The sequence below is a fragment of the Streptosporangium sp. DT93 genome, assembly GCF_049844535.1.
Classification (GTDB): domain Bacteria; phylum Actinomycetota; class Actinomycetes; order Streptosporangiales; family Streptosporangiaceae; genus Streptosporangium.
Genome location: NZ_JBNCLF010000005.1, coordinates 310,620 through 360,076 on the forward strand (window position 1 = coordinate 310,620; position 49,457 = coordinate 360,076).

Annotated in this window: 43 protein-coding genes (1 of these 43 only partly in view); 19 read left to right on the forward strand and 24 right to left on the reverse strand. The window is 71.5% G+C overall.

Annotated elements, in window-relative coordinates; translation table 11 throughout:
• On the forward strand, window positions 1-363 hold the 3' portion of the coding sequence (locus ACLQ2R_RS14070; RefSeq protein WP_425959919.1) for a MarR family winged helix-turn-helix transcriptional regulator. 54 nt of this gene lie to the left of the window's left edge; only the last 363 of its 417 coding nucleotides appear in the window; the start codon falls outside the window, past its left edge; it ends in the stop codon at window positions 361-363.
• An 18-nt stretch (window positions 364-381) separates the two neighbouring features.
• Here ACLQ2R_RS14070 and ACLQ2R_RS14075 read toward each other — a convergent pair whose 3' ends face one another.
• From ACLQ2R_RS14075 to ACLQ2R_RS14100, 6 genes are all read right to left on the reverse strand, one after another.
• Window positions 382-1,239, reverse strand: a complete 858-nt coding sequence (locus tag ACLQ2R_RS14075; RefSeq protein ID WP_425959920.1) for an ABC transporter permease — start codon at window positions 1,237-1,239, stop codon at window positions 382-384.
• Window positions 1,226-2,308: an ATP-binding cassette domain-containing protein gene (locus ACLQ2R_RS14080; RefSeq protein WP_425959921.1), complete on the reverse strand. Its 1,083-nt coding sequence runs from the start codon at window positions 2,306-2,308 to the stop codon at window positions 1,226-1,228. Before ACLQ2R_RS14080 ends, ACLQ2R_RS14075 begins: the two co-directional genes overlap by 14 nt.
• A 1-nt stretch (window position 2,309) precedes the next feature.
• Window positions 2,310-5,066: a class III lanthionine synthetase LanKC gene (gene lanKC / locus ACLQ2R_RS14085; RefSeq protein ID WP_425959922.1), complete on the reverse strand. Its 2,757-nt coding sequence runs from the start codon at window positions 5,064-5,066 to the stop codon at window positions 2,310-2,312.
• A 121-nt stretch (window positions 5,067-5,187) separates the two neighbouring features.
• Complete coding sequence (locus tag ACLQ2R_RS14090; RefSeq protein ID WP_425959923.1) at window positions 5,188-5,880, reverse strand: flavoprotein; 693 nt, start codon at window positions 5,878-5,880, stop codon at window positions 5,188-5,190.
• Window positions 5,877-6,500 (reverse strand): GNAT family N-acetyltransferase, encoded by a 624-nt coding sequence (locus ACLQ2R_RS14095; RefSeq protein ID WP_425959924.1) that lies wholly within the window; start codon window positions 6,498-6,500, stop codon window positions 5,877-5,879. Before ACLQ2R_RS14095 ends, ACLQ2R_RS14090 begins: the two co-directional genes overlap by 4 nt.
• 125 nt (window positions 6,501-6,625) lie before the next feature.
• Entirely contained in the window at window positions 6,626-7,387 is a 762-nt protein-coding gene (locus tag ACLQ2R_RS14100; RefSeq protein WP_425959925.1) for a helix-turn-helix domain-containing protein, read from the reverse strand.
• Window positions 7,388-7,733: 346 nt separating this feature from the next.
• Here ACLQ2R_RS14100 and ACLQ2R_RS14105 point away from each other — a divergent pair, with 346 nt between their 5' ends.
• The 6 genes from ACLQ2R_RS14105 (at window position 7,734) to ACLQ2R_RS14130 (ending at window position 13,839) form a co-directional block, all read left to right on the forward strand.
• Window positions 7,734-7,829 (forward strand): class III lanthipeptide, encoded by a 96-nt coding sequence (locus ACLQ2R_RS14105; protein ID WP_425959926.1) that lies wholly within the window; start codon window positions 7,734-7,736, stop codon window positions 7,827-7,829.
• Between the two features lie 222 nt (window positions 7,830-8,051).
• On the forward strand, window positions 8,052-8,993 hold the full coding sequence (locus ACLQ2R_RS14110; RefSeq protein WP_425959927.1) for an ABC transporter ATP-binding protein: 942 nt from the start codon (window positions 8,052-8,054) through the stop codon (window positions 8,991-8,993).
• 87 nt (window positions 8,994-9,080) lie between these two features.
• Window positions 9,081-10,250, forward strand: coding sequence for an ABC transporter permease (locus tag ACLQ2R_RS14115; protein WP_425959928.1), 1,170 nt, complete (start codon window positions 9,081-9,083; stop codon window positions 10,248-10,250).
• A 17-nt stretch (window positions 10,251-10,267) separates the two neighbouring features.
• A complete protein-coding gene (locus ACLQ2R_RS14120; protein ID WP_425959929.1) occupies window positions 10,268-11,401 on the forward strand; it encodes an ABC transporter permease in 1,134 nt (377 codons plus the stop codon).
• A gap of 21 nt (window positions 11,402-11,422) precedes the next feature.
• Window positions 11,423-12,772: a nucleotide sugar dehydrogenase gene (locus ACLQ2R_RS14125; protein ID WP_425959930.1), complete on the forward strand. Its 1,350-nt coding sequence runs from the start codon at window positions 11,423-11,425 to the stop codon at window positions 12,770-12,772.
• A 5-nt stretch (window positions 12,773-12,777) separates the two neighbouring features.
• On the forward strand, window positions 12,778-13,839 hold the full coding sequence (locus tag ACLQ2R_RS14130; RefSeq protein WP_425959931.1) for an NAD-dependent epimerase/dehydratase family protein: 1,062 nt from the start codon (window positions 12,778-12,780) through the stop codon (window positions 13,837-13,839).
• Between the two features lie 90 nt (window positions 13,840-13,929).
• On the opposite strand, the gene ACLQ2R_RS14135 is transcribed toward ACLQ2R_RS14130, so the two are convergent.
• The gene (locus tag ACLQ2R_RS14135) at window positions 13,930-15,066 is read right to left on the reverse strand and encodes a DegT/DnrJ/EryC1/StrS family aminotransferase (RefSeq protein ID WP_425959932.1); all 1,137 of its coding nucleotides are present in this window, start codon (window positions 15,064-15,066) and stop codon (window positions 13,930-13,932) included.
• Window positions 15,063-15,512, reverse strand: a complete 450-nt coding sequence (locus tag ACLQ2R_RS14140) for a sugar 3,4-ketoisomerase (protein ID WP_425959933.1) — start codon at window positions 15,510-15,512, stop codon at window positions 15,063-15,065. The genes ACLQ2R_RS14135 and ACLQ2R_RS14140 overlap by 4 nt, the downstream gene beginning before the upstream one ends.
• Before the next feature lie 296 nt (window positions 15,513-15,808).
• On the opposite strand from ACLQ2R_RS14140, the gene ACLQ2R_RS14145 reads away from it, so the two are divergent.
• The 3 genes from ACLQ2R_RS14145 (at window position 15,809) to ACLQ2R_RS14155 (ending at window position 19,576) form a co-directional block, all read left to right on the forward strand.
• Entirely contained in the window at window positions 15,809-17,203 is a 1,395-nt protein-coding gene (locus tag ACLQ2R_RS14145) for an NDP-hexose 2,3-dehydratase family protein (protein WP_425959934.1), read from the forward strand.
• On the forward strand, window positions 17,200-18,198 hold the full coding sequence (locus tag ACLQ2R_RS14150) for a Gfo/Idh/MocA family protein (protein ID WP_425959935.1): 999 nt from the start codon (window positions 17,200-17,202) through the stop codon (window positions 18,196-18,198). Before ACLQ2R_RS14145 ends, ACLQ2R_RS14150 begins: the two co-directional genes overlap by 4 nt.
• 151 nt (window positions 18,199-18,349) lie before the next feature.
• Complete coding sequence (locus tag ACLQ2R_RS14155) at window positions 18,350-19,576, forward strand: methyltransferase domain-containing protein (protein ID WP_425959936.1); 1,227 nt, start codon at window positions 18,350-18,352, stop codon at window positions 19,574-19,576.
• 53 nt (window positions 19,577-19,629) lie between these two features.
• Here ACLQ2R_RS14155 and ACLQ2R_RS14160 read toward each other — a convergent pair whose 3' ends face one another.
• From ACLQ2R_RS14160 to ACLQ2R_RS14195, 8 genes are all read right to left on the reverse strand, one after another.
• A complete protein-coding gene (locus ACLQ2R_RS14160; protein ID WP_425959937.1) occupies window positions 19,630-20,913 on the reverse strand; it encodes an activator-dependent family glycosyltransferase in 1,284 nt (427 codons plus the stop codon).
• Window positions 20,914-20,939: 26 nt separating this feature from the next.
• Window positions 20,940-22,196 carry an activator-dependent family glycosyltransferase gene (locus ACLQ2R_RS14165; RefSeq protein ID WP_425959938.1) on the reverse strand — a complete coding sequence of 419 codons (1,257 nt, stop codon included), beginning with the start codon at window positions 22,194-22,196 and terminating at the stop codon, window positions 20,940-20,942.
• A gap of 26 nt (window positions 22,197-22,222) precedes the next feature.
• Window positions 22,223-23,491 carry an activator-dependent family glycosyltransferase gene (locus ACLQ2R_RS14170; RefSeq protein WP_425959939.1) on the reverse strand — a complete coding sequence of 423 codons (1,269 nt, stop codon included), beginning with the start codon at window positions 23,489-23,491 and terminating at the stop codon, window positions 22,223-22,225.
• 23 nt (window positions 23,492-23,514) lie between these two features.
• The gene (locus tag ACLQ2R_RS14175; protein ID WP_425959940.1) at window positions 23,515-24,630 is read right to left on the reverse strand and encodes a DegT/DnrJ/EryC1/StrS family aminotransferase; all 1,116 of its coding nucleotides are present in this window, start codon (window positions 24,628-24,630) and stop codon (window positions 23,515-23,517) included.
• A 32-nt stretch (window positions 24,631-24,662) separates the two neighbouring features.
• Window positions 24,663-26,516 carry a fatty acyl-AMP ligase gene (locus ACLQ2R_RS14180; RefSeq protein WP_425959941.1) on the reverse strand — a complete coding sequence of 618 codons (1,854 nt, stop codon included), beginning with the start codon at window positions 26,514-26,516 and terminating at the stop codon, window positions 24,663-24,665.
• Between the two features lie 44 nt (window positions 26,517-26,560).
• Window positions 26,561-27,136: an LmbU family transcriptional regulator gene (locus tag ACLQ2R_RS14185; protein ID WP_425959942.1), complete on the reverse strand. Its 576-nt coding sequence runs from the start codon at window positions 27,134-27,136 to the stop codon at window positions 26,561-26,563.
• A 262-nt stretch (window positions 27,137-27,398) separates the two neighbouring features.
• Window positions 27,399-27,710: a hypothetical protein gene (locus tag ACLQ2R_RS14190; protein ID WP_425959943.1), complete on the reverse strand. Its 312-nt coding sequence runs from the start codon at window positions 27,708-27,710 to the stop codon at window positions 27,399-27,401.
• Window positions 27,707-28,324, reverse strand: a complete 618-nt coding sequence (locus ACLQ2R_RS14195) for a GNAT family N-acetyltransferase (protein ID WP_425959944.1) — start codon at window positions 28,322-28,324, stop codon at window positions 27,707-27,709. The genes ACLQ2R_RS14190 and ACLQ2R_RS14195 overlap by 4 nt, the downstream gene beginning before the upstream one ends.
• A gap of 306 nt (window positions 28,325-28,630) precedes the next feature.
• Between ACLQ2R_RS14195 and ACLQ2R_RS14200 the strand changes: the two genes are divergently transcribed.
• Complete coding sequence (locus ACLQ2R_RS14200) at window positions 28,631-29,860, forward strand: acyl-CoA dehydrogenase family protein (protein WP_425959945.1); 1,230 nt, start codon at window positions 28,631-28,633, stop codon at window positions 29,858-29,860.
• A gap of 7 nt (window positions 29,861-29,867) precedes the next feature.
• Window positions 29,868-31,163 (forward strand): activator-dependent family glycosyltransferase, encoded by a 1,296-nt coding sequence (locus tag ACLQ2R_RS14205; RefSeq protein ID WP_425959946.1) that lies wholly within the window; start codon window positions 29,868-29,870, stop codon window positions 31,161-31,163.
• Window positions 31,164-31,239: 76 nt separating this feature from the next.
• Here ACLQ2R_RS14205 and ACLQ2R_RS14210 read toward each other — a convergent pair whose 3' ends face one another.
• The 7 genes from ACLQ2R_RS14210 to rfbA form a co-directional block, all read right to left on the reverse strand.
• Entirely contained in the window at window positions 31,240-31,512 is a 273-nt protein-coding gene (locus ACLQ2R_RS14210) for a phosphopantetheine-binding protein (RefSeq protein ID WP_425959947.1), read from the reverse strand.
• Window positions 31,513-31,525: 13 nt separating this feature from the next.
• Window positions 31,526-33,049, reverse strand: coding sequence for an amino acid adenylation domain-containing protein (locus ACLQ2R_RS14215; RefSeq protein ID WP_425959948.1), 1,524 nt, complete (start codon window positions 33,047-33,049; stop codon window positions 31,526-31,528).
• Window positions 33,046-34,188, reverse strand: coding sequence for an acyl-CoA dehydrogenase family protein (locus tag ACLQ2R_RS14220; protein WP_425959949.1), 1,143 nt, complete (start codon window positions 34,186-34,188; stop codon window positions 33,046-33,048). The genes ACLQ2R_RS14215 and ACLQ2R_RS14220 overlap by 4 nt, the downstream gene beginning before the upstream one ends.
• Window positions 34,189-34,215: 27 nt before the next feature.
• On the reverse strand, window positions 34,216-35,256 hold the full coding sequence (locus ACLQ2R_RS14225) for a ketoacyl-ACP synthase III family protein (protein ID WP_425959950.1): 1,041 nt from the start codon (window positions 35,254-35,256) through the stop codon (window positions 34,216-34,218).
• A 72-nt stretch (window positions 35,257-35,328) separates the two neighbouring features.
• Entirely contained in the window at window positions 35,329-36,114 is a 786-nt protein-coding gene (locus ACLQ2R_RS14230; RefSeq protein ID WP_425959951.1) for an NAD-dependent epimerase/dehydratase family protein, read from the reverse strand.
• A gap of 177 nt (window positions 36,115-36,291) precedes the next feature.
• Window positions 36,292-37,332 carry a dTDP-glucose 4,6-dehydratase gene (gene rfbB, locus ACLQ2R_RS14235; protein WP_425959952.1) on the reverse strand — a complete coding sequence of 347 codons (1,041 nt, stop codon included), beginning with the start codon at window positions 37,330-37,332 and terminating at the stop codon, window positions 36,292-36,294.
• Between the two features lie 22 nt (window positions 37,333-37,354).
• Window positions 37,355-38,227, reverse strand: a complete 873-nt coding sequence (gene rfbA / locus ACLQ2R_RS14240; RefSeq protein WP_425959953.1) for a glucose-1-phosphate thymidylyltransferase RfbA — start codon at window positions 38,225-38,227, stop codon at window positions 37,355-37,357.
• Between the two features lie 258 nt (window positions 38,228-38,485).
• Here rfbA and ACLQ2R_RS14245 point away from each other — a divergent pair, with 258 nt between their 5' ends.
• The gene (locus ACLQ2R_RS14245) at window positions 38,486-39,796 is read left to right on the forward strand and encodes an activator-dependent family glycosyltransferase (RefSeq protein WP_425959954.1); all 1,311 of its coding nucleotides are present in this window, start codon (window positions 38,486-38,488) and stop codon (window positions 39,794-39,796) included.
• Window positions 39,797-39,807: 11 nt separating this feature from the next.
• Window positions 39,808-40,521: a class I SAM-dependent DNA methyltransferase gene (locus ACLQ2R_RS14250; protein ID WP_425959955.1), complete on the forward strand. Its 714-nt coding sequence runs from the start codon at window positions 39,808-39,810 to the stop codon at window positions 40,519-40,521.
• Here ACLQ2R_RS14250 and ACLQ2R_RS14255 read toward each other — a convergent pair.
• Window positions 40,467-42,626, reverse strand: a complete 2,160-nt coding sequence (locus ACLQ2R_RS14255; RefSeq protein ID WP_425960048.1) for a BTAD domain-containing putative transcriptional regulator — start codon at window positions 42,624-42,626, stop codon at window positions 40,467-40,469. The genes ACLQ2R_RS14250 and ACLQ2R_RS14255 overlap by 55 nt on opposite strands.
• A gap of 561 nt (window positions 42,627-43,187) precedes the next feature.
• Here ACLQ2R_RS14255 and ACLQ2R_RS14260 point away from each other — a divergent pair.
• From ACLQ2R_RS14260 to ACLQ2R_RS14280, 5 genes are all read left to right on the forward strand, one after another.
• The gene (locus ACLQ2R_RS14260) at window positions 43,188-44,423 is read left to right on the forward strand and encodes a beta-ketoacyl-[acyl-carrier-protein] synthase family protein (protein ID WP_425959956.1); all 1,236 of its coding nucleotides are present in this window, start codon (window positions 43,188-43,190) and stop codon (window positions 44,421-44,423) included.
• 45 nt (window positions 44,424-44,468) lie between these two features.
• Window positions 44,469-44,732 (forward strand): acyl carrier protein, encoded by a 264-nt coding sequence (locus ACLQ2R_RS14265; protein ID WP_386248343.1) that lies wholly within the window; start codon window positions 44,469-44,471, stop codon window positions 44,730-44,732.
• A complete protein-coding gene (locus ACLQ2R_RS14270) occupies window positions 44,729-45,967 on the forward strand; it encodes an AMP-binding protein (RefSeq protein ID WP_425959957.1) in 1,239 nt (412 codons plus the stop codon). Before ACLQ2R_RS14265 ends, ACLQ2R_RS14270 begins: the two co-directional genes overlap by 4 nt.
• Window positions 45,964-47,469 carry an aromatic amino acid lyase gene (locus tag ACLQ2R_RS14275; RefSeq protein ID WP_425959958.1) on the forward strand — a complete coding sequence of 502 codons (1,506 nt, stop codon included), beginning with the start codon at window positions 45,964-45,966 and terminating at the stop codon, window positions 47,467-47,469. Before ACLQ2R_RS14270 ends, ACLQ2R_RS14275 begins: the two co-directional genes overlap by 4 nt.
• 133 nt (window positions 47,470-47,602) lie before the next feature.
• Window positions 47,603-49,354: an FAD-binding oxidoreductase gene (locus ACLQ2R_RS14280; RefSeq protein ID WP_425959959.1), complete on the forward strand. Its 1,752-nt coding sequence runs from the start codon at window positions 47,603-47,605 to the stop codon at window positions 49,352-49,354.
• Window positions 49,355-49,457: the final 103 nt, after the last annotated feature.

Sequence of the window (49,457 nt, forward strand, 5' to 3'; positions counted from 1 at the left end):
GGGTACGGCGAGCGGCTCGGCCCGCTCGGCCTGAGCCCCGGCCAGGCGCGGGCGCTGAGGGTGATCGTCGAGTCCGAGCCGCCGCTGCGGATGGTTCAGCTCGCCGAGAGGCTGCGGATCGTGCCGCGCTCGGTGACCCCGGTGGTCGACGCGCTGGAGGAGGCCGGTCTGGTCCGCCGCGAGGTCGACCCGGCCAACCGCCGCTCCACCCTGCTGGTGGTGACGGACGAGGGCCGCGAGCTGTACGGGCGGGTGCGCGAGGAGCGCAGGAGGGTGGCCGAGGAGTTGTTCTCGGTCCTCACCGCCGAGCAGCGCGACCGGCTGAGGGAGCTGCTGGGCACGGTCGACGCGCAGCCCGCCTGAGCCGGCCCGGTCCGGTTCTCAGTCGGTCCGGTTGAAGCGGGCGACGGCCAGGGCGAGCATGAGCAGGCCCGCGCCGCCGACCAGCAGCAGTTCCAGCGCCACCGGGACGGTCCACCCCGACCAGCGCACCCCGGTGCCGTACACGGCCGCGACCTCGGGCGGGACGGTCAGGTGGGCGAAGACGACCTGGCGCGTCGGGTCGACCGCGTACGTCAGCGGGTTGATCAGCGTCAGCGTGTTCATCCAGCCGGGCAGGTTGGTGAGCGGGAACAGCGCTCCCGACAGGTACATCAGGGGCATGATCGCCATCTGCGCGATTCCCTGGAACGACTCCATGCTCGTCATCCGCGCGGCGACCAGCACCCCGAAGGCCGACATGGTGAACCCGGTCAGGAACATCACGCCGACGAGCCCGGCGATCATGACCGGGTCGTAGGGGACGCCGACCAGCCCGGCCATGGCCACGATCACCAGGCTCTGCAGCGTCGCGACCAGCGCGCCGCCGAGCACCTTGCCGAACACGATCGCGGTACGGCTCACCGGCGCGACCAGCATCTCCCGCAGGAAGCCGAACTCGCGGTCCCAGACGATCGAGGAGGCGGAGAACATCGCGGTCAGGATCACCGTCATCGAGATGACGCCGGGGAACATGAAGGTCTTCAGGTCGACGCCGTCGGGGACTCCCGGCATCAGGGACCCGAACCCGCTGCCGATGATGAAGATCCACATGAAGGCCTGGAAGAGCATGGCCGTGACCCGCTTGCCGTCGGTGGCGAAGCGGATCATCTCCCTGCGGAGCACCACGCGCACCGCGCGCAGGTTGTGGGCGGCGCCGCGCAGCGGGACGCGGGCGGGGGGAGTCTCAATCGCGGCCACGGGCCGTCACCTCTTCGCCACGCATGTCGCCGGGGACGCCGGGATCGTTGAGGTCGCCGGGGTCGCTGGAGTTGCCAGGATCATCGGGGTCGCCGGGGGTGCCTAAGTCGCCGGGGTCGCCGGAGGTGGTGGTGCCGTCCTCGGCGTCGCGGATGGTCGAGCCGGTGTAGGCGAGGAAGACGTCGTCCAGCGAGGGCCTGGTCATCTGCACGGACCTGATCGGCACGCCGAGCCCGGAGAACAGGCGCGGTACGAACTCCTCGCCGCTGGGCACGGAGATGACGAGCCCGCCGTCGCGTGCCGCGACCTCCACCAGGAAGCGTTCCCGCAGCACCGCCGCGGCGGCCTCGTCGTCGTCGGTCTGGATGCGGATCCGGTCCTTGCCCACCGTGGCCTTCAACGCCTCCGGGGTGTCCAGCGCCACGACGGAACCGTGATCGATGATCGCGATGCGGTCGCAGTACTCGGCCTCCTCCAGGTAGTGCGTCGTCAGGAAGACCGTGATCTTCTCCAGCTCGCGCAGCTCGGCGATGTAGCCCCAGATCGCCACCCGGGTCTGCGGGTCGAGCCCGACCGTGGGCTCGTCCAGGAACAGCACGCGGGGGGAGTGCAGCAGGCCCCGGGCGATCTCCAGCCGCCGCCGCATGCCGCCGGAGTAGGTGTGCACGCGGTCGTCGCGGCGCTTCCACAGGCCGACGATGTCCAGGACCCGCCGCATCCGCTCCTCGATGGCGTTCTTCGGCAGGCCGTACAGCTCGGCGTGGAAGCTCAGGTTCTGCGCGCCGGTGAGGTAGCCGTCGACGGTCGGTTCCTGGAAGACCAGCCCGATGTCGCGCCTCACCTCGTCGCGCTGCCGCACGATGTCGTGCCCGCCGATGGTCGCGCTGCCGCCGGTGGGCCGGATCAGCGTGCACAGCATGTTGATCGTGGTGCTCTTGCCCGCCCCGTTGGGGCCCAGCAGGCCGAACACCTCGCCCGGTGCCACGTCGAAGTCGACGCCCTTCACGGCCTCGATCCGCCCGTACCGCCTGCGCAGTCCCCTGACCGACACCGCCGCCGCGTCGTCCATCTCAACGCCTCCCGCGGGGCGAGAAGAACGGGAGGAAGGCCGTGCCGGTCCCGGCGGCCTGCGACATGGCGAGCAGCACGCCCGCGCCGCCCGTCGCCAGGTCCATGGAGAGCCGGAAACCGTTGGTACCGGGAAAGGCGAGATGGCCCCGGAAGGAGACGGCGTGCCGGCACAGGTCCCGCAGCCGCCGGTCCAGCTCCTCGTCACCGGCGCCGGTCCGGGAGAGCACGACCACCTGACCGGCCGTGCCGCGGAAGAGGTCGGACTGCAGCGCGACGCGCGTGCGGCAGGCGCGCAGCAGTCCCGGCAGGCTCGCGCGGAGCCTGTCGTCCTCGCGGTGGGCGAGGAACTCGTCGGCGACCAGGGCCATGCCCGCGCTGCCGACGTCGAGGTAGGGCATCGTGCGCACGCCCGCCTCCTCGGCCACCAGCCCGCCGTCGGCGGTCGTCACGCACCGGTCGAGGTCGAGCCCCAGGGCCAGCGCGGCGTGGTCCAGGTGGCCGGTGTCGCCGGTCCGTTCGAACAGCCGGACGAGGAACAGGGCCACCCCGGACCAGCCCCGCATCAGGCCGGGCTCCACCGGGCGGGTGGGGGACGGAAGGTTCGGGCCGCGGGCCGTGCCGGGATCGCCGCGCCGTACGGCGTCCGCCAGCCGGTCGGCGACGGCCAGTGCCGACGCCAGGTGGCCGCTTGCGCCGGGCGTGCCGTCCCGTCCGCCCGACAGGTGGGTCAGCATCGCCCCGATGCCCGCGAACCCGGAGAACATCGAGATGTTCGCGCGGTCCGGCACCGGGTGCCGGTCGAGCAGTTCGGCCGCCTCGTCGGGGTACCCCAGGTGGTCGAGGACGTGGACGAGACCGGCGGTGCCGTCGTAGAGACCCGGGCGGCGCGGGGTGGAGTCCCGTACCGCGTCGATCAGCCGGCGCTCGTGCTCGGGGTGGCGGCCGTGACCGGTCACCTCCAGCGCCCACAGCACCCCGGCCGCGCCGTAGGCGAGGCCGAGACCTCCGGACAGGAACTGGTGCACGTCACCGGGGAAGGGGCGGTCCTTGCGCCCGGGGTCCGCGGAGGCGAGGATCCCCTTCGCCAGGGACGCGCGCACCGCCTCCCAGTCCACGACCGGCTCGCCCAGGTCCGGGAGCCCCCCGCCCGGCCGCGACGCCTCACCGGGGGAGACGGGAGCACCGGGAGAGGCCACCCCACCGGGGGAGACGGGAAAACCCGGAGAGGCCGACGGGTCAAGGGGGACAGGGACGCCGGAAGAGGCCGACGCGTCAGGGGAGACCGAGACGCCGGAAGAGGCCGACGCCCCGGGGGAGGGAACCGCCCCGGCGGGGGGTGTCAGGTGGGACAGGATCGTCCCGGCCCAGTCCGCCGGCACCGGGAACTCCTCGCACATCAGCCGTACGAACTCGTGGACCTTGTCCGGCTGAAGCGCGGTGATCTTGCTGTACGGCACGAACATGGCCAGGCGCACCGCCGCCAGGGCGTGCAGGTCGCGGTCGGCGCCGCTCTTGTTCCGGCTGCCGAACCCCGTCGCGGAGAGCCCCGGCCGCCAGTCGGCGTCCGTCGCGTCGAACGCCAGTTCGAAATCGACAAGGGCCACCGACTCGTCGGGCCGGACGATGACGTTGCCCAGGTGCAGGTCGCCGAACACCACCCCGCGTGCGTGCACGGCGGCGATCAGCTCCTCGATCCGCGCGGCGACGGCCACCGCCCTGCGGGTGTAGGACGCGATCTCCTCCTCGGTCGGCTCCGCCCTGGTCACCCACGGGTGGGCGGTCCCGCACCACACGTTCAGCGGCTGGCCGTCCATGTACTCCTCGACCAGGAAGCGGTGCCCGGCCACGTCCAGCTCGTCGTACAGCTCGGGGATGCCCGGGATGCCCCGCAGCGCGGTGAGCGCCCAGCTCTCGCGGGCCATGCGGGTGATCGCGTCCTGGTGGTTGGCGTCCACCGCGGTGTGCGGGCGGGCCTCCTTGAGCACGACCTCCCTGTCGTCGGTGCGCCGGGTGGCCAGGTAGACGCCCCCGGCGTTGGAGAAGTGCAGGGCCCGCCGTACGAGATAGGGAAGCTCGCCGCCCGCGCCGTCGCGGCGGGAGTCCAGGTGCGGCCGGAGGAACTCCGGCAGCTCCACCCACTTGGGCGGGTCGAAGACCGGCCTGCGCCGGTCGGGCAGCAGGGTGCCGTCGGGGTGGCGGATCGCGAAGACGCTCTCGCCGTGCTCGTCCACGCACGTCATCTCGGTGAAGCCGCCGTAGCGGACGAACAGCGGACCCTGACCCCAGCGCAGGTCGCTGAGGATGTACGGGCCCGGCTCGCCCTCCAGCTCGGCCGAGAGCTCCGTCAGCACCGACCGCAGCTCCTCCTCGTCGCGCGGGTAGACGGTGACCAGCTTTCCGCTGGAGCCGCGCGGGGAGTACTTGGCGTTGAAGACGAGCAGCATGTTGCGGTCACGCAGGTGCTTGAACGGGATGCCGCGCTCGACGCAGTGGTCCCAGGCGGCCGAGCAGAGCCGGTCGGCGTTGTCCAGCGTCGCCGAGAGGTGGACCTTCCACCCCTGCTCGGCGGTGGCCTGACCGGCCGGCCGCAGCGAGACCCAGACGCCGCGCTCCTTGCGCACCCAGCCCTCGGGGACGGCCTCGCGCGACACGGCGAGCTCGGCGTCGCCGATGAAGCCGACGCCTCCCGACCAGCGCGTGGGCTCCTCGAAGAAGAGCGGGTCGGCCAGAGTGTAGATCTGCATCATGTCCTGCATGCGTGGTGCTCCCTATCGCGTGCCCGCTGCTGCCCCGCTGCTGCCCCGCTGCTGCCTCTGCCGTGTCCGCCGTCCCGCCGGGACCGGTGAATCCCGCACGGCCACGGCGGGACCCTCCGGCTCAGACCGCCTCGGCCCCGGCGACCCGTGGCCCGTCACCGGACACCTCGCCCGACGCATCGCCGGACGTGCCGTCCGACCCGTCGCCGGACCCGTCGCCGGACAGGGAGACGCGCAGCGCCTCCAGCATGGTGATCAACGTCGAGAGCGGAGGCGCCCCCGCCGCGTCGCGCCGCCCGGTGGTCAGGCTGGGCACCGCCTGCACCGGCGAGACCACGACGTTGCGCCGCTCGGCCAGGGTCGCCAGGTGCCGCTGCAGGGTCGGGTTGTCCATCGCGCCCGGCGGCAGCGAGGGGGCCACCGCGACGGGGGCCGAGGTGCACTGCAACATCAGCAACGCGGGGGTGTCGGCCAGCCCTAGGGCCAGCCTGGAGATGAAGTTCAGGCACGCCGGGTAGACCACGACGCTGTCGCTCCACTCGGCCAGCCGCACGTGCAGCGCGTCCGGCCGCGTCTCCTCGGGCCACCGGTCGGGGATGACCTCGCGGCGCACGAGCACGCTCAGCGCCTGCGCGCTGACGAAACGCTCCGCGCTCGACGTGAGCACGACCTGCACCTCGAGGTTCCTGTACGCCGTGGTCAGCCAGTTGAGCCAGAACGGCAGGTACATCGCGGCGATGGCGCCGGTGCCGACCACGAGGAGCCGCTCACCGCCGAACGCGGGGGGCGTGCGGGCCGTCGGGGTGTCGGTCACCGCGCGTACTCCTTGGGCCTCGTGACGAGATTCCTGAGGTGACGGACGAGCGCGCGCAGGCCCTTCGACCGGACGGCGTCGGGACCGGAGACCAGCCGGGTGAGGACGTCGGCGCCCTCCTTCTCCCACATCCGCCGGTAGATGGCGTAGAAGTGCACGTCCCACAGGCATCCCTGGAAGAACATGTGCTTGGGAAGGGTCGCCTCCTTGGGGATGAGGTTCCCGACCCAGCCGATCCGGTCGATGCTGGCGTCCGTGGTGACGAAATAGACTTTCCTGACGTTCTCCCACGTGGCGAACGCGTAATTGACGAGAAGCATCATGGCCTCGCCACCGAGACCGTACCGCGCCTTGTCCGTGTCGGTGAATATGCCGATCTGGATGTGCCCGGCCGGGTCCATGTCGTGCAGGGTCCCGAAGCCCACGGTCTCACCGCTGTGCCGCAGCTTGATCGCGAAAAGCGCGGAGATGTTCTGCTTCTTCATCTGCTCCAGGAAGACCTTGAGCGGAGGCATGCTGTGCAGCCCCAGGCCGAGGAGGAGCTCGTAGAGGGCGACCCCGTCCGAGGGGTCCGCGATCGAGAGCATCGTCCGCTGGGTCTCGACATGGGGAATGAGCACGATTCTGTCACCTTGAATTCTCTCGGCGGCGATGGTTCCGGGACGCAATGATCCCGTCTGATCGAACCGTCGGATCTCGCTGACGGTTGGACATTAGGTTTGGGGTTCCTGGATAGTCAACGCTGTTATCCACGGTCGTGAAAAAGCGGTACGCGGCCGTGGACGGGCCCGCCTTCCGGTCCGGCTCCCGGAATTGTCTCGCCGGCGGGACGGTGCAGCCAGCCGAGCTCCTGGGCCCGTAGCGCCAGCTGGAACCTGCTGGTCGCGCCCGCCGACTGCATCAGCCCGTTGACCTCGCGCCTGACGGTCCGCTCCGCGATCCCGAGCCGTGCCGCGACGGCGGCGTCGGTCAGCCCCTCCGCCAGGAGGGCGAGCACGGCCAGGCAGCGTCCCTGCGGCCTGCCCCCCGCGGGGACCGCCTCCGCGGACGGCGCCGCGTACGCGCCCTCCCACAGGTGGTCGAGCACGGAGGCCAGGGTGGAGACGTGGCCGGGCCGCGTGACCAGGACCACGGGGCCGGGCGCCTCACCGGGCGGGGTCCGCAGGCTCAGCAGCGCCGTCCGCCGGTCGGCGACGAGCGCCGAGAGCGGGAGCGAGGGCAGCGTCCTGACCCCGGAGCGGCCCGCCCGCGACCCAGGCCCGGTTCCGGTTCCGGTTCCGGCGCCGGTGACGGTCTCGCCGGTCCCGGCGCGGACGACGCAGACCGAACGGTTCTCGCCGGCGCGCAGCTCGTCCAGCCGTCCGGACAGGAACCGGCCCAGCGGGTCCTCGGAGAGCGCCACCAGGACCTCCCGGTAGCCGCTCCCGGTCATCCGGTGAAACACTTCGTGCAGTTCCTGGAGCGTGATTACCCGGTCCTCGCTGGCATTCGGCTCGGCGTGGTGCATGGGAAATATAATGTCACGGCTAAAGCCTCGCGCCCGGAGCTGTTTTCGCCTTATGGAAACACCGGCCGGATGGCCGTTTTAGGACAGGCCGTTGCGCATTCCGGGGGTTCATAACTATGTTTCGTGACCGGAGCGGCCGGGATTGACGCCTCGATGGCTCTTTCGTTCGTCATCGCTTTTCGGTGGAGGTGTCACGGTGTGGTTTTCGTGCAATCCGTGAAATGCGAGCGGTTCACCTTCCGAAGCCGGCGACGACGACGATCCGCCACAGGGGAAGAATTTTCCGGACGGCCCGGGGTCGCCACATGGCCGACCTGACATTCGAGCCCTCGAAGGAGGTGTCTTAATGGATCTGTCCAACATTCTCGAGCTGCAGGAGATCGAAGTAGCGCCCGAGTACGCCGAGCTGCCCAGCAGCACGATCAGCAGCAGCACCTGCTGATTTTCTCCGCGTTCGCGGGGGGAGACCTCGTGTCTCCCCCCGCGTTCGCGGTCCCCTCGCGCCTCAGGGCGTCAGGGCCGCCCCACCCGGGCGCTTTTCCGAGATCGGACGCCCTCTGCGACGGCAAACGCCGTAGGCCATTCGCGGACGGAACGCAAAGCCTGCCGCGCTCCTTCTCCGATATCTTGTGCCGCGAGAACGGGACGTGTTGAATCAGGCCGTATGAGCGACAGCATTCTGGTGTGCGAAGGACTCCGTAAACGTTATGGCCAGATAGTTGCGGTCGACGGCATCGGGTTTTCCATAGCCGAGGGCGAAGTCTACGGGCTGATCGGGCCGAATGGCGCCGGAAAGAGCACGACGATTTCCATGATTGTCGGCGTCGTCGAGCGCGACGAGGGCACCGTCGTCATCGACGGTCAGCCGCACGACGCGCGGAACACCACGACCAAGGCGCTGATCGGCTATGTACCCCAGGAACTCGCGCTCTACCAGGACCTCACGGCACGCCAGAACCTGTGGTTCTTCGCGCAGCTCCACGGCCTGCGGGGACGCCAGGGCAAGAGCAAGGTGGGCGAGGTGCTGGAGACGATCGGGCTGGCCGACCGCGCCGACGAGGCCGTCTCGGGCTACTCCGGAGGTATGGCCCGCCGCCTGAACATCGGCATCGGGCTGCTGAACCGCCCGCGCCTGCTGATCCTCGACGAGCCCACCGCCGGGGTCGACCCGCAGAGCCGCAACTCCATCCTGGAGAGCGTGCAGCGCCTGGCCGCCGAGGGGGTGGCCGTGCTCTACACCACGCACTACATGGAGGAGGCCGAGCGCCTCTGCGACAGGGTCGGCATCGTCGACCTGGGCCAGATGAAGGCCGAGGGCACCCGCCGCGAGCTGGTGGACCTGGTGGGCGAGAACGACCAGGTGCTGCTGCAGGTGGACGGCGACCTGGACCGCGTACGGCACGCCCTCGCCGACGTGCCGCAGGTGCGCCAGGTCTCCGGGGAGGGATCCCGCGTCGACCTGCTCGTGGAGGGGGCCAGGGCGGTGCTGCCGCGACTGTTCGAGGTCGTGGCGGGCACGGGCGCGTCGGTCCGCTCGGCGGAGGTGCGCGAACCCGACCTGGAGGCCGTCTTCCTGCACCTCACCGGCAAGGCGCTGCGGGACTGACGGCGGCTGACAGGGACTGACGGTGACTGACAGGGACCGGCAGGGACCGGCGGGAACTGAGGGGAACGGAGGCCCACGGTGCGCGGAATGATCACCATACTCGTGAAGGACCTGCGACAGCGGGCGAAGGACAGCACACTGATCGTCTTCGCGCTCGTGCTGCCGCTCGGCATGGCCTTCATCCTCAACGCGGTCCTCGGCGACGCGGGCCAGGAGTTCAAGGCCCGCTACGCCGTGGTCGACGCCGACCGGGCGGCCGGGAACGCCGGCTTCGTCGGCCAGGTCCTGGAACCCATGAGCGCGTCGGGCACCGTGGTCCTGCGGCCGGTGGCCACCGCCGACGAGGCCCGCGCGCTGACGCAGCGCCGCGAGGTGGAGGCGACCTTCGTCGTCCCCGCGAACTTCTCCGCGGACGCGCGCGCCGGACGGCCCGCCACGCTGGAGATCATCGGCAACGTCGGCGCGCCGGTCGCGGTCCAGGTCGCCCGGGAGGTCGCGCAGTCCTACGCCGCCGGGCTGCACTCGGTCCGGCTGGCCGTCTCCGTGGCCGCGCCCCCGGGAACGGCGCCCGGCGACGAGCGCGCCGCCGCGCTGGCCGAGCGGGCCGTCGCGCTCCCCATGCCGGTCACGCTGCGCGAGGACGCCTCCGCGCTGAAGCGCCAGCTCGACGTCACCACCTACTACTCGGCCGGCATGGCCATGTTCTTCCTGTTCTTCGCGGTGGTGTTCAGCATCACCAGCATCTTCGACGAGCGCAGGGGCGGCACGCTGACCCGGATGCTGGCCGCGCCGATCTCCCGGCCCACGATCGTGGTGGGCAAACTGCTCAGCGGCGTCCTGGTCGGCATCGTGAGCATGGCGATCCTCGTCGTGGTCACCACGCTCGTGATCGGCGCCCGCTGGGGGGACCCGCTGGGCGTGGCCGCGCTGGTGGTCTCGGGAGTGCTCGCCGCCACCGGGCTGATGACCGCGCTGGCCACCTTCGCCCGTACCGCCGAGCAGGCGTCGAACTGGCAGTCGGTGGTGGCGATGCTGCTGGGCATCTTCGGCGGGGTGTTCTTCCCCAGCGCGCAGCTCGGCGGGCTCACCGCGCTCGGCTACCTCACCCCCCACAAGTGGTTCATGCAGGGCCTGGGCGACCTGGCCGGCGGGGGATCGCTGCAGGCCGTGGCCGTCCCGGTCGCCGCCCTGCTCGGCTTCGCCGTCCTGGGAGGCGGCCTGGCCCTGTTCCGCATCGGAAGGATGGTGCATGCGTGAAGGTCCTCGCCATAGCAATGGTCAACCTCCGCCGGGTCTTCAGCGAGCGCACCAACATCTTCTTCCTGGTCGTGGCGCCGTTCCTGATGGTCTTCGTGCTCGGACAGATGTTCGGCGGCAACCAGCAGCTCACGCTGGGCCTGGTGAGCGGCTCAGGGCCGCTGTCGGAGCAGCTGGTGCAGGCCCTCGGCTCGGGCAAGCGCATCGTGGTCGAGCGGGTCGAGAGCGAGGCCGCGCTGCGCACCGCGGTGGAACGCGGCAGGCTGCGGACCGGCGTGATCGTCCCGGCCGACTACGACGCCAAGGTGCGCGGCGGCGGCCAGGTCGAGGTGAGCTACCTGACCCGTCAGGAGGACCCCGGCGCGGCCGAGATCGGCACCTGGATCCGCTCCGTCGTCCCCCAGCAGTCCGCGCTGCTGCGCGCCGCCCGCTTCGGGCAGCAGGAGGGGGCCGGGACCTTCGAGCAGAACCTGGCCAAGGCCGATCAGGCCGAGGTCGGGACCGTGCGGGTGAACGTCACCACCACGGGCCGGAGCCTGTTCCCCGAGGGGTTCAACCCCTTCGGCGCCTCGGCCCCGCCCCTGATGCTGATGTTCACCTTCCTGACCTCGCTGACCGCCGCGATCGGGCTCGTCGAGACCCGGTTGTCGGGAGTGGCGCGCCGGATGTACGCGAGCCCGGTCACGGCGCGCGCCATCGTCGCCGGGGAGGCCCTGGGACGCCTGGTCATCGCGCTGGCCCAGGCGCTGCTGATCATGATCGGCTCGGCCGTCATCTTCGGGGTCGACTGGGGGGACCCGTTCGCGGCGGGCGCCCTCGTCGTGGTCTTCTCCGTGGTCGGCAGCGGGGCCGCGATGCTGCTGGGGGCGGCGTTCAAGACCCCCGGGGCGGCGGTCTCCGTCGCCATGGTCCTGGGGCTGGGACTGGCCGCGCTCGGCGGCTCCATGGTCGCCCTGGAGTCCTTCAGCCCCACCATGCAGACCATCGCCCACGTGACGCCGCACGCCTGGGCCTACGAGGCATTCGCCGAACTGGTCAGGAACGGCGGCACCATCGTCGACATCCTGCCCCAGTTCGGCATCCTGAGCTGCTACGCCGCCGTCCTGTTCGCCCTCGGCGTCTGGCGCCTGCGTCGTGTCCTCACCCGGTAAAGCCAGACCTTTGGAGATGACATGCGTTTCCTGCCAGAGCGGGAGAACATCACGGCCGCGGTTCTCGGCCTGGGATACGTCGGGTCGTGCGTCGCCGCGGTCCTGGCCGACCGTGGCGTGAACGTGATCGGGGTGGACACCGACCCCGTGCTCGTCGAGGAGCTGAACGCCGGGCACTGCCGGTTCAGCGAGGCCGGGCTGCCCGAGCTCGTGGCCCGCCACGCCGGCGACCGGCTGCGCGTCACCACGAGCTACGAGAGCGTCTCCGAGGCGGACGTGGTGATCGTCGCGGTCGGCACGCCCACCGGCGAGCGCGGCGTCATGCGGGAGAACCAGCTCCGCGGCGCCTGCGAGGAACTCGGCAGGCACATCAGGCCCGGCCAGCTCCTGGTCTTCAAGAGCACGGTCCCGCCGGGGGTGACCCGCTCCCTGGCGCTGCCGCTGCTGGAGCGCGGCGGCCTGGTCTGCGGCGAGGACTTCGGGGTCGCCTTCTGCCCAGAGCGCCTCTCCGAGGGCACCGCCCTGCGCGAGCTGCGCAGCTTCCCCATCATCGTCGGCGGCTGGTGCGCCGACTCCTCGGCCGCCGCGGTGGAGTTCTGGCGCCGGACGATCGGCGTCGAGGTCATCCCGGTGGCCTCCCTGGAGGCGGCCGAGATGGTCAAGCTCGCCGACAACTGGTGGATCGACCACAACATCGCCCTGGCCAACGAGCTGGCCAGGGTCTGCGCGGCGCTGGACGTCGACGTCCTCGACATCATCTCCGCCGCCAACTCCATCCCCAAGGGCAACGGCAACGTCAACATCCTGCTGCCGAGCGTGGGCGTGGGCGGCTCCTGCCTGACCAAGGACCCCTGGATGGTCTGGCGCTCGGCCCAGGAGCACGGCATCGACCTGCTGACGATCCCCGCGGCCCGCGAGGTCAACGACTCCATGCCGCACCACACCCGCGACCTCATCGTGGGGGAGCTGGCCGAACTGGGCAGGCAACCGGCGGGGGCGAAGGTGACGGTCCTGGGACTGGCCTTCAAGAACAACACCGGCGACCTGCGCGAGACGCCGGTCAGGCCGGTCGTGGAGGAGCTGCTCAAGGCGGGCGTGGAGGTCACCCTGTACGACCCGCTGGTCGACGCCGACGAGGCCGAGAAGCTCTTCGGGCTTCCGCAGGCGGCCTCGCTGGAGGAGGCGGTGCGCGGCGCCGACTGCCTGGCCGTCCTGGCCTGGCACCGTGAGTTCCACGACATCGACTTCGCCGCGCTCCGCGAGCACGTCGCCCCGAAGTGCGCGGTGATCGACGGCCGCGCCTACTATCCGCGCGAGACCATCGACCTGCTGCGTGCCTCCGGGTACGCCTACCGCGGGATCGGGAGGTAGGGGACATGGCGAACGTGGTCGTCACCGGCGGTCTCGGCTTCCTCGGCAGCCATCTCGCCGAGGCCCTCGTCCGGCGCGGGGACGAGGTCACGGTCTTCGACGGCGGGCCGACCCCGCCAGGCCGGAACGGCGGCCCGACCGGCGGGCCGGGCAGCGGCTCGTCCGGCGGCTCGGGCGGCGGCTCGGACGGTGGCTCGGACGGTGGCCCGACCGGCGGCCGGGCACGGTACGTCGGCGGTGACATCAGGGACCCCGAGGCGCTCGCCGGAGTGATCACCGACGACGTCGACACCGTCTACCACCTGGCGGCCGTCGTCGGCGTCGACCGGTACATCGACCGGCCCCTGGACGTCATCGACATCAACCTCATGGGCACCAGGAACGTGCTGGAGCTCACCGGGCGGGCCGGCGCGCGGCTGGTGCTGGCCAGCACCAGCGAGGTGTTCGGCAAGAACCCCGCCGTCCCGTGGGCCGAGGACGACGACCGCGTCCTCGGCAGCACCGCCACCGACCGGTGGAGCTACTCCTCCAGCAAGGCGCTGGCCGAGCACCTGACCTTCGCCTACATGCGCCAGCGCGGCCTCGACGCCACCATCGTGCGCTACTTCAACGTCTACGGCCCCCGCCAGCGGCCCGGCTTCGTGGTCAGCCGCAGCGTCCACCGCGCCCTGCGCGGCCTGCCGCCGATCCTCTACGACGACGGCGGCCAGACGCGCTGCTTCACCTTCATCGACGACGCGATCGCCGCCACCGTCGAGGCGGGCACGGCCGGCGCGGCGCTGGGGGAGTGCTTCAACATCGGCAGCTCCGTCGAGACGACCGTCCGCGAGCTCATCGAGCTCGTGGTGGAGCTGACCGGCGGGGAGAAGCCGGTCCCGGTGGACCCGCGCGAGGGCTTCGGCTCCGCCTACCAGGACCTGTCACGCCGCGTCCCCGACACCTCCAAGGCGCTCGCCGTGCTCGGCTGGCGCAGCACCACCGACCTGCGCGACGGCCTGACCAGGACGATCGAGTGGGCGAGGGCCAACCCCGGGTGGCTGGAGCAGCCCGACAGCGGCTCGGCCTGAGGCAAGCGTGAGGGGACCGGCCGGGCCTTCGCCCGGCCGGTCCCCTCGGGTGTTCAGGCGGGTCCCGTGGTCTTCGAGCCGGTGGAGAGGTCAGGCGCAGGCCTCGCGCGTCGCGGCGATGACCGCGTCCACCTGGCGGGCGTCGAGGTGGGGGCCCATCGGCAGGCTCAGCACCTCGTCGGCCAGCCGCTCGGCCAGCGGCAGCGACCCGGGCGCGTACCCCTCGCCGGCGTAGGCGGGGGAGCGGTGCACCGCGACCGGGTAGTGCACGAGCGTGCCGATCCCGGCGGCGGCCAGCCGCTCCTGCAGCTCCCGCCTGCGCGCGGTGCGCACCACGAACAGGTGCCAGACCGGCTCGGCCCACGCGGCCGGATCGGGCAGCACCAGGTCGCCCACGCCCTTGAGCTCGTCCAGGTAGCGCGCGGCCACGGCCCGGCGGCGCTCGTTCCACTCCTCCAGGCGGGTCAGCTTGACCCGCAGCACGGCGGCCTGCGTCTCGTCCAGCCGCGAGTTGAGGGCCACGACCTCGTGCACGTACTTCTCTCGGGAGCCGACGTTGCGCAGCAGCCGCACCCGCTCCGCCAGCTCCGCGTCCTGCGTGACGACGGCGCCGCCGTCGCCGAGGGCACCCAGGTTCTTGCCGGGGTAGAAGCTGAACGCGGCCGTCGAACCCGGCGAATCCGGTGAGCCCGGCGAGTCCGGCGAGCGCGACCCCACCCGCCGGCCGTGCCCGGTGGCGCCGTGGGCCTGAGCCGCGTCCTGCAGGACGCGCAGGCCGTGCCTGGCCGCGACCTCCTCGACCGCCGGCAGGTCGGCGGGGTGGCCGTACAGGTGCACCGGCATGATCACCTTGGTGCGGGGCGTGACGGCCGCCTCGACGCGCGCCGGGTCGAGGGTGCAGGTGCGCTCGTCGGGCTCCACCGGCACCGGCCGCGCCCCGGTCCTGGAGACCGCCGCCCAGCTCGCGAAGAACGTGTGCGAGGGAACGATCACCTCGTCGCCGGGGCCGACGCCCATCGCCCGCAGGGACAGCTCCAGCGCGTCGCAGCCGCTGCCCACCGCCACGCAGTGCGCGTTGCCGCACCAGGCCGCGAACTCCGCCTCGAACGCCTCCAGCTCGGGACCCATGAGGTACCAGCCCGAGCTCAGCACCCGCTGGACGGCCGCGTCCACCTCGGTGCGCAGCTCCTCGTAGGGGGCCCGCAGGTCGAGGAAGGGGACCTTCACGCGAGGCTCCGCGCGTCCCGCAGGAACTCGTCGTAGTCGCGGTAGTAGTCGGACTCGTCGTAGGGTTCGGAGACCAGCCACAGGCCGACCGTCCCCGGCGTGAACTCGACCATGTCGCGCCAGACCATCGGGGTCATGTAGAGCCCGAGCCTGGGGTGGTCGAGCACGAACGTGCGCCTGTTGAAACCGTCGTCCACGTCGACCTTGAAGCTGCCGTGCACGGCTATGATCAGCTGCCGCAGGCGGCGGTGGCCGTGCCCGCCGCGCCGCGTCTCCGGCGGCATGTCGAACATGTAGTAGGCCCGCTTCACGTCGAAGTCGATCTGCTTGCCGGACTCGACCACGCACAGGCTGCCCCGGGGGTCGACGATCTCGGGAAGCTCGACGATGCGGCACGGCTCGATCCTGCCGACCGTGACGTCCCCGCCGTTCACAGAAGAACCCATCGAGCCTCCACACTCCCTCGGAACTCCCTCGGACGAGGGGTCGCTCCGCCCCGTCCCGTCTCGCCAGCGGGACAAACGCTATTTTCCGCGAACCCGGCGGTCAAGCGATTCCGGACGCGGTGGAACAGCCCGGGAAGAAAGAAGACAATGGACTAACGAGGTGTATGTAATTACTCTCCGGCGAAGGCCGTGCGATCCATAGACCGGAGGGTCGGAACATGACCAGCCTCCCCCAGATATCACATTCTCTGCGCCGGGAGAATAATGAATTCAGAGCCCGCCTGACGAAATCGGCCATGGCCAGGGACAGCGCCGTCCTTCCCCTCGCCGAGTTCAGGGAGTGGTTCGACGAACGCCACCGTACGGAGCGCGCGGAGGTCACCCGGATCCCCTTCGCGGACCTGGACGGCTGGAGCTTCGCGCCGGGCAGCGGCAACCTGGTCCACCGCAGCGGACGGTTCTTCTCCGTGGAGGGACTGCGGGTCAGCACCCGCTCGGACCCGGAGGCGGGCTGGTCGCAGCCGATCATCAACCAGTCCGAGATCGGCATCCTCGGCATCCTGGCGAAGGAGATCGACGGCGTCGTCCACTTCCTCATGCAGGCGAAGATGGAGCCGGGGAACATCAACTCCGTGCAGCTCTCGCCCACGGTGCAGGCCACGCACAGCAACTACGTCGGCGTCCACCGCGGCGCGGGCGTGCCCTACCTGGAGTACTTCACCCGGCCCCGGCCCGGCAGCGTGCTCGTCGACGTGCTCCAGTCCGAGCACGGCTCCTGGTTCTGGTGCAAGCGCAACCGCAACATGGTCGTCGAGGTGACCGGCGACGCCGAGGACATCGAGGTCCGCGACGGCTTCTGCTGGCTCACCATCGGCCAGCTCCAGGAACTCCTGAGCGTCGACAACCTCGTCAACATGGACTCCCGCACCGTGCTGGCGTGCGTGCCGTTCGACGGCGCGACCCTGGCCCGCGCCGGCGACGGCGAGAGCGAGGGCGACTTCCACGGGGCGCTGCGCCGCTCGGTCGTCAGCGGCGGGGCCGCCCTGCACACCACCACCGGGCTGCTGAGCTGGTTCACCGCGGCCAGGAGCACCAAGCTGGTCGACCGCCGGCGCGTCGACCTGGAGCAGATCACCCGCTGGAAACGCTCCCGCGACGAGATCGCCCACGAGGAGGGCAAGTACTTCACGGTCGCCGCGGTCGCGGTGAGCGGCGCCGGCCGGGAGGTCGGCTCGTGGAGCCAGCCCCTGTTCGTGCCGGTGGGCCAGGGCGTGGTCGCCTTCGTCGTCAAACGCGTCCACGGCGTGCTGCACGTGCTGGTCCACGCCCGCATGGAGGGCGGCCTGCCGGACATGGTCGAGCTGGCCGCGACCCTGCAGTGCGCGCCCGACAGCTACGAGGGGGTGCCCGCCGCGCGGCACCCGCGCTTCATGGAGTACGTGCTTGGCGCCGACCCGTCCCGGATCCGCTTCGATGCGCTGCTGTCGGAGGAGGGGGGGCGCTTCATGGGCGCGGTCATCAGGTACCTGGTGATCGAGGCCGAGGACGACTTCCCCGTCGAGGTGCCCGAGGACTACGCCTGGGTCACCCTCGGCCAGCTGTCGGGGCTGCTGCGGCACAGCTACTACGTCAACGTCCAGGCCCGCACCCTGGTGGCCTGCCTGCAGGGCCTGTGGGGAGGGGAGCGTTGACGACCTCACCGGCACCGGTGCGCATGGGCGTGCTCTCGTGCGCGGACATCGCCTGGCGGCGGATGCTGCCCGCGATGGCCGCCAGCCCGGACGTGCTTCCGGTGGCGGTCGCCGGTCGTGAGAGGGCCAAGGCCGAGACCTTCGCGCGGCGCTTCGACTGCGAGGCGGTCACCGGCTACGCGGCGCTGCTGGAGCGCGCGGACGTGGAGGCGGTGTACATCCCGCTGCCCACCGGGCTGCGCGCCGGGTGGGTGGAGCGCGCGCTGCGGGCCGGCAAGCACGTGCTGGCCGAGAAACCCCTGGCCACCAGCCGCGAGGAGGCCGAGGGGCTGCTGTCCCTGGCCGAGCGCAGCGGGCTGCTGCTGGTGGAGAACCTCGTCTTCCCCCACCACTCCCAGCACGAGGAGGTACGCCGGCTGCTCGGCGAGGGGGCCATCGGCGAGCTGCGCTCCTTCTCCGGCGACTTCGGCATCCCGCCGCGCGACCCCGGCGACTTCCGCTACCGGCCCGAACTCGGCGGCGGGGCGCTGTTCGAGGTCGGCGTCTACCCGATCCGCGCCGCCCAGCTCTTCCTGGGCGGCGACCTGGAGGTCTGCGGCGCGTTCCTGCGCTACGACGCCGCCACCGGGGTGGACGTCGACGGCGGCGCGCTGCTGTGCTCGCCCCGGGGCGTCGGCGCGCAGATCAGGTTCGGGTTCGAGCACTCCTACCGCAGCTCGTACGCGCTGTGGGGGTCGCTCGGGACGCTCACCCTGGACCGGGCCTACACCTCGCCCGACTCGATGCGCCCGGTCGTGCGCCTGGAGCGGCAGGACCACGTCGAGGAGCGGACCCTTCCCGCCGACCGGCAGTTCGTCAACATCCTGGAGTCGTTCGCCCGCTCGGTCAGGCGGGGCGATGGACAGGCCGTGCAGGCCGCGCACACCGGGCAGGCCCTCGCCCAGGCCGGGCTCGTCGACGAGATCCGCAGCCGGGCCCGGCGGATAACGATATGACCATGAAACACCGGGAAAGCGACCGCAGGGGACGTCCGGGTATCCTGAACAAACGCTCCCGGCTTCCTTTCTTCGGCATGCCCGAAGCGAATCTCCGTACGATTTTCAGTTGATTCACCCCTCCCGTGCACATCGAATCGAGGAGCCGAGTATGTCTTCCCAGTCGCGCTGCCGTGTCTGCGCCGGTCCCCTTGCCGAATTCTTCGACTTCGGGCGCCAGCCGCTCTCCGACGCGTTCGTCCGTCCCGAGGATTTCGCGGACGAGTTCTTCGTGCGGCTCGCCGTCGGGATATGTGAGTCCTGCACGATGGTGCAGCTCATGGAGGAGATCCCCCGCGACCGCATGTTCCACGAGGACTACCCGTACGTGTCGTCGGGCTCGGCGGTCATGCGCGAGCACTTCGAGAAGCTCGCGCGCCGCCTGCTCGCCACCGAGCTGACCGGCACCGACCCGTTCGTGGTCGAGCTCGGCTGCAACGACGGGGTGATGCTGAAGGCGATCGCCGAGGCCGGGGTCCGCCACCTGGGCGTGGAGCCGTCCGGCGGGGTGGCCGCGATGGCCCACGCCAAGGGCATCCGGGTCCGCACCTCCTTCTTCGAGGAGGAGACCGCCCGCGACATCCTCGCCGCCGACGGGCGGGCGGACGTCATCTACGCCGCCAACACCCTCTGCCACATCCCGTACATGGAGTCGATCCTGCGCGGGGTGGGTGCGCTGCTGGCCCCCACGGGCGTCTTCGTCTTCGAGGACCCGTACTTCTCCGAGATCGTCGAGCGCACCTCCTTCGACCAGATCTACGACGAGCACTTCTACTTCTTCACGGTCCGCTCCGTGCAGGCCATGGCGGCCCGCTTCGACCTGGAGCTCGTCGACGTCGAGAGGCTCCCGGTGCACGGCGGGGAGGTCCGCTACACGCTGGCCCACGCCGGCGCCAGGACCCCGGCCCCGGCCGTGGCCGAGCTGCTGGAGGACGAGAACAAGCGCAACCTCGCCGCCATGCCCACGCTCAAGGGCTTCGCCCGCAACGTCGAGCGGATCCGCGACGACCTCAACGCCCTGCTGCGCGACCTGCGCGAGGACGGCAAGCGGGTCGTGGGCTACGGCGCGACCGCCAAGAGCGCCACCGTGACCAACTACTGCGGCATCGGCCCCGACCTGGTCCCGTTCATCTGCGACACCACCGTCGCCAAGCAGGGCAGGCTCACCCCGGGCTCGCACATCCCGGTCAGGGAGCCCGCCGCGTTCGCCGATCCCTACCCCGACTACGCGCTGCTGTTCGCCTGGAACCACGCCGAGGAGATCATGGCCAAGGAGCGCGCCTTCCGCGAGGCGGGCGGCAGGTGGATCCTGTACGTGCCCGAGGTGCACGTCGTCTGATCCCCGCGATGTGGCGGGGCCGCCCCCGGCCCCGCCACCGCTTCGTCGACGGCCTACCGGGACTTCACGGCCTGCCGGGACGCGCCGGAGCGGTGCAGCGCGGTGAGTCGTTCCAGTTCGGGGACGAGCTGGTTGGGGCCGGGGGTGGCGTGGGTCTCCTGCTGGAGGCGTCGGGCGGCCTCGGCGAAGGAGGGTTCGTTCAGCAGGCGCAGCAGGTGTTCGCGCACCCGGGGTCCGGTGGCCTGGCTGCTGTGCAGGGTGAGGCCGGCGCCCTGCCGGGCGAGGAGTTCGCCCTTGAGGGGGGCGTCGAACATGTCGGCGAGGATGAGCTGGGGGACGGCGTTGACGACGCTGGTGGAGAAGGAGCCCCCGCCGCCGTGGTGGATCATCACCGAGCAGGTGGGGGTCAGGGCGTGCAGGGGGACGAAGGAGACCAGGCGCACGTTGCCGGGGACGTGGGTCAGCTCGCCCTGCTGCTTGTCGGGGAGCGTGGCCACGACCTCGATGTCGAGGTCGGCCAGGCTGGTGAGGATGTCCTGCACGCCGACCGAGTAGCCGTCGAGGCGTTCGGTGGCCGAGGTGCCCAGCGTCAGGCAGACCCGGGGCCTGGTCGGCGGGGTGTGCAGCCAGGGCGGGACGACCGCGGGGCCGTTGTAGGGGATGTAGCGCAGCGGCAGGTACGTCAGCGGCACGTCCAGGCGCAGCGAGGTGGGCGTGTAGTCGATCGTGAAGTGCCCGGTCGTCATGTTCTCGGAGAACGGCACCCCCCAGCGTTCGGCGTGCGGCCGCAGCCAGTCGGCGAACGCGTCCTGCCGGTCGCCGGGCGGCTGCTCCGCCATGACGCGCAGGTAGTGGCCGCGCATCCGGGCCGTCAGGTCCAGCCCCCACATGAAGCGGGCGTGCGCGGCGCCGCACGCCTCGGCCGCGATCGCCCCCGCGTAGGTCAGCGGCTCCCAGATCACCAGGTCCGGCTCCCACTGACGGCAGAAGGCGGCCAGGTCCCCGATCATGGGGTCGTTCACCACCCGCCACCACCACGGCACCAGCCCGCTGTAGCCCCACGTCAGGTGCTCCCAGGTGAGCACTTCGGGCCGGTCCTCGGCCATGTCGAAGGCCGGGGCGCCGGGCGCCGCCCTCTCCCTGACCTTGGACAGGCGCCGCAGTTGGTGGTCCCTGCCGACCGGGACGGCGGTCAGGCCCGCACCGGTGACGACGTCGGTCAGCTCGGGCTGGCTGGCCACCCGCACCTCGTGGCCGGCGTTGCGCAGCGCCCAGGCCAGCGGCACCATCCCGAGGAAGTGGCTCTTCTCGGCGTGTGACGTGAACAGGACCCGCATGGTCTTTCCTTCCTGTGGCGCGCCGCTCAGCTCACGGCGGTGCCGCGGTGCAGTGCGGTGAGTCGTTCCAGTTCGGGGACGAGCTGGTTGGGGCCGGGGGTGGCGTGGGTCTCCTGCTGGAGGCGTCGGGCGGCCTCGGCGAAGGAGGGTTCGTTCAGCAGGCGCAGCAGGTGTTCGCGCACCCGGGGTCCGGTGGCCTGGCTGCTGTGCAGGGTGAGGCCGGCGCCCTGCCGGGCGAGGAGTTCGCCCTTGAGGGGGGCGTCGAACATGTCGGCGAGGATGAGCTGGGGGACGGCGTTGACGACGCTGGTGGAGAAGGAGCCCCCGCCGCCGTGGTGGATCATCACCGAGCAGGTGGGGGCCAGGACGTGCAGGGGGACGAAGGAGACCAGGCGCACGTTGCCGGGAACGTGCGTCAGCTCGCCCTGCTGCTTCTCCGGCAGGGTCGCGACGACCTCGATGTCGAGATCGGCGAGGCTGGTGAGGATGTCCTGGACGGGCACGGAGTAGCCGTCCAGACGTTCGGTGGCCGAGGTGCCCAGCGTCAGGCAGACCCGCGGCCTGGTCGGCGGGACCTGCAGCCACGGCGGGACGACCGCGACGCCGTTGTAGGGGATGTAGCGCAGCGGCAGGTACGTCAGCGGCACGTCCAGGCGCAGCGAGGTGGGCGTGTAGTCGATGGTGAACTGCCCGGTCGTCATGTCCTCCGAGAACGGGACCCCGAAGCCCCGGGCGTGCACCCCCATCCACTGGGCGAGCGCGTCGGTGGCGACCCCCTCCTCCTGCCGGGCGCGCAGGTAGTGGCCGCGCATCCGGGCCGTCAGGTCCAGCCCCCACATGAAGCGGGCGTGGGCGGCGCCGCACGCCTTGGCCGCGATCGACCCGGCGTAGGTCAGCGGCTCCCAGATCACCAGGTCCGGCTCCCACTGACGGCAGTACTCGGTCAGCCCCGCGACCATGGGGTCGTTCACCACCCGGCACCACCACAGGACGTGCCCCTGGTAGCCGGTCTTGATCTGCTTCCAGGTGAGCATCTCGGGGCGGTTCTCCGCCATGTCGAAATCCTTCTCCTGGCCGGTGTCCTTGGCGAGCTGGAGAAGCCTGCCGAGCCCGTGGTTCTTGCCGACCGGGACGGCGGTCAGGCCCGCCCCGGTGATGACGTCGGTCAGTTCGGGCTGGCTGGCCACCCGCACCTCGTGACCGGCGTTGCGCAGCGCCCAGGCCAGCGGCACCATCCCGAGGAAGTGGCTCTTCTCCGCGTACGACGTGAACAGGACCCGCATGGTCTTTCCTTCCTGTGGCGCGCCGCTCAGCTCACGGCGGTGCCGCGGTGCAGTGCGGTGAGCCGTTCCAGTTCCGGGACGAGCTCGTTGGGGGTGGGCATGGCCTCGATCTCCGCGCGCAGCCTTCCCGCGGCCTCGGCGAAGGAGGGCTCGCCCAGCAGGCGCAGCAGGTGCTCGCGCACCCCGGGGCCGGTGGCGTCACGGGCGGGCAGGACGAGCCCGGCCCCCCGCCCCGCCAGGTTCCCGGCGAGGACCGGCTCGTCGAACAGCTTGGGGGTCATGAGCTGCGGCACGCCGTGGGCGGCCACCGTGAACACCGTGCCCGGTCCGCCGTGGTCGATCACGACCGAGCAGGTGGGGGCGAGGGCGTGCAGGGGGACGAAGGAGACCAGGCGGACGTTGCCGGGGACGTGCGTCAGCTCGGCCTGCTGCTTCTCCGGCAGGGTCGCCACGACCTCGATGTCGAGATCGGCCAGGCTGGTGAGGATGTCCTGGACGGGCACCGAGTAGCCGTCGAGGCGTTCGGTGGCCGAGGTGCCCAGCGTCAGGCAGACGCGGGGCCGCTCCGGCGGGACCCGCAGCCAGGGGGGGACGACCGCGGTGCCGTTGTAGGGGATGTAGCGCAGCGGCACGTAGGGGAGCGGCACGTCCAGGCGCAGCGAGGCGGGCGTGTGGTCGATCGTGAACTGCCCGGTCGTCATGTCCTCCGAGAAGGCGACACCGGCCTTGGCGCCGCGGGCACCCAGCCACTCGGCCATGGCGTCGCGCTCGCCGGGGCCCTGCTCGGCCAGGGCACGCAGGTAGTGGCCGCGCATCCGGGCGAACAGGTCCAGGCTCCACATCATCCGGGCGTGCGCCGCGCCGCACGCCTTGGCCGCGATCGCCCCCGCGAAGGTGGCCGGCTCCCAGATCACCAGATCCGGCTTCCAGTGCCGGCAGAAGTCCGTCAGGTCCACGATCATGGGGTCGTTCACGACCCGCCACCACCACGGCACCAGCTCGTCGTGGTACCCCCGGCGCAGGTACTCCCAGGTGAGCATCTCCGGCCGGTCCTCCGCCATGTCGAACGGCGGCGGGGCGTCCGGCTCGATGACGTCCGCGTGGGTGAGCAGCTGCTGCAGCATGTGGTTCGCGCCGACCGGGACGGCGGTCAGGCCCGCCCCGGTGACGACGCCGGTCAGCTCGGGCTGGCTGGCCACCCGCACCTCGTGACCGGCGTTGCGCAACGCCCACGCCAGCGGGACCATGCCCAGGAAATGGGTCCTCTCGGCGTGGCTGACGAACAGCACGCGCATGGGCCCGCTCCCGCCGCGCTCCGTCACAGGGCCGCCAGGACCTTGAGCAGCGACTCGACCACCATCGCCTGGTCGCTCTCGGTCAGCGACGGGTACATCGGCAGCGAGAAGATCTCCTTGGCCGCCGCCTCGGTGACGGGCAGGCTCCCGGCGGCGTACCCGAGCTTGGCGAACCCCGACATCGTGTGCACCGGCCAGGGATAGCTGATGTTGAGCGACACGCCGTAGGCCTTGAGCGCCTCGATGATGTCGTCGCGGCGCGGGTGGCGGACCACGTACACGTAGTACGAGTGCTCGTTGCCGGGGGCGACCGCGGGCACGACGACGTCGGTGCCGGCCAGCGCCTCGGCGTACCGCGCGGCGACGGCCCTGCGGGCCGCGACGTAGCCGTCCAGCCGGGTCAGCTTGCGGCGCAGGATCTCGGCGTGCACCTCGTCCAGGCGGCTGTTGTGCCCCGGCGTGCGCTCGACGTAGTAGCGCTCCTTCATGCCGTAGTAGCGCAGCTGCCGCAGCGCCGCGTCCACCTGGGGGTCGGAGGTGATCGCCGCCCCGCCGTCGCCGTAGGTGCCGAGAACCTTGGTCGGGTAGAAGGAGAACGCGGCGGCCTCGCCCATCGAGCCGGCGATCCGGCCGTGGTGGCGGGCCGCGTGCGCCTGCGCGCAGTCCTCCAGGATCACCAGGCCGTGCCGGACGGCGATCTCCCGCAGCGGCTCCATGTCGACGCACTGGCCGTACAGGTGCACCGGCAGCAGGCAGCGGGTCCGCTCGGTGATCGCCGCCTCCACCTGCCCGACGTCCATGAGGTAGGTGTCCTCGTGCACGTCGACGAAGACCGGGGTGGCGCCGGTGGCGTCGACGGCCAGGACCGTGGGCGCCGCCGTGTTCGACACGGTGATCACCTCGTCGCCGGGACCGACGCCCAGCGCCTGCAGGGCCAGCACGATCGCGTTGGTCCCGTTGTCCACGCCCACGCAGTGGGGGACGCCGTGGTAGGCGGCGAAGTCCGCCTCGAAGTCCCGCACGGCCCGGCCGAGCACGAGCTGGCCCGAGCGGAACACGGTGTCGACCGCGTCGAGGATGTCCTCCCGCTCGTTCTCGTACTCCTGCAGATAGTCCCAGACGTAAAGGGGCCTGGACATAACATCACCTCCGGATGGGAAGCCGCTTCGGCTCAGTGGGCGAGATCGCCGCGGAGGTACCGCTCGCGGCAGGCGCCACGGCGGATCTTCCCACTGGTCGTCCGCGGCAGGGTGCCGCGCCGTACGAGGACGAGGTCGTGCGCGGTCAGGCCGTGATGGCGGGTGATCTCCTGGCGCAGGTCGCGCAGGATCGCCTCCCGGTCGGGCCCGCCGGCCGCCAGGAGCGCCGGATCGGCCTCGACGAGGACGACGAGCCGCTCCTCACCGTCGATCCCGGCGGAGAACGCGGCGGCCGACCCCTCGGAGGCGACCTCCGAGCCCGCGTCCCGCGCGGCCTGCACGGTCGCCTCGATGTCGTCGGGGTAGTGGTTACGGCCACGAATGATGATCATGTCCTTGGCCCTGCCGACCACGTGCACGCGCCCGTCCAGCAGGAAGCCGAGGTCGCCCGTGCGCAGCCAGGGGCCGGGGAGCAGGTCGCCGTCGGCCTCGACGAGGTGCTTGGCGAAGACGGCGGCCGACCGTTCGGGCCGGTTCCAGTAGCCGTCGGCCACGTTCGGGCCGCTCACCCAGATCTCGCCGACCCGGCCGTCCGGCAGCGCGCCCAGGTCCTCGCGGTGCCGGATCCGCACCGACACCCCCAGGCTCGGCGTCCCGCACGACACGATGCGCACCGTGTCCGGGCTGCCCGGCGGGAGCTCGCGGGCCTCGCCGGCGGCCAGGGCCTCGCGGTCGAAGCACCGGTCGGTCATGCCCTCGCCCACCCGCGGGGCACTGACGGGAAGGGTCGCCTCGGCCAGGCCGTAGCAGGGGGAGGGGGCGGTGGGCGACAGGCCGCCGGCCGCGAACGCCGAGGTGAACGCCTCGGTGGACTCGGCGTACACCGGCTCCGCCGCGATCGTCAGCAGCCGCAGCGAGCTCAGGTCCAGCTCGCTCCTGCGTTCCCCGGTCACCCGGCGCACGCACTGGACCAGGCTGGAGCTCGGCGTGATGCTCCAGTCGGCCCGGTAGTCGGAGATCATGCGCAGCCAGCGGTAGGGGTCCTGCACGAAGGCCATCGGGCTGAGGTTGACCGAGTGCGCGCCCGCGCCCAGCGGGTTGACGATCCCGCAGACGAGGCCGAAGTCGTGGAAGAACGGCACCCACGAGGCGATCACCGAGGACGGCCAGTGCGCCCTGATCTGGTGGTTGGTGACGGCCAGGTTCAGGTGCGTGACGCGCACGCCCGCCGGGGCGCCGGTCGAGCCCGACGTGTACTGCAGGTACGCCACGTCGCCCGGCGCCATGGGCGGTCTGCGCCAGTGCCCGGCCTCGCTTGAGGAGACCTCGTCGACGCAGACCAGGCCGGGCGCGCCGCCGGTGCCGTCGCTGTCCTCGGCGGGGGTGCCGGTGGCGTTCATGTCGTCCAGCAGCCGCTGGACGGAGGAGCGCACCGCGGAGGTGGTGAGCACGCACCGCGGCGCGCAGTCCCCCATCACCGACAGCAGCCGCTCGTTGCTGCGCAGCGCCTCCGGCGCGTACAGCGGTACCGCGACGAGACCCGCGTACAGGCAGGCGAGGAAGGCCACGACGTAGCCGGGCTCGTGCGGGCAGAGCACCGCCACCCGGTCGCCCGGCTCGCAGCGCCGTTGCAGGACCGCCGCGACCGCGCGGACCCGCTCGTCCAGCTCGGCGTAGCCCATCGTCCGGTCGCTCTTCTCCCGGCGGCCGGTGTCCCGGCGCATCCCGTACTCCACGAAGGTGATCGCGGGGGAGGAGCCGGCCGTCCGGGCGTGCAGGCGGACGCTGTCGGGCAGGTAGCGGAGGCGGAGGTTCTCCGATCCCCGGACGGTGGTGACGGCGGTCTCGATGACGTCCTCGGAGGGGTCGCCGCTATCGGGGCTCAAGCTGTCTTCTCCGTCCGGTGGGCGGGCCCTGGGGCCCGGGTGGATCAGGCGGACTGGGGGAGGGCGTCCGACCGGGCGGCGGACTCCCTGGCCTCCAGGGCCGCCAGCGCCGCCCGGTCCAGGTTGGAGACCATCCAGACGAGCAGGTCCTGCTCGGTGCTCTCCGCGGCCTCCTGCCAGCGCTTCTTCTGCTCGGCGATGACGTTCATCTGGATGTGGGTGACCTCGTCGGTGATCCCGCCGTTGCGCTCGGCCTTGATGCGCCGGCGCAGCTCGTTGCGCGACCAGGCGCCCTTCTCCGCGCGGTTGAGCCAGATCTCCTGCTCCGGCTCGGGCAGGCTGGCCACCTCCGCGTGGTGCTGGAAGCTGAGCTTCTCCCGGCGCCGGGACAGGCTGAACTGCCGGGCCACCCACGCGTAGTTGCGCAGGGTCTGGTAGTCCAGGGAGGTCTCGGCGACCGCCCGCTTGTAGCGGTCGGGGTACTGGGCCTGGCCGTAGATCAGCCAGTCCCCCAGCCACCAGGCGGACGAGTCGGAGATGATGAAGATCTGCCGTCCCAGGCGGCTCCAGGCGGTCAGCGACATGTTCGGTGGGAGGGAGAGAGCCGTTCTCCTGGTCATACCCGGTGCGTCCAGTGCCATCCGCGCGTTGTGGGCCGGCCTGGCCTGTCCGTGATGTGTGGTCGCAAGACTCGGGTAACCGTTCACGTCTGTCGTCACGTCTGTCACACCCTTTCGCCTCGACGGATCCGTCGATGGCTGAGAGTTTGCCCTAGAGGTCACGGGAGAGTTCTAGACGCCGTCTAGACGACTTCGGGAGGCGCCGGTGCCGCCGGGGCGGCACCGTTCCCCCCGGTCAGCGGTATCGAGCCGTGCTTCACCGCTATGCCGGACCGTCTGCTCGCCCAGGGAGGCGTTCGACGACGAAATCCGCCAGATCGTCGAAGTTCCTGCCACCGAAACCGGCCATGTCGTCCAGGAGGGGAACGCCGTAGGCGTCCTCCAGGGCGAGGATCAGGAGGATGATGGAGAAGGAGTCGAGGTTGCCCAGCTCGCTGGGTTCGGTGATCTCTCCGAGGTCGGTCAGCTCGGGGATGGCGAGCTCGTTGGAGCTGAAAAGAACGATCTTCAGCGCCTCGCGCTCGATCCGCTCGCGGACGTCCTTCTTCTGGTCGGAAACGAACATCTCGGTCAACTCTGCTCTCCTGACGGCGTCTCGGCGGAATCGGCGGAATCGGCGGAATCGGCGGACGCCGCGTTCCGGCGCTGGAGTGGCGACTGCACGAGTTTGTTGAGGAGATCGGCGCCGTGCTCCTCCCAGAACTCGCGGTAGACGGCATAGATATGCACGTCCCGCAGCTCGCCCCGATCGTAAAGATGCTCGGGAAGAGTCGCCTCTTTGTGATCGGTGTCGAAGGTCGTGTGCAGAATCTGGAAATCCGGCTCGGAGGTCCAGAAATATATCTTCCTGACGTTCCACATCGCGAAGGCGTAGTTGATCGTCAGGAGCATGACCTCCGCGCCGACCCCGGTGCCCGCGGAGACCGGGTCGGTGAAGAAGCTCGCCCGCACGTGCCGGCCGGACAGGTCCAGGTGGTGGAAGGAGACGTACCCCACGACCTGGTCGGTGTCCTGGCGCTCCACGGTGAACTGCGCGGACACCTCCTTGGTGTACAGCGCGGCGAACACCTCGGCCGAGGGCAGGTCGTTCAGCCCGGCCTTGAGGAGGAGGTCGTGCGCCGTGAGGCCCTCCGGCGGGTTGGCGTGACGGAGCAGCGTCCTTCTGGTCTTGGTGTGGGGAAAGAGCACGTTCTTCCACCTTCAACTCGGCGTCGCGGCTGAATGGGATTACCTGGATAATTGTTCGGGCCGGGCGGGCGGCCGTCGACCGCGTCTGAAAGCGGTGGCCCCGTCTCGCCAGCGGGACAGATGCTAGTTCCGGGTGATCGATGGGTCAAGCTATTCTCCGGCGGTTCCGATGTCCATGCGAATGGCCTTTTTCGAGGGCACGGATAATTTGAAGGTTGATTTCTTCGTCCGGTAGCGGAAAAGTCGTTTGCGGTGCATGCGAAGGCAGTGGGCCGACGTGCGAACGAGGGGAAGCGGGATGGGCCGATGACAGTGCACACCGAGGACGCCGCGATGCAGGGAGAACTCCTCGAGCCGATCACGCCCGAGGGTCGCGAGCTGCTCCACCTCATCGAGAAGCACCGGCCGGCGATCGCGGAGGCCGCCCCGGGCAACGACAGGAACGGGACGTTCCCCCGCGACGTCTTCGCGGGCCTGCGCAAGGACGGCGTCCTCGGCGCCACCGTGCCCTCCGTGCTCGGCGGGCTGGGCGTCGACCGCCTGCACGACGTCTCCCTGGCGCTGCTGAAGGTCGCCGAGGCCGACGCCTCGACGGCGCTCGCCCTGCACATGCAGCTCAGCAGGGCGCTGACGCTCACCTACGAGTGGCGGACCGGTCCGGCCCACGCGCGGGCCCTGGCCGAACGGCTGCTGCGCGGCATGGGCTCTGGCGACGCCGTGGTCCCCACCGGCGTCAAGGACATCCCCCGCGACCGGCGCCTCACCACCCTGACGCCGGCCGACGGCGGCGGCTGGCTGCTGACGGGCGGCAAGACGCTGGTGAGCCTGGCGCCCATCGCGACCGACTTCGCGGTGTACGCCCAGACGCGCGTCCCCGGCGAGCGCTCCCGGTACGCGATGGCGGTCCTCACCCGCGACACCCCGGGCCTGACCGTGAAGGACAACTGGGACGGGCTCGGCATGCGGGCCTCGGGCACCGTGGACATCCTGTTCGAGGACTGCCCCATCGCCCCCGAGGACGTGGTGCTGCGCGGCCTGGCCGGGGAGCAGGACCTCGCCATGCTCGCGGGCCAGACGGTGAGCTCGATCACGATGCTCGGCATCTACACGGGCATCGCCCGGTCGGCGCGCGAGATCGCCGTCTCGACCCTGCTGAGCAGGGGGACGGCCGGCGCGGCCGGCGCCCGCACGCTGGTGGCCGAGATGGACGCGAAGCTCTTCGCGATGAGGTCCACGGTCGCGGCCGCCCTGGCCGTCTCCGACCGGCTCTCCTACGACGACACCGGCGACCCGCAGGAGCGCGGGCCCGCGATGATGACGCCGTTCCAGTGCGCGAAGATGACGGTGAACCAGATGGCGCCCTCCATCGTCTTCGACGCCCAGACCCTGATCGGCGGCGCCTCCTTCGTCGCCTCCCACCCGCTGGCGCGGCTCTACCGCGACGTGCGCGCGGGCGGCTTCATGCAGCCGTACACCTTCATCGACGCGGTCGACTACCTGAGCGCGCAGGCGCTGGGGCCCGTCAAGAGCGATTAGGGGAGTCATGCGCGTTCTCTTCACGGCGTACGCGGAGAAGACCCATTTCCTGGGGATGGTCCCGCTGGCGTGGGCGCTGCGCAACGCCGGTCACGAGGTGCGGGTGGCCAGCCAGCCCGAACTGACCGACGTCATCACCGGGGCGGGCCTGACCGCCGTCCCGGTCGGCACGGACCACATCCTGCACCGGCTGGTCGGGCGGACGAAGGACCAGCCGCAGACGGCGCCGCGGCAGCCCTCCTACGACCCGGCCGAGAACCGGCCCGAGGTGCTCACCTGGGAGTACCTGAAGAACGGGTACGGGGGGCAGTTCGTGCCGTGGTGGGCCCGGGTGGTGAACGATCCCATGATCGTGGACCTGACCGCGTTCTGCCGGCACTGGAAGCCCGACCTGGTGATCTGGGAGCCGGTCACCTACGCCGGGGCGATCGCGGCCAAGGCGTGCGGCGCGGCGCACGCCCGCATGCTGTGGAGCCTGGACCTGTTCGCCCGGATGCGCGGCCACTACCTGCGCGCCCTGGCCGGGCAGGGCCCCGGCGAGCGCGACGCCATGGCCGCCTGGATCGGCGCCCGCGCCGCCAAGGTGGGCACGGACTTCTCCGAGGAGATGACCAGCGGTCACTTCACGATCGACCCGACCCCGGGCTCGCTGAGGCTGGACCTGCCGCACACCTACGTGCCGTTGCGCTACATCCCCTACAACGGGGTCGCGGTCGTCCCCCCGTGGCTGCACACCCCGCCGTCGAAGCCGCGGGTCTGCCTGACGCTGGGCACCTCCGCCACCGAGCGCCTGGACGGCTACTCGGTCGGCGTGCAGGAGATCCTGACCAGCCTGGCCGACCTCGACATCGAACTCGTCGCGACCCTGCCGGAGAAGCAGCAGGCCGAGCTGACCCACGTCCCCGCCAACGTCCGCCTGGTCTCCTTCGTCCCGCTCCAGGCCCTCGCCCCCACCTGCTCGGCGGTGATCAGTCACGGGGGGAGCGGAACGTTCCTCACCATGGCCGGGCAGGGGGTGCCGCAGATCATCGAGCCGTTCATGTTCGACGACGAGCTCCGGGCCGAGCGGCTGGCCGCGCAGGGCGCCGGGCTGGTCATGCACGGCCGCGACGCCAGCGGCGAGAAGGTGCGCGAGCACCTGCTGCGCCTGCTGGGCGAGCCCTCCTTCGCCGAGGCCGCGAAAGGACTGCGCGCGGAGATCGAGGCCATGCCCACCCCCAACGAGCTCGTCCCGGAACTGGAACGGCTCACCGCCGAGCACCGCGGCACCGTCGCGGGCCGAGGTCACGCGCCGAGGTCGTGAGCCGGAGCCGATCGCGGCACCGTCGCGACCTGAACGACGCGATCCCCGGGGACGGTCCGCCCCCGGGGACGCGAGGTCAGGCCGGGGCCGCGTGCGGGACGAGTGCCGAGGTGAGGCCGCGGACGCTCTTGAAGGCCCGCGGGTCGATCGTCTCGAACGCCACGTCGATCCCCATCTCGTCGCGGATGTGGGCGACGAGCAGGGCGGTGTTGAGCGAGTTGAGGATCCCCCACTCCAGCAGCGGCGAGTCCTCGTCGAGCTCCCCGGCGGGGTCTCCCGACAGGAACCGCTCCCGGATGAAGGCGATCAGCCGATCCGATATCTCCCGCTCGGACAGGACGGTGCTCATAGGGGCGTCTCCTTCACGAATGGCCGTACGGCGTGGTCCCGGAGCTCAGGGCGGCCCGGTCGATCTTTCCGTTGCGGGTTCTGGGCAGCTCGCTCACGAGACGGATCTCGTCGGCGATCATGTAGGGCGGCAGCCGCTCCGCGCTGTGCCGCTTGAGCCCCAGCACGCCCGGGGCGGCACCCGGCGCGGGCAGCACGAACGCGCGCAGCCGCGCGTCGGCGCCCTCGCCGCTGACGACCACGGCGACGTCGGCCACCTGCGGGTGGCTGCCGAGGACGGCCTCGACCTCGCCGAGCTCCACCCGGTAGCCGCGGACCTTCACCATGTGGTCGCGGCGGCCGAGGTAGTCCAGCGCCCCGCCGGGGAGCACCCGCACGACGTCCCCGGTGGGGTACGGGCCCGCCTGGGGCTCGTGTCCCCAGTAGCCGAGCATCACCGTGGGCCCCTCCACGACCAGCTCGCCCTCCTCGCCGACGCCCGCCTCGCGCCCGTCGGGCCGCATCACCCGTACGACGTCGCCGCAGGTCGCGCGGCCGATCGGCACGGAGCGGTCGCGCGCCAGGTCGTCGGGGACGACCTCGTGGAAGGTGCAGACGTTGGTCTCGGTCGGGCCGTAGAGGTTGAGCAGCCGCGCGCCGGTCCAGGCCGCCAGGTCGCGCACCCCCGCGATCGGGAAGGGCTCGCCCGCGAAGAGCACCGCCCGCAGCGCGGCGGGCGGGGGCCCGTCCAGCAGGCCGCCGTCGCGCATCATCAGGGTCAGCGCGGAGGGCACCGAGTACCAGACGCTGACGCGCTCGCGGTGCAGGAACTCCACCATCCGGGCGGGCGCGTAGGCCAGCTCGGCCGGGACCGGGCAGACCGTCGCCCCGGCGGAGAAGGCCGCGTACAGGTCGAGCACCGACAGGTCGAAGGTGAACGGCGCGTGGTTGGCGAACCGGTCCTCCGGGCGGGCGTCCAGCTCGGCCGAGGCCCAGTCCACGAAGGCGCGGGCGGCGCGGTGGCTGACGCTCACGCCCTTGGGCGCGCCGGTCGAGCCGGAGGTGTAGAGCACGTACGCCAGGTCGTCGCCGGTGACGGGATGGTCGACCGGCGCGGGCCGCGGTCCCGCCGGGAGCTCCCGGTGCTCGCCGAGGTCCACGAGACGCGGACCCGCCGACCCGTCCCCGCTCCCGGTTTCGGTCCCGGAGGCGCCGGTGGAGGCGAGCGCCTCCAGGCGGTCGTCGCCGGCGCAGACGACGCGGGGGCGGCAGTCGCGGACCAGGGCGGCCACCCGGGCCGCCGGCGCGCTCTCCCCGGCCGGCACGTAGGCGGCGCCCAGGCGCAGCACGGCCTGCATCGCCACGACGGCGAGCGGCGTCTTGCCCTCCCAGATCACCACCCGGTCCCCGGGGCGCACACCCTCGCCGGCCAGCGCGTGCGCCAGGGCGTCGGCGCGCAGGTCGAGCTCCCGGTAGGTCATCTCACCGGCCGGGCCGGCCAGGGCCAGGTTGCCGGGGAAGCGGGCGGCGGCGTCGACGAGGAGCCGGTGCAGGCTCACAGTCCCAGCCCCCTGGCGACGAACTCCCGCTGGATCTCCGTGGTGCCCGAGAAGATCGTGCCGGGCACGGCGTCGCGCAGCTGCCGCTCGACGCCCGCGGCGCCCAGGTAGCCGGTCGCGCCGAGGACCTGGATCGCGTCCAGGCTGTTGGCCACGGCCGCCTCCGACACCGCGATCTTCGACAGGGCGGCGTGGGTAGCCGCGTCGGCGTCCCCCTCGTCCAGCGACCAGCACGCCCGGTAGAGCAGCAGCCGCGCACCCTCCAGCCGCTGCTTCATCGTGACCAGCTTGTGCGAGACGGCCTGGAAGTCGCCCAGGGCGCGGCCGAACTGGCGGCGCCCGCGCGCGTGCTCCACCGCGCGCCCGAGCTGCTCCTCCATCATCCCCAGGTAGATCGCGGGCAGGCAGGCCCGCTCCCAGGCCATCGAGCCCTGGAAGACGGCGCTGCCGCGTCCCTCGGCGCCGAGCCTGAACCGGGCCGGGACCCGGCAGCCGGAGAACTCCACCCGGCCGGCCGGGCAGCCGTCCAGGCCCATCTTCGCCATCGGCTCGCCCACCGTGACGCCCGGCAGGTCGCGGGGGACCGCGAAGGCGGTGACGCCGAGGAAGCCGAGACCGGGGTCGGTGGTGGCGTAGGTGACGATCAGGTCGGCGGCGGGCGCGTTGCTGGCGAACGACTTGACGCCGTCGAGCACGTAGTGGTCGCCGTCGGGCCTGGCGACGGTGGCGAGCCTGCTCACGTCGGAGCCCGCCCCGTCCTCGGTCATGGCGTTGGCCGCGACCAGCGCGCCGGAGGCCAGGCCGGGCAGCAGCTCCGCGCGTACGGCGTCGTCCGCGTTGTCGCGGACCGCCACGCAGCACGCCAGCAGGTGCGCCGACAGCGCGAACGCCAGGCCGGTGTCGCCGCTGCCCCGGGAGAACGTCTCCAGGGACAGCGCCGTGTCCAGGGCGCCGAGGCCGCCGCCGCCGTACCCGGCGGGCAGGCACAGGCCGGCCGCGCCCAGCTCCGCGGCGGCCCGCCAGCGCTCGCGCGTGAACGGCTCCCGCGGCGGGCCGTCCTCCTCGTACAGGCTCTTGCGCGCGCCGTCGAACATCGCGTCGCGCCGCTCACCGCGCGCGCCGCCGAGACCGAAGTCCATGGGCCGTGTCCCTTCCGACGCGGTGTCCTAGACCCACGAGGGGGTGTCGAGGATCTTCAGGACGGCACACGAGATGGTGATGCCGGGGCCGATGCCGCCCAGGAGCACGTGGTCGCCGGGACCGAGCTCCCCGGTGGACAGCAGGTGGTCCAGGGAGACCAGGTGGTCGCTGGCGCCGAGGTGGCCGACGGTCCTGGCGAAGTCCCAGCTCGACGTCGACATGGGCATGCGCAGCACCGCCATCCACCGGTGCTCGACGGCCTCGGGGGACAGGCTCGTGAAGATGGTGCGGGTGACGTCCGCCACCTTGATCTCCGCCTCGGCCAGGGTCCGGCTGAGGACCTGCATCATCCGCTGCTGCACGATGACCCAGGCGAGCGCGAGGTCGGTGTCGGCCGCGCACATCCGGCCGAACTCCTCGGCCCGCGCGCTGAAGTCGACGCTCTCCCCGGTGGTGGCGCTCGGCGGGAAGAGCGGGGTGCCCGCGCGGTGCAGCTCCTCGGCCTCGGGCACGGAGATCGAGCTCACCGCGAGCAGCCGGGCGAAGCCGGGCTCGCGGCTGAGCACCATCGCGCTCCCGGCGTCGCCGAGCACGAAGTCCGGCCCCGAGCACCAGCGGTCCATCCGGGCGGTGCCGAAGTTGTCGGCCGTGACGATCAGCGCGTCGCGGCCCCGCGGGTCGCCCGCCATGAACCCGCCGGCCAGCTCCAGGGCGCTCAGCACGCCGTTGCAGCCCTGGCGCAGCTCGACGGCCAGCAGGTCGCCGCCGACGAGGTGGTGCTGCAGGTAGTACTGCGGCGACCAGCCGTCGGGGCCCTGGTGCCAGACGTCGGCGTACAGCATCAGCCCCAGGGAGCCGGTGCCGCGCCCGCCGCGCGTGATCGCCTCCCGCGCCGCCCGCAGCGCCATCTCGGGGGCGGGGATGTCGCCCGCCACCGCCGCTCCGAGCATGTCGTGGACCTTGGCGTGCTCGGGCGTGCACAGCCCCTGCGCGACGGCCGACTCCACGCTGACCGTCGGCGGGACGAACGTGCCGACCCCCCGGACGAAGATCTCTGGTGTGCGCACTGCCCTGCCTCTCTGCTCGCCCGCGACCCGGCCTGGCCGTCGTGGCCCGTCGTGTCAGTGCTGTCGGTGCTGTCAGTGGTGGCCGGCCGGCTCGGGCGGCATCGGTGTCCCGTTCACCAGCTGGGAGGTCGCCTCCAGGTAGCGGTCGATCACGACGCGGTGGTAGCCGGGGCCGAAGCCCATCCGGCCGACCGCCGGCACCAGCCGCCGGAGCTTCTCCACGGAGATGTGGTGGGAGGTGCCCTCGTCGATGACCTGCCTGCGGGCCGTGACGCCGAGCCGCATCTCCAGGTGGTCGACGATCAGCGCGATCGGCACGGACTCCCCGGTGGCCACGTTGATCACCTGCTGGGTGGTGCCGGTGGCCAGCAGCAGGTCGATGACCCTGATCCAGTCGGCGATGTCGATGATGTCCCTGCGCGCGCTGCGGTACATCGTGAGGTTGTCGGACCGGATCTGCTCGATGAGCGAGGGGATCAGCCGGTTCGCGGGCACGTGCGGGCCGACGACGTAACCGAGCCTCAGGATCAGGTGGCTCACCCCGGAGTCCTGGACGCGCCGCTCCAGCGCGAGCTTGTGCCAGCCGTAGGGGGTGACGGGCTCCAGGGGCTCGTCCTCCAGGCCCCGGCAGCCCGCGCCGCCGTACATGCTCATCGACGCGGTCGAGAGGAACACGAGGGTCCGCCCCCGCCGGAGACACGTCTCGATCGTCTCGGCGACCAGAGCGGTTTCCCGTTCGTAGTCGGAGTCGGAATTCTTCCACAGCGACACACCGGCGGCGAGAATCGTCACCCCGGGATGCGCGCCCTCGATCGCGCGCAGGTGCCTCGCGAGAAAGCCATTTCCGATGATCTCCATTCCCAGCACCGCTTTCCAGCTCTGGAGGTTAACGTATCGGTTCCGCCCGTCACCATATAGCGGCGTCCGGAATAGGAAAGAACCCGCGGCCGGCGGCCGGAAGGCGTTTGTCCCGCCAGCGAGACAGATATGCGTTCTCCGGTGCTTTCTCCGCCGGGCGGCGGGAATTGCGGCGGGTCACACGCCGGCCGGTGTCCCGGCGCCGGGCGCCGGGCTCGCCGGAGGCGCTGCGGGCGCGGTGGCCTGCCCCTTCTTCAGCGGCTCCCACCAGTCGCGGTTCTCGGCGTACCAGCGGGCCGTGGCCGCCAGGCCGTCGGTGAAGGGGACCTGGGGCCGGTAGCCCAGCTCGGCCGTGATCTTGGAGCTGTCGACGGAGTAGCGCCGGTCGTGCCCCGGCCGGTCCTCCACCGGCAGGACCATGGACCAGTCCGCCCCGGCGATGTCGAGCAGCGCCCCGGTCAGCTCCCGGTTCGTCAGCTCGGCGTTGCCCCCGACGTTGTAGACCTCGCCGGGCCTGCCCCGCCACGCGACCAGGGCGATGCCCCGGCAGTGGTCGTCGACGTGCGCCCACTCGCGCACGTGCAGGCCGTCGCCGTACAGCGGCACCCGCTCCCCGTCGAGCAGGTTGGTGACGAACAGGGGGATGACCTTCTCGGGGAACTGGTAGGGCCCGTAGTTGTTGGGGCACCGGGTGATCGACACGGGGAAGCGGTAGGTGCGCGAGAACGCCCGCGCCAGCAGGTCGGCCGCGGCCTTGGAGGCCGAGTACGGGGAGTTGGGCTCCAGCGGGTGGCTCTCCACCCACGACCCCGTCTCGATGGACCCGTACACCTCGTCGGTGGAGACCAGGACGAACTTCCCGACGCCGCCGGCCAGCGAGGCCTCCAGCAGGGTCTGGGTGCCCACCACGTTGGTCGTGACGAAGTCGGCGCCGCTGTCGATCGACCGGTCCACGTGGGTCTCGGCCGCGAAGTGCACGACCAGGGAGGCCTCCTTGGTCAGCCGCGACATCAGCGAGGCGTCACAGATGTCGCCCTGGACGAACTCCAGCCGCGGATCGCCGGCGACGGAGGCCAGGCTCTCCATGGTCCCGGCGTACGTCAGTTTGTCCACGACGACGACCCGGGCGTCCTCGAAGCCCTCGTAGGCGCCCGAGAGCGTGCGCCGCACGAAGTTCGAGCCGATGAACCCGGCACCGCCGGTCACCAGGATCCGCATTTGGCTGCACCTTTGCTGTCAGTCACGCGAGTGATCGGGCGATGTCCATGACGTATCTGCCGTACACCGACTGGCTCATCTCGGTGCCGCGCCGGTAGCAGGCCTCGGCGTCGATGAACCCCATCCGCAGGGCGATCTCCTCCAGGCAGGCGACCCGCACGCCCTGGCGGCGTTCGAGGATCTGCACGTACTGGCTCGCCTCCAGCAGGGACTGGTGCGTCCCGGCGTCCAGCCAGGTGAAGCCCCGTCCCAGCGGCACCAGGGTCGCCTTGCCCTGTTCCAGGTAGACCCGGTTGACGTCGGTGATCTCCAGTTCGCCGCGGCCCGAGGGCCGCTGCTCCCTGGCGATGTCCACGACCTGCTTGTCGTAGAAGTACAGGCCCGTGATGGCCTGGTCGGAGCGCGGGAGACTCGGCTTCTCCTCGATGGAGATCAGCCGGCCGTCGGCGTCGAGCTCCCCGATGCCGTACCGCTCGGGGTCGCTCACCGGGTAGCCGAACATGACGCAGCCGTCGAGTTCCTCCCGGGCCCTGCGCAGCAGGTCGGGGAAGCCCGCGCCGTGGAAGAGGTTGTCGCCCAGCACCAGCGCGCAGGGGTCCCCGTCGATGTGCGCGTCACCCAGCAGGAACGCCTCGGCGATCCCGCGCGGCTCCGGCTGCGGCACGTAGCTGAAGTTCACGCCCAGCTGTGAGCCGTCGCCGAGAAGCGCCCTCAGCGACGGCAGGGTGTCCGGCGTGGAAATAATGAGGATGTCACGTATCTGGGCCAGCATCAGCACCGAGATCGGATAGTAAATCATCGGCTTGTCGTAGATGGGAAGCAACTGCTTGGAGGTCGCGAGGGTCAGCGGGTGTAAACGCGTCCCGTTTCCTCCGGCAAGGACTATGCCTTTCATCGGAGCTCCTGCGTTTTCGTCTTCGGCGGTGCCTGAGACTACTGTTCAGGCTCGCCGGGAAATCAACCCCCGCCGCCCGCCGAAAGGGTATTGCCTTTCGGCGGAGTGAATGTGATAGGGCTTGTGACGTGTCCCGGTCGTGACCGGCCTCGGCGGGGGCGCGGGGACGGCCGCTCCACCCGTCCCACGCTCGGAGGCGCCCGCGCGCCTCATCCCCGGAGGCCGGAAGGACGACCCGGAAGGACGACAAGGACGACCATGCGTATTCTGTTCGCCACCTACGCGGAGAAGTCACATTTCCTGGTCATGGTTCCGCTGGCGTGGGCACTGCAGGCCGAGGGGCACGAGGTCCGGGTCGCCAGCCAGCCCGACCTGACCGACGTGATCACCCGGTCGGGGCTGACCGCGGTGCCGGTGGGCAGGGACCACAGCCTCTGGCGGGCCAACAGGGCGTTCGGTTTCTTCGACCCCCGCGACGAGCACAAGCGGGCGGTGCCCCTCTTCGACCAGGCGGACAACAACCCCGAGCGGCTCACCTGGGAGCAGCTCAAGCAGGGGTACGCCCAGTTCGTCCCCTGGTGGTGCCGGCTGGTCAACGAGCCCATGATCGACGGGCTGACCGAGTTCTGCCGGAGGTGGGAACCGGACCTGGTCATCTGGGAGCCGGTGACCTACGCCGGGCCGATCGCGGCCAAGGCGTGCGGGGCGGTCCACGCGCGGTTCATGTGGACCCTGGACCTGTTCGGCCGGATGCGCGGCCACTACCTGCGGGTCAAGGAGCAGCAGCCGCCGGACGATCGCGCGGACCTGCTGCAGTCGTGGATCACCGCGCACGCGCGCAGGGTCGGCGTGGAGTTCTCCGAGGAGATGACGACCGGCAACTTCACGATCGACTACACGCCGCCCTCCCTGCGGATGCCGCCCGACCCGGGGGCGGGCCCCGAGCCCCACCACGTCCCGCTGCGGTTCGTCCCCTACAACGACCGCGCGGTGATCCCGCCGTGGCTGCGCGTCCCGCCCGAGCGGCCCCGCGTCTGCCTGACGCTGGGGACCACGTCGGTGGAGAACCTGGACGGCTACCTGGTGCCGGTGCAGGAGATCCTCGACGGCCTCGCCGACCTGGACGTGGAGATCGTCGCCACGCTGCCCGAGCAGCACCAGGCGCAGCTGGAGCGCGTGCCGGACAACGTCAGGCTGGTCAGCTTCGTGCCCCTGCACGCGCTGCTGCCGACCTGTACGGCGGTGATCGACCACGGCGGGAGCGGGACGTTCTTCACGGTGCTGGCGAGCGGAGCGCCCCAGCTGGTCCTGCCCAACCTGTTCGACGAGCCGCTGCGGGCGCGCTACCTCGCCGAGCAGGGCGCGGGCCTGACGATGCACAGCGGCGAGGCCACCGGCGCCCGGGTCAGGGAGGCGCTCCTGCGGCTGCTGGCGGAGCCGTCCTTCGCGCGGGAGGCGCGCAGGATCCGTGACGAGATGAGCGCCATGCCCGCACCGGCCGAGGTGGCGGCCGCCATCCCCGGTCTCGTCGAGACCTACCGCGCCGCCGTCCCGGCCGCCGGTCGCTGAAGGGAAGCACCATGTACGAGGCCGAGCTGGCGGACGTCTACGACGCGATCTACGCGGGGCGTGGCAAGGACTACGAGGCCGAGGCGGCGACCGTCGCGGAGCTGGTCCGCGAGCGCCTCCCCGGGGCGTCGTCGCTGCTGGACGTGGCCTGCGGGACCGGGTCGCACCTGAGGTTCTTCGCCGGGCTCTTCGACCACGTCGAGGGACTGGAGCTGTCGGCGGACATGCTGGCCGTGGCCAGGACGCGGATGCCGGACGTCCCCGCGCACGAGGGCGACATGCGCGACTTCGCGCTCGGCCGCACCTTCGACGCGGTCACCTGCATGTTCAGCTCCATCGCCTACATGCGCGACGACCGGGAGCTGGCGGCGGCCGTCGCGACGATGGCCGCCCACCTGAACCGGGGGGGCGTCCTGGTCGTCGAGCCGTGGTGGTTCCCCGGGTCGTTCCTGCCGGGCTACGTGGCCGGGGACGTGGTCACGGTGGACGGCCGCACCCTCTCCAGGGTCTCGCGCACGGTCCGCGAGGGCGACGCGAGCGTCATGGAGGTGCACTACGTGGTCGCCGACGCCGCCACGCCGGTACGCCACTTCACCGTCACCCACGTGAACACCCTGTTCACCCGGGAGCGGTACGAGGACGCGTTCGCGGCGGCCGGGCTGAAGGTGGACTACATCGAGGGCGGTCCCTCGGGGCGGGGGCTGTTCGCCGGGACGGCCGGATGACCCTCCGAGCGCGCGCGTAGGAAGGTCTGGATGAGATCCGGGAGCCGTTCCCTGACATTGCACACACCGTAGGCGCCCGCCTGGCGCACGGCGGCGCCGAGGTTGGACAGCTCGGTCTCGAACCAGGTCCTCGCCTGCTCGGCGCCGCGCAGGCGCAGCGCCGTCGCGCCGTCGGGCGGCAGGGGCGGCGGCGGCAGGGGGTAGCGCGAGGGGTACAGCAGGCGGATCGCGGCGTCCGCCGTGCGCAGGTAGTGGGTGACGAGCCGGGAGACGACGGCCCGGCGCGTCCGGTAGGACATCTCGGTCATGGCGCGGTCCTTGGCGTACGCGCGCAGCATGTCGTCGTGGAACCTGAGCCGGTTGCACGGCGTGATCCGCAGCAGGTGCCCGCTCAGCAGGGAGTCGACGATCCGCCGCGCGCGCTCGTGGCCGACGTCCGCCATGATCGCGGCCGTCACCAGGTCGAACGTCGAGCCGCCGTGCAGGCCCATCAGGCGGAACATCTCCGCGGCGTCGTCGGGCAGCGTGCTGTAGGAGGAGGAGAACACCGACCGCATCGACGACTGCTCGTCGCACTCGGTGTCGGCGCTCTCCAGCAGCTCGTCCCGCTCGGGGAGCGCCCTGCTGTCGACGGTGAGCTGGCCGTGGAAGCGGCTCGTCATCCGCTCCGCCGCGATCCGCAGCGCGATCGGAAGGTAGTCGCCGACCTGGCAGAGCCGGTCGGCCAGGGGATGCTCGGCCTCCCCGCTGGCCCGCCTGATGACGTTCCTCACCAGCGTGGCCGCGTCGTCCTTCGGCATGAGGTCCAGCGTCATGCGCAGGGCCCCGTCGCGGGTGGTCAGCCCCGACAGCCTGTTCCTGCTCGTCACCAGCACCAGGCAGGAGGGGTCGCCGGGCAGCAGGGGGCGTACCTGCTCGGCCGAGCGGGCGTTGTCCAGCACGATCAGGAGCCGCCGGCCCGCGACCAGGCTCCGGTAGCGGGAGGAGAGGGCCTGGACGTCCTCGCCCGTCTCGGGGGCGTTCCCGAGCCCGGTGAGCAGGTGGCCGAGCGCCTCGGCGGGCTCCATCGGCCGGGCCTCGTTGGAGAAGCCCCGCAGGTCCAGGTGGAGCTGGCCGCTCTGGTAGTCGTCGGTGAGCCCGCGGGCGAAGCGCAGGGCCAGGGCCGACTTGCCCACGCCGGGGGCGCCGCTGATCAGGATGACCCCGGCCTCGCCGCGGACGTCGGCGGCCGAGGCGAGCTCCTTCAGCCGCCGCAGCTCCTCGCTGCGCCCGGTGAACCCCGGGACGTCGCGGGGGAGCTGGGCGGGCACCACGAACGGCGCGAAGGAACCGGAGACGCGGGAGGTCAGCGTCACCGGGGAGGAGTCGGCGGCGGGGACGGGGGCGCGGAGGGTGCCGTTCAGGATCTGGTCGTGGCAGCGCAGCAGGTCCTCGCCCGGCTCGATGCCCAGCTCCCTGATGAGCAGGCGCCGCACGCTGTGGAACTGCTTGAGCGCGTCGGCCCGCCGGCCGCAGCGGTAGTGGGCCACCATGAGCAGGTAGTGCAGCCGTTCCCGCAGGGGGTGGGTGCGGACCAGGCCGGACAGGTCGCCGATGATCTCGCCCGCGCGGTCGGCCTCCAGCATGAGCTGGGCGCGGTCCTCTATGGCGGTGAAGCGCAGCTCCTCCAGGCGGATCCGCTCGGCGTCCGCCAGCGGGCCGACCGCGCCGTTCAGCGCGGGGCCGCGCCACAGGGCCAGCGCGGTGTCCAGCCTGCCGACGACCTCGGACCAGGTGCCCGAGCGCTGCAGGTGCCGGACGCCCTCCAGGTGCTCCTCGAAGATCTGGGAGTCGATCCGCTGCGGGTCGATCTCCAGCAGGTAGCCCGTGCCGTCGCCCACGAGCAGCGCGGACGGAGCCCTTCGCTGTCGCTTGGGCTCAAAAGTCCGCCTCAGGCGGGCTATATATGTATAAATGCTGCTTTCTACGGTTGTTGGGGGGTTTGTGCCCCAAACCGCATTGATCAGTTCCTGCCGGCTCACCGACGTCCCCGGACGTGTCGCCAGCGCGACGAACAAACTACGCTGAGTCGGCGAGCCAAGATCGAGCTCATCATCGCCTCGCATCGCGCGCACCGGCCCGAGGAGACGTACCTGTACCAGGTCGTTCAACGACGCTCTCCCAATCTCAGCCCGAGCGGAGATCTGGTGGAAAAACACCTGAGCGCCCGCTCAGGTACAAATGCTCGGACCTACGCGTATAGCCATATCTAGGCGAACGAAGCAGGAGCAAGCCGGGTTCCTGGGGTGACGCGATCGTTACCTGGGTCACGGGAACATCTCCCATCCCGCCTGTCACGGGGGTGGAGGGGTGTCTCGCTGGCGGGACACCTCCGTGCCCGGGATGCCCGGCGGCGGGGGATCCGGCCCCCGCCCCGCCCCGGGTGCGGCAGGACCGCCCGGCACGGCGTCCCGCGGACCGGGAAAACCGGCGCGGCCCTTGTGAAACGCCGCCGCCATGTAATAGAAGATTTGTTCCCGGCTCGTAGGAAAAGCGTATCCGAGGCGGTGACGAACCCCCTGGACCTCGGTTACCGTCGAGCCCGGCATGGGATTCCCGAACTTCCCGGTGAGGCGCTGGTGGTCATCGACGGCATTGATTCTCCGAGAGGTGGTCCGCCCAGGAGGGTGGTCATCACCGGTTATGGAGTCCTTTCCCCCTTCGGGGTGGGCTGGGAAACCGCGTGGGAGAACATGGTCCAGGGCGCGAGCGCCATTCGCGAGCTTTCAGGAATTGACGTCTCCGGCCTTCCGGTGAGAATCGGCGGCCAGATCCCGGATTTCGATCCCGAGACGTGGCTGCCGGCCCCCCTGGTGCGGCGCACCACGCGGCCCGCGCACCTGGCCCTGGTGGCCGCCTCGCTCGCGCTCAAGGACGCCGGCCTCGGCGTCGACGCCGGGCTCGCCCCCCGCACGGGGGTGACGGTGGGCAGCGCCTGCGGCGCGAGCAGCGTGCTCGTCGAGGCGGGCGCCGCCTTCGCCACGCGCGGCCACATGGCGCTGAGCCCGTACACCTTCACCTCCACCGGCGTCGTCACCGTCGCCTCGGAGGTCGCCCTGCACGTCGGCGCCCAGGGCCCCTCCACGTGCATGACGACCGCCTGCGCGACCGGGGCGACCTGCGTCGGCGAGGCCATGAGGCTGATCAGGCGGGGCGACGCCGACGTCGTCCTGGCCGGCGGGGCCGACGACGCCCTCACCCCCTTCGACCTGGCCGCCGCGGCCAGGGCCAGGGCGCTCTCCCGCCGCAACGACGACCCGCGGGCCGCCAGCAGGCCCTTCGACACCGGCCGCGACGGGTTCGTGATGAGCGCGGGCGCCGGCGTGCTGGTGCTGGAGAGCGAGGAGCACGCCCTGGCGCGCGGGGCCCGCGTGTACGGGGAGGTGGCCGGGTACGGCGCCACCACCGACGCCTACAACCTGACCAGCCCGCACCCCGAGGGCACGGCCGTGGAGCGCGCCGTGCGCCTGGCCCTGAGGGACGCCGGGGTCACGCCGGACGAGGTCGGATACGTCAACGCGCACGGCACCGGGACCCGCATGAACGACACCGCCGAGATCAAGGTGATCCGCCGGGTGTTCGGCGAGCGGGCCACGTCCGTGCCGGTGAGTTCGACCAAGAGCATGACGGGCCACATGCTCGGGGCGGCCGGAGCCGTCGAGGCGATGGTCGCCATGGAGGCCGTCCGCACCGGGATCGCCCCGCCCACCGTCAACTGCGACGACCCCGAGGACGAGGAGATGAACTTCGTGGCGCACCGGGCCCAGAAGCACGCGGCGGACGTGGCCGTCAGCAATTCCTTCGGATTCGGCGGCCACAACGCGGTCCTCGTGCTGCGCCGCCGGCCGGACGTGTCACCCTGACCCGCACGAGAAGTCGGGAAAGCCGTCCAACGCGACCGTGAAGGGATGAAGGAAATGTCCGCAGAGCAACAAGAAATGCTTTCCAGTCTGGCCGAGATCGTGGAGAGGGTGGCGGGCGTGCCCGCGGAGAGGGTGCTGCCGGACAAATCATTCACCGACGATCTCGCCCTCGATTCCCTGGCGGTCGTCGAGGTCGCCTTCTCCATGCAGGAGCACACCGGCGTGGACATTCCGGAAGAGGACCTGGCGCGCATAAGAACGGTCCAGGACTTCCTCGATCTCGTCGAGCACTCCGCGGGGCGGAATTGACCACCCAGAGCGCTCCGGAACACCGCGACGTCGCCCCCCCGGGCGCCGTCGCCTACACCGAGGTCTCGCCCCAGGAGCTGCTCGCCTCCGGCTTCGCGGCACCGCGGATCAACGACGACCCCTGGCTGGTCCGCTGGGACCTGCTCGACCCCGGCGTCGACGTCGACCGGTTCGTCCTGGACGCCCTGGCCGAGACCGTGGACCTGGAGACCTCCGGCAGCACCGGCCCGAGCCGGTCCTGGCGGCGGACGCGCGAGCAGATGTGGGCCGAGGCGGGCCTGCTGGCCGCGCTGATCGAACGCGACCGTCCCGAGGCGCTGCTGTCCTTCGCGCCGCCCCGGCACGTGTACGGCGCGCTCGCGAGCGTGCTCGTGCCCGCCCGCCTGCGCCTGCCCGCCTGGTACCGCCCGCGCTACTTCGGCGCCCTCCCCGACCCGCGCGCCCTGCGCTGGGCGGTCGTGGCGGTCCCCTGGACCTTCTCCATCCTGCGCAGGCACGCCTCCTGGGTGGAGCGGACCGGGCACCTGAGCGTGCTGCACAGCACCGCCACGCTCCCGCTGGCCGCGGAGTCCCTCGTCCAGGAGACGCGGGAGGGGCGGATCCGCCTCGTGGAGGTCTTCGGCTCGACCGAGGCCGGTGGCATCGCCTCGCGCGTCTGGAGCCCGGACGGGCCGCCGTGGGAGCTGTTCGAGGACGTGGAGTTCGCCCCCCTCGACGAGCCCCGCGCCGATCCCCCCGGCGCGCCCGCGGGGCCCGGTGACACGTCCGGCGGGCCGCCGGGCGGCGAGCCCGACGAGACGCCGCTGGTGGTGCGCAGCCCCCGGCTGGCGTTCCGGCCGGACGAGGCGCCCGCCGACGTCTGGCGGACCGGTGACCACGTACGGCGGCTCGACGAGCGCAGGTTCCGTTTCGACGGGCGGCGCGACCGGCTCGTGAAGATCAACGGCCGCAGGGTCGACCTCGACCGGCTGGAGGAGTCGGTCAGGTCGGTGCTCCCCTGCGCGGACCTGGCCTTCCTGCCCGTCACCGACGCCCTCAGCGGCGAGAACTTCGACCTGCTCGTGGTGCCGGAGGGCGAGGGAGCCCTCTCCGTCACGGAGGTGCGCGCGGCGGTGGGGCGGTTCGACGCCCGGCCGCGGCAGGTGCGCCTGGTCGATCGGATCGACCGTTCCGACACCGGCAAACTCCGGCGACTACAGCGACCTTCTCTTTCCGACGCGGGAGCAGACACGTGACAGCCTTGATCGACGGACGTTCCACCGAGGGCCTGGCCTCGATCGTCAGGAGCACGCGCTGGGACGCCCGGGTGGCGCCCTGCGAGCACGAGGACGTCCGCCGCATGCGGGCCAGCGTGGACCTGCTGGCCGACAGACTCTCCGGCGACGAGTCGGTGTACGGGGTCACCCACGGCTTCGGCCCCCTGGTGGCCTTCTCCGCGTCCGACTCCCCGATGGAGCAGGGCGCCGGCCTGATCGCCCACCTGGGCTCGGCCCAGGGCAGGCCGCTGGACCCCGAGGTGTGCCGGCTGATCGTCTGGCTCCGCCTCAACAGCATGCGCCAGGGCTACTCGGCCGTGTCGCCGGACTTCTGGCAGACGCTGGCCGACCTGTGGAACGCGGGCTTCACGCCGTCGATCCCGCGCGACGGCACGGTGAGCGCCAGCGGCGACCTTCAGCCGCTGGCCCACGCGGCACTGGCTCACGCGGGCAGCGGGGAGGCATGGGTGCGCGGTGACGACGGCTGGTCGGTGGTGCCCGCCGCGCGGGCCCTGGAGGACATGGACGTCAAACCCGTCGAGTGGTCGGCCCGCGAGGCGCTGGCCTTCGTCAACGGGACCAGCGTCAGCCTGGCGGTGTGCATCCTGAACCACCAGGCGGTGCTGAGGCTGGTGCGGGCCGTCGGCATCCTGACGGCGAGGATCGCCGACATCCTGGGCTCCAACCCGGAGGCCTACCACGCCGGGATCGGCCGGGTCAGGGGCCAGACGGGACAGCTCACCGTGGCCCGGTGGATCCGCGAGGACCTGCCCGAGGGCATGGAACGCAACCCCCAGCGGCCCCTGCAGGAGCCCTACAGCCTCCGGTGCGCCCCCCAGGTCCTCGGCGCGGTGCTCGACCAGCTCTACGGGGCCGAGGAGATCCTCGTCCGCGAGGCCATGGGCTGCACGGACAACCCCGTCTTCTACGAGGGCGAGCTGCTGCACGGCGGCAACTTCCACGCCATGCCGGTCGGCCTGTGCTCCGACCAGATCGGCCTGTGCCTGCAGCAGGTGGCCTTCCTCGCCGAGCGGCAGCTCGCGATGCTGTGCGACCCGACCTACAACGGCGGGGCGCCGCCGATGCTCACCCCCCGCCCCGGGGCGGGGAGCGGCCTGGCCGGGGTGCAGCTCAGCGCCACCTCGTTCGTCTCCAAGATCAGGCAGCTCGCCTACCCGGCCTCCCTCACCGCGCTGCCGACGAACGGCGGCAACCAGGATCACGTGCCGATGGCGCTCAACGGGGCCAACTCCGTAGCCGAGGCCGTGGAGCTGGCGTGGCTGGTCGTCGGCTCCCTCGCGCTCGGCGTGGCCCAGCGCGGCGCGCTCGCCGGGCGCAACGAGACGGCCACCGGCCTGTGGGCGGACCTGGCCCGGATCTCCCCTCCGCTGCAGGCCGACCGGCCGCTCGCGGCCGAGGTGCGCGCCGCGAGCGGCCTGCTCCAGGACGCCGCGGAAAGGCTGCTCGCCGGCGAGGGGTGAAGACCCCCGCGAGGATCGTGAATTCTCACGGGAAACGAAAGAACGAGGGCCCCGCCCTCGGTGGATCAAAGGCGTTCCTCCCCCCGGAGAAACGCTCATGAGAATGTGAAATGCGAAAGGTCTGGTAAGAACGGTGGCCAAAGCAACACGCCGTGGATTCCTGGAAGTGATGGCCGTCGCGGGAGGCGCGGCCGTCGGGCTGGCCGCCGGTGACTCGGAGGCGGGCGTCGCGAACGCGGCCTCTCCCGGATGCCCCCCGACGCCGGACGCGTCGACCATCGGCCCCGACGACCCGCGCTACGCGGAACTCGTCTCCCGGGGCTACAACGCGCGCTTCATGGCGCAGCCGGAGTCGGTCCGCGTCGTCCACTCCGCCCAGCAGATCGTGCAGGTCGTCAACGAGGCCGTGCGCGCGAACAAGAAGATCGTCGTGCGCAGCGGCGGTCACTGCTTCGAGAACTTCGTGGACGACCCCTCGGTGTCGATCATCATCGACATCTCGGAGATGAACGACGTCTACTTCGACGCCCGCCACAAGGCGTTCGCGATCGAGGCCGGCGCCACGCTCGGCAAGGCCTACCGCTCGCTCTACCTCGGCTGGGGCGTCACGATCCCGGCCGGCGGCTGCCCGAGCGTCGGGGCCGGGGGCCACATCGCCGGCGGCGGGTACGGCCCGCAGTCGCGCAGGCACGGCCTCGTGATCGACCACCTCTACGGCGTGGAGGTCGTCGTGGTCGACCGCTCGGGGCGGGCGCGGATCGTCGTCGCCACCCGCGAGGCCCGCGACCCCAACCGGGACCTGTGGTGGGCGCACGCCGGAGGCGGCGGCGGGAACTTCGGCATCGTCACCCGCTACCTGATGCGCTCCCCGGGTGCCACGGGCAACAACCCCGCCACCCTGCTGCCCAAGCCGCCCGCGCAGCAGTACGTGGTCTCGGCCAGCTGGAGCTGGGAGAACATGACCGAGGAGTCGCTGTCCCGGCTGGCCGACAACTACGCCCGCTGGCAGCACCAGAACCACGCCGAGCCGGCCTTCGCGAGCATCGACAGCTCACTGACCATGTACCACCGCTCCAGCGGGAGGATCGAGCTGTTCGCGGCCATGGACGGTGACGTCCCCGGCGCGGACGGCATCCTGTGGACGCTGGTGCAGACCGTCGGCGAGGGCGTCGGCATCGAGCCGGTCTTCGACTACTTCAGCGTGGCGCCGTGGATGAAGGTCACCCTGTCCTACGACTCCGGCGCCGGCGCGTACGCGCTCATGTTCAAGTCGAAGGCCGGCTACCTGAAGAAGCCGTGGACCCCGGCGCAGCTCAAGGTCATCTACAGGTTCCTGACCGAGGGCGAGGGCGACGTCGGCGCGTCGGTCTACCTGATGTCGCTCGGCGGGAAGATCAACGCCGTGGACCCGGCGGCCACGGCCAACCCGCACAGGACCGCGCCGCTCATCGGCTTCTTCGACATCGGCTGGTGGGACCCGGCCGAGGAGGAGAAGTGGCTGACGGCGATCCGCGAGGCCTACCGGGAGGTGCACGCCGACACCGGCGGCGTCCCCGTCCCCGGTGACGCCTACGACGGCGCGTACATCAACTACCCCGACAACGACTTCGCCGACCCCGCGCTGAACACCTCTGGGGTGCCCTGGCACAAGCTGTACTACAAGGACAACTACCCGAGGTTGCAGCAGGTCAAGGCCAAGTGGGACCCCAGGAACGTGTTCAACCACGCCCTGTCGGTCCGGCTCCCGGGAGCCTCGCACTCCCTGCCCCCGCAGCCCCGCCCTGACGCCTCCCGCAGGTCGGCGAGGACCGAGCCCAAGAAGTACCCCGCCAGGGTGTCGCCGAGGCACGCGAACAACCTGCGCTCACTCGGCCAGCCGGGCTGAGCGAAGGGGCCGGGCCGCGCGGGGGGCCGGCCCCGGGGGGCGGGGCGGGGGGGGGGGGGGGGGCGGGGGTGTTGTGTGGGTTGTTCGCGGAGGTGTTGGGGGT

Coding starts and splice junctions, on each gene's coding strand:
- ACLQ2R_RS14080 (WP_425959921.1), bottom strand. CDS start 2,308: ATGGACGACGCGGCGGCGGTGTCGGTCAGGGGACTGCGCAGGCGGTAC.
- lanKC (WP_425959922.1), bottom strand. CDS start 5,066: ATGCAGGACATGATGCAGATCTACACTCTGGCCGACCCGCTCTTCTTC.
- ACLQ2R_RS14100 (WP_425959925.1), bottom strand. CDS start 7,387: ATGCACCACGCCGAGCCGAATGCCAGCGAGGACCGGGTAATCACGCTC.
- ACLQ2R_RS14105 (WP_425959926.1), top strand. CDS start 7,734: ATGGATCTGTCCAACATTCTCGAGCTGCAGGAGATCGAAGTAGCGCCC.
- ACLQ2R_RS14110 (WP_425959927.1), top strand. CDS start 8,052: ATGAGCGACAGCATTCTGGTGTGCGAAGGACTCCGTAAACGTTATGGC.
- ACLQ2R_RS14115 (WP_425959928.1), top strand. CDS start 9,081: ATGATCACCATACTCGTGAAGGACCTGCGACAGCGGGCGAAGGACAGC.
- ACLQ2R_RS14120 (WP_425959929.1), top strand. CDS start 10,268: ATGGTCAACCTCCGCCGGGTCTTCAGCGAGCGCACCAACATCTTCTTC.
- ACLQ2R_RS14125 (WP_425959930.1), top strand. CDS start 11,423: ATGCGTTTCCTGCCAGAGCGGGAGAACATCACGGCCGCGGTTCTCGGC.
- ACLQ2R_RS14130 (WP_425959931.1), top strand. CDS start 12,778: ATGGCGAACGTGGTCGTCACCGGCGGTCTCGGCTTCCTCGGCAGCCAT.
- ACLQ2R_RS14140 (WP_425959933.1), bottom strand. CDS start 15,512: ATGGGTTCTTCTGTGAACGGCGGGGACGTCACGGTCGGCAGGATCGAG.
- ACLQ2R_RS14145 (WP_425959934.1), top strand. CDS start 15,809: ATGGCCAGGGACAGCGCCGTCCTTCCCCTCGCCGAGTTCAGGGAGTGG.
- ACLQ2R_RS14155 (WP_425959936.1), top strand. CDS start 18,350: ATGTCTTCCCAGTCGCGCTGCCGTGTCTGCGCCGGTCCCCTTGCCGAA.
- ACLQ2R_RS14160 (WP_425959937.1), bottom strand. CDS start 20,913: ATGCGGGTCCTGTTCACGTCACACGCCGAGAAGAGCCACTTCCTCGGG.
- ACLQ2R_RS14165 (WP_425959938.1), bottom strand. CDS start 22,196: ATGCGGGTCCTGTTCACGTCGTACGCGGAGAAGAGCCACTTCCTCGGG.
- ACLQ2R_RS14170 (WP_425959939.1), bottom strand. CDS start 23,491: ATGCGCGTGCTGTTCGTCAGCCACGCCGAGAGGACCCATTTCCTGGGC.
- ACLQ2R_RS14175 (WP_425959940.1), bottom strand. CDS start 24,630: ATGTCCAGGCCCCTTTACGTCTGGGACTATCTGCAGGAGTACGAGAAC.
- ACLQ2R_RS14185 (WP_425959942.1), bottom strand. CDS start 27,136: ATGACCAGGAGAACGGCTCTCTCCCTCCCACCGAACATGTCGCTGACC.
- ACLQ2R_RS14200 (WP_425959945.1), top strand. CDS start 28,631: ATGACAGTGCACACCGAGGACGCCGCGATGCAGGGAGAACTCCTCGAG.
- ACLQ2R_RS14205 (WP_425959946.1), top strand. CDS start 29,868: ATGCGCGTTCTCTTCACGGCGTACGCGGAGAAGACCCATTTCCTGGGG.
- ACLQ2R_RS14210 (WP_425959947.1), bottom strand. CDS start 31,512: ATGAGCACCGTCCTGTCCGAGCGGGAGATATCGGATCGGCTGATCGCC.
- ACLQ2R_RS14220 (WP_425959949.1), bottom strand. CDS start 34,188: ATGGACTTCGGTCTCGGCGGCGCGCGCGGTGAGCGGCGCGACGCGATG.
- ACLQ2R_RS14230 (WP_425959951.1), bottom strand. CDS start 36,114: ATGGAGATCATCGGAAATGGCTTTCTCGCGAGGCACCTGCGCGCGATC.
- rfbB (WP_425959952.1), bottom strand. CDS start 37,332: ATGCGGATCCTGGTGACCGGCGGTGCCGGGTTCATCGGCTCGAACTTC.
- rfbA (WP_425959953.1), bottom strand. CDS start 38,227: ATGAAAGGCATAGTCCTTGCCGGAGGAAACGGGACGCGTTTACACCCG.
- ACLQ2R_RS14245 (WP_425959954.1), top strand. CDS start 38,486: ATGCGTATTCTGTTCGCCACCTACGCGGAGAAGTCACATTTCCTGGTC.
- ACLQ2R_RS14250 (WP_425959955.1), top strand. CDS start 39,808: ATGTACGAGGCCGAGCTGGCGGACGTCTACGACGCGATCTACGCGGGG.
- ACLQ2R_RS14255 (WP_425960048.1), bottom strand. CDS start 42,626: ATGCGAGGCGATGATGAGCTCGATCTTGGCTCGCCGACTCAGCGTAGT.
- ACLQ2R_RS14265 (WP_386248343.1), top strand. CDS start 44,469: ATGAAGGAAATGTCCGCAGAGCAACAAGAAATGCTTTCCAGTCTGGCC.